This is a genomic window from Pseudomonas sp. LAMO17WK12:I10 (genome assembly GCF_900215185.1).
Lineage (GTDB): Bacteria > Pseudomonadota > Gammaproteobacteria > Pseudomonadales > Pseudomonadaceae > Aquipseudomonas > Aquipseudomonas chlororaphis.
In genome coordinates this window covers 113,065-169,964 of record NZ_OBDX01000007.1, presented here as the reverse complement: position 1 = coordinate 169,964, position 56,900 = coordinate 113,065, and the positions used below count along the sequence as shown (strand labels likewise).

The 56,900-nt window shown below is 63.9% G+C and carries 50 protein-coding genes (1 of these 50 running past the window's edge); 25 read left to right on the top strand and 25 right to left on the bottom strand.

Features of this window, described 5'->3' with window-relative positions; all coding sequences use genetic code 11:
- The first annotated feature begins 336 nt into the window (after positions 1-336).
- Entirely contained in the window at positions 337-2,334 is a 1,998-nt protein-coding gene (gene betT / locus CRO75_RS10785; RefSeq protein ID WP_007925980.1) for a choline BCCT transporter BetT, read from the top strand.
- Positions 2,335-2,565: 231 nt separating this feature from the next.
- On the opposite strand, the gene choV is transcribed toward betT, so the two are convergent.
- The 3 genes from choV to CRO75_RS10770 all read right to left on the bottom strand — a co-directional run bounded on the left by choV (position 2,566) and on the right by CRO75_RS10770 (position 5,600).
- On the bottom strand, positions 2,566-3,744 hold the full coding sequence (gene choV, locus CRO75_RS10780; RefSeq protein WP_009045965.1) for a choline ABC transporter ATP-binding protein: 1,179 nt from the start codon (positions 3,742-3,744) through the stop codon (positions 2,566-2,568).
- Positions 3,741-4,586 carry a choline ABC transporter permease subunit gene (gene choW, locus CRO75_RS10775; protein WP_007925985.1) on the bottom strand — a complete coding sequence of 282 codons (846 nt, stop codon included), beginning with the start codon at positions 4,584-4,586 and terminating at the stop codon, positions 3,741-3,743. The genes choV and choW overlap by 4 nt, the downstream gene beginning before the upstream one ends.
- Before the next feature lie 66 nt (positions 4,587-4,652).
- Entirely contained in the window at positions 4,653-5,600 is a 948-nt protein-coding gene (locus CRO75_RS10770) for a choline ABC transporter substrate-binding protein (protein WP_097135198.1), read from the bottom strand.
- A 426-nt stretch (positions 5,601-6,026) separates the two neighbouring features.
- On the opposite strand from CRO75_RS10770, the gene CRO75_RS10765 reads away from it, so the two are divergent.
- Complete coding sequence (locus CRO75_RS10765; RefSeq protein WP_097135197.1) at positions 6,027-7,403, top strand: L-serine ammonia-lyase; 1,377 nt, start codon at positions 6,027-6,029, stop codon at positions 7,401-7,403.
- Between the two features lie 558 nt (positions 7,404-7,961).
- Entirely contained in the window at positions 7,962-9,056 is a 1,095-nt protein-coding gene (locus CRO75_RS10760) for a GlxA family transcriptional regulator (protein WP_009045963.1), read from the top strand.
- On the opposite strand, the gene aac(6') is transcribed toward CRO75_RS10760, so the two are convergent.
- The 7 genes from aac(6') to choX form a co-directional block, all read right to left on the bottom strand.
- Positions 9,057-9,503 (bottom strand): aminoglycoside 6'-N-acetyltransferase, encoded by a 447-nt coding sequence (aac(6'), locus tag CRO75_RS10755; RefSeq protein ID WP_097135196.1) that lies wholly within the window; start codon positions 9,501-9,503, stop codon positions 9,057-9,059.
- Between the two features lie 62 nt (positions 9,504-9,565).
- On the bottom strand, positions 9,566-9,826 hold the full coding sequence (locus CRO75_RS10750) for a hypothetical protein (protein WP_007925996.1): 261 nt from the start codon (positions 9,824-9,826) through the stop codon (positions 9,566-9,568).
- 381 nt (positions 9,827-10,207) lie between these two features.
- On the bottom strand, positions 10,208-11,371 hold the full coding sequence (locus tag CRO75_RS10745; protein ID WP_097135195.1) for a gamma-butyrobetaine dioxygenase: 1,164 nt from the start codon (positions 11,369-11,371) through the stop codon (positions 10,208-10,210).
- Between the two features lie 238 nt (positions 11,372-11,609).
- Positions 11,610-12,086: a thioesterase family protein gene (locus CRO75_RS10740; protein ID WP_097135194.1), complete on the bottom strand. Its 477-nt coding sequence runs from the start codon at positions 12,084-12,086 to the stop codon at positions 11,610-11,612.
- A gap of 147 nt (positions 12,087-12,233) precedes the next feature.
- Positions 12,234-13,199 carry an L-carnitine dehydrogenase gene (locus tag CRO75_RS10735; protein WP_097135193.1) on the bottom strand — a complete coding sequence of 322 codons (966 nt, stop codon included), beginning with the start codon at positions 13,197-13,199 and terminating at the stop codon, positions 12,234-12,236.
- A 51-nt stretch (positions 13,200-13,250) separates the two neighbouring features.
- Positions 13,251-14,138, bottom strand: a complete 888-nt coding sequence (locus CRO75_RS10730; protein WP_085533061.1) for a 3-keto-5-aminohexanoate cleavage protein — start codon at positions 14,136-14,138, stop codon at positions 13,251-13,253.
- Positions 14,139-14,211: 73 nt separating this feature from the next.
- Entirely contained in the window at positions 14,212-15,156 is a 945-nt protein-coding gene (gene choX / locus CRO75_RS10725) for a choline ABC transporter substrate-binding protein (protein WP_097135192.1), read from the bottom strand.
- 193 nt (positions 15,157-15,349) lie between these two features.
- On the opposite strand from choX, the gene CRO75_RS10720 reads away from it, so the two are divergent.
- Positions 15,350-16,297 carry a GlxA family transcriptional regulator gene (locus tag CRO75_RS10720; protein WP_009045956.1) on the top strand — a complete coding sequence of 316 codons (948 nt, stop codon included), beginning with the start codon at positions 15,350-15,352 and terminating at the stop codon, positions 16,295-16,297.
- 100 nt (positions 16,298-16,397) lie between these two features.
- Here CRO75_RS10720 and CRO75_RS10715 read toward each other — a convergent pair whose 3' ends face one another.
- From CRO75_RS10715 to CRO75_RS10700, 4 genes are all read right to left on the bottom strand, one after another.
- Entirely contained in the window at positions 16,398-16,814 is a 417-nt protein-coding gene (locus CRO75_RS10715) for a DUF3010 family protein (protein ID WP_009045955.1), read from the bottom strand.
- Positions 16,815-16,847: 33 nt separating this feature from the next.
- Positions 16,848-17,216, bottom strand: a complete 369-nt coding sequence (locus CRO75_RS10710; RefSeq protein WP_051003931.1) for a helix-turn-helix transcriptional regulator — start codon at positions 17,214-17,216, stop codon at positions 16,848-16,850.
- Positions 17,155-17,409 (bottom strand): type II toxin-antitoxin system RelE/ParE family toxin, encoded by a 255-nt coding sequence (locus CRO75_RS10705; protein WP_009051238.1) that lies wholly within the window; start codon positions 17,407-17,409, stop codon positions 17,155-17,157. Before CRO75_RS10705 ends, CRO75_RS10710 begins: the two co-directional genes overlap by 62 nt.
- Before the next feature lie 229 nt (positions 17,410-17,638).
- Entirely contained in the window at positions 17,639-18,040 is a 402-nt protein-coding gene (locus CRO75_RS10700) for a lysozyme inhibitor LprI family protein (RefSeq protein ID WP_009045953.1), read from the bottom strand.
- A 227-nt stretch (positions 18,041-18,267) separates the two neighbouring features.
- Here CRO75_RS10700 and CRO75_RS10690 point away from each other — a divergent pair, with 227 nt between their 5' ends.
- From CRO75_RS10690 to CRO75_RS10665, 6 genes are all read left to right on the top strand, one after another.
- On the top strand, positions 18,268-19,245 hold the full coding sequence (locus tag CRO75_RS10690) for a dipeptidase (protein ID WP_007926352.1): 978 nt from the start codon (positions 18,268-18,270) through the stop codon (positions 19,243-19,245).
- A 163-nt stretch (positions 19,246-19,408) separates the two neighbouring features.
- Positions 19,409-19,939: a DUF5943 domain-containing protein gene (locus CRO75_RS10685; protein WP_007926354.1), complete on the top strand. Its 531-nt coding sequence runs from the start codon at positions 19,409-19,411 to the stop codon at positions 19,937-19,939.
- Positions 19,940-19,954: 15 nt separating this feature from the next.
- Positions 19,955-22,015, top strand: a complete 2,061-nt coding sequence (gene dgcA, locus CRO75_RS10680; RefSeq protein ID WP_097135191.1) for a dimethylglycine demethylation protein DgcA — start codon at positions 19,955-19,957, stop codon at positions 22,013-22,015.
- 140 nt (positions 22,016-22,155) lie between these two features.
- Positions 22,156-24,105, top strand: coding sequence for a dimethylglycine demethylation protein DgcB (gene dgcB / locus CRO75_RS10675; protein ID WP_097135190.1), 1,950 nt, complete (start codon positions 22,156-22,158; stop codon positions 24,103-24,105).
- A complete protein-coding gene (locus tag CRO75_RS10670) occupies positions 24,105-25,325 on the top strand; it encodes an electron transfer flavoprotein subunit alpha/FixB family protein (protein WP_009045950.1) in 1,221 nt (406 codons plus the stop codon). The genes dgcB and CRO75_RS10670 overlap by 1 nt, the downstream gene beginning before the upstream one ends.
- Positions 25,326-25,341: 16 nt before the next feature.
- Complete coding sequence (locus CRO75_RS10665) at positions 25,342-26,112, top strand: electron transfer flavoprotein subunit beta (RefSeq protein ID WP_007926363.1); 771 nt, start codon at positions 25,342-25,344, stop codon at positions 26,110-26,112.
- 846 nt (positions 26,113-26,958) lie between these two features.
- On the opposite strand, the gene gbcA is transcribed toward CRO75_RS10665, so the two are convergent.
- Entirely contained in the window at positions 26,959-28,254 is a 1,296-nt protein-coding gene (gene gbcA, locus CRO75_RS10660; RefSeq protein WP_007926366.1) for a glycine-betaine demethylase subunit GbcA, read from the bottom strand.
- A 284-nt stretch (positions 28,255-28,538) separates the two neighbouring features.
- Here gbcA and gbcB point away from each other — a divergent pair, with 284 nt between their 5' ends.
- Positions 28,539-29,639: a glycine-betaine demethylase subunit GbcB gene (gene gbcB / locus CRO75_RS10650; RefSeq protein WP_009045947.1), complete on the top strand. Its 1,101-nt coding sequence runs from the start codon at positions 28,539-28,541 to the stop codon at positions 29,637-29,639.
- A gap of 176 nt (positions 29,640-29,815) precedes the next feature.
- Here the strand turns inward: gbcB and CRO75_RS10645 are convergent, their stop codons facing one another.
- The 4 genes from CRO75_RS10645 to CRO75_RS10630 form a co-directional block, all read right to left on the bottom strand.
- A complete protein-coding gene (locus CRO75_RS10645) occupies positions 29,816-30,640 on the bottom strand; it encodes an NAD(P)-dependent oxidoreductase (RefSeq protein WP_097135189.1) in 825 nt (274 codons plus the stop codon).
- Positions 30,641-30,777: 137 nt separating this feature from the next.
- Entirely contained in the window at positions 30,778-31,602 is an 825-nt protein-coding gene (locus CRO75_RS10640; RefSeq protein WP_097135188.1) for a nitrilase-related carbon-nitrogen hydrolase, read from the bottom strand.
- Positions 31,599-33,044 (bottom strand): cytosine permease, encoded by a 1,446-nt coding sequence (locus CRO75_RS10635; RefSeq protein WP_009045944.1) that lies wholly within the window; start codon positions 33,042-33,044, stop codon positions 31,599-31,601. Before CRO75_RS10635 ends, CRO75_RS10640 begins: the two co-directional genes overlap by 4 nt.
- 167 nt (positions 33,045-33,211) lie before the next feature.
- Positions 33,212-34,252 (bottom strand): low specificity L-threonine aldolase, encoded by a 1,041-nt coding sequence (locus CRO75_RS10630; protein WP_007926372.1) that lies wholly within the window; start codon positions 34,250-34,252, stop codon positions 33,212-33,214.
- A 224-nt stretch (positions 34,253-34,476) separates the two neighbouring features.
- Between CRO75_RS10630 and CRO75_RS10625 the strand changes: the two genes are divergently transcribed.
- From CRO75_RS10625 to fdhA, 8 genes are all read left to right on the top strand, one after another.
- Positions 34,477-35,220: a TraX family protein gene (locus CRO75_RS10625; RefSeq protein ID WP_097135187.1), complete on the top strand. Its 744-nt coding sequence runs from the start codon at positions 34,477-34,479 to the stop codon at positions 35,218-35,220.
- Positions 35,221-35,667: 447 nt separating this feature from the next.
- Positions 35,668-36,921 (top strand): serine hydroxymethyltransferase, encoded by a 1,254-nt coding sequence (glyA, locus tag CRO75_RS10620; RefSeq protein ID WP_007926375.1) that lies wholly within the window; start codon positions 35,668-35,670, stop codon positions 36,919-36,921.
- A gap of 23 nt (positions 36,922-36,944) precedes the next feature.
- The gene (locus tag CRO75_RS10615) at positions 36,945-38,195 is read left to right on the top strand and encodes a sarcosine oxidase subunit beta family protein (RefSeq protein ID WP_007926378.1); all 1,251 of its coding nucleotides are present in this window, start codon (positions 36,945-36,947) and stop codon (positions 38,193-38,195) included.
- 156 nt (positions 38,196-38,351) lie between these two features.
- Complete coding sequence (locus CRO75_RS10610; RefSeq protein ID WP_007926380.1) at positions 38,352-38,681, top strand: sarcosine oxidase subunit delta; 330 nt, start codon at positions 38,352-38,354, stop codon at positions 38,679-38,681.
- The gene (locus CRO75_RS10605; protein WP_097135186.1) at positions 38,678-41,695 is read left to right on the top strand and encodes a sarcosine oxidase subunit alpha; all 3,018 of its coding nucleotides are present in this window, start codon (positions 38,678-38,680) and stop codon (positions 41,693-41,695) included. Before CRO75_RS10610 ends, CRO75_RS10605 begins: the two co-directional genes overlap by 4 nt.
- A gap of 171 nt (positions 41,696-41,866) precedes the next feature.
- Positions 41,867-42,499, top strand: coding sequence for a sarcosine oxidase subunit gamma family protein (gene soxG, locus CRO75_RS10600; RefSeq protein WP_097135185.1), 633 nt, complete (start codon positions 41,867-41,869; stop codon positions 42,497-42,499).
- 144 nt (positions 42,500-42,643) lie between these two features.
- Positions 42,644-43,501 (top strand): formyltetrahydrofolate deformylase, encoded by an 858-nt coding sequence (purU, locus tag CRO75_RS10595; protein WP_007926386.1) that lies wholly within the window; start codon positions 42,644-42,646, stop codon positions 43,499-43,501.
- Positions 43,502-43,722: 221 nt separating this feature from the next.
- Positions 43,723-44,922 carry a formaldehyde dehydrogenase, glutathione-independent gene (gene fdhA, locus CRO75_RS10590; RefSeq protein WP_009045939.1) on the top strand — a complete coding sequence of 400 codons (1,200 nt, stop codon included), beginning with the start codon at positions 43,723-43,725 and terminating at the stop codon, positions 44,920-44,922.
- Between the two features lie 62 nt (positions 44,923-44,984).
- Here fdhA and CRO75_RS10585 read toward each other — a convergent pair whose 3' ends face one another.
- Positions 44,985-45,551 (bottom strand): hypothetical protein, encoded by a 567-nt coding sequence (locus CRO75_RS10585; protein ID WP_097135184.1) that lies wholly within the window; start codon positions 45,549-45,551, stop codon positions 44,985-44,987.
- Between the two features lie 344 nt (positions 45,552-45,895).
- On the opposite strand from CRO75_RS10585, the gene CRO75_RS10580 reads away from it, so the two are divergent.
- Entirely contained in the window at positions 45,896-46,468 is a 573-nt protein-coding gene (locus CRO75_RS10580; RefSeq protein ID WP_097135183.1) for a DUF2780 domain-containing protein, read from the top strand.
- Here CRO75_RS10580 and CRO75_RS10575 read toward each other — a convergent pair whose 3' ends face one another.
- Entirely contained in the window at positions 46,469-47,356 is an 888-nt protein-coding gene (locus tag CRO75_RS10575) for an acyltransferase (RefSeq protein ID WP_007926017.1), read from the bottom strand.
- Positions 47,357-47,568: 212 nt separating this feature from the next.
- Here CRO75_RS10575 and CRO75_RS10570 point away from each other — a divergent pair, with 212 nt between their 5' ends.
- The 4 genes from CRO75_RS10570 (at position 47,569) to creD (ending at position 51,981) form a co-directional block, all read left to right on the top strand.
- Positions 47,569-48,069, top strand: a complete 501-nt coding sequence (locus CRO75_RS10570; RefSeq protein ID WP_009045936.1) for an ATP-dependent zinc protease — start codon at positions 47,569-47,571, stop codon at positions 48,067-48,069.
- 69 nt (positions 48,070-48,138) lie between these two features.
- Positions 48,139-48,819 (top strand): two-component system response regulator CreB, encoded by a 681-nt coding sequence (creB, locus tag CRO75_RS10565; RefSeq protein WP_062824395.1) that lies wholly within the window; start codon positions 48,139-48,141, stop codon positions 48,817-48,819.
- Entirely contained in the window at positions 48,819-50,240 is a 1,422-nt protein-coding gene (gene creC, locus CRO75_RS10560) for a two-component system sensor histidine kinase CreC (RefSeq protein ID WP_097135182.1), read from the top strand. Before creB ends, creC begins: the two co-directional genes overlap by 1 nt.
- A 364-nt stretch (positions 50,241-50,604) precedes the next feature.
- Positions 50,605-51,981, top strand: coding sequence for a cell envelope integrity protein CreD (creD, locus tag CRO75_RS10555; protein ID WP_097135181.1), 1,377 nt, complete (start codon positions 50,605-50,607; stop codon positions 51,979-51,981).
- Positions 51,982-52,142: 161 nt separating this feature from the next.
- Here the strand turns inward: creD and CRO75_RS10550 are convergent, their stop codons facing one another.
- The gene (locus tag CRO75_RS10550; protein ID WP_097135180.1) at positions 52,143-52,772 is read right to left on the bottom strand and encodes a glutathione S-transferase; all 630 of its coding nucleotides are present in this window, start codon (positions 52,770-52,772) and stop codon (positions 52,143-52,145) included.
- A 111-nt stretch (positions 52,773-52,883) separates the two neighbouring features.
- Between CRO75_RS10550 and CRO75_RS10545 the strand changes: the two genes are divergently transcribed.
- Positions 52,884-53,306, top strand: coding sequence for a hypothetical protein (locus CRO75_RS10545; protein WP_092419574.1), 423 nt, complete (start codon positions 52,884-52,886; stop codon positions 53,304-53,306).
- Here CRO75_RS10545 and CRO75_RS10540 read toward each other — a convergent pair.
- The 3 genes from CRO75_RS10540 to CRO75_RS10530 form a co-directional block, all read right to left on the bottom strand.
- Positions 53,284-53,472 (bottom strand): hypothetical protein, encoded by a 189-nt coding sequence (locus CRO75_RS10540; protein ID WP_009045929.1) that lies wholly within the window; start codon positions 53,470-53,472, stop codon positions 53,284-53,286. The two genes, CRO75_RS10545 and CRO75_RS10540, sit on opposite strands and share 23 nt — an antisense overlap.
- A complete protein-coding gene (locus CRO75_RS10535) occupies positions 53,469-54,602 on the bottom strand; it encodes a PepSY-associated TM helix domain-containing protein (protein ID WP_097135179.1) in 1,134 nt (377 codons plus the stop codon). The genes CRO75_RS10540 and CRO75_RS10535 overlap by 4 nt, the downstream gene beginning before the upstream one ends.
- Before the next feature lie 63 nt (positions 54,603-54,665).
- On the bottom strand, positions 54,666-56,900 hold the 3' portion of the coding sequence (locus tag CRO75_RS10530) for a TonB-dependent siderophore receptor (protein WP_097135178.1). Its footprint extends 195 nt past the window's final position; only the last 2,235 of its 2,430 coding nucleotides appear in the window; its start codon lies off the right edge, out of view — the gene reads right to left on this strand; it ends in the stop codon at positions 54,666-54,668.

Here is a 56,900-nt window from a genome sequence, read left to right as displayed (position 1 = left end):
ACAAAGAATAAGATCTGCGACAAATCGTCGCTGCCTCCAGGTCCTTCCTGCGTGTAGATGGCGGAAAAGCGACCTCCGAAAAAGCCTGAAACCCAAGCGGGGCATGGCGTGAACCAGTGAGGACGGATGTGTTGAATGGGCAAGACGCTTAAGGCCAGGTGACGAACTGCACGTTTGCACAAGGCCTTCGACGCTGGTTCTCAACGCAACCCCTGCGGGTTCGGGCTTTTTTCGGGGTGTCTTTATATCACCCGTCGGTCGGCTGCCAACTAACCGATTGGTCGGGTGCCGTGTTGCCTTGTGTTCTTCTCTCGCACTGCCTGGAGCATCTGTGCCATGAGTTCTGCCTCTCTTATAAAGACCCCACCGGAAAAGGTGCGGGTCAACGGTTGGGTGTTCTACACCTCTACCGCGCTGATCCTGTTGCTGACCGCCATTCTGATCATCGCCCCGCAAGAGGCCGGCAGACTGCTCGGCATTGCCCAGGCCTGGTTGTCCCGCAGCTTTGGCTGGTACTACATGGTGGTGATCGCCGCCTACCTGGTGTTCGTCGTCGGCCTGGCGTTTTCCTCCTACGGCAAACTCAAGCTGGGGACCAAGCAAGACACTCCGGATTTCAGCTATGGCGCCTGGGCCGGCATGCTGTTCTCGTCCGGTATCGGCATTTCGCTGCTGTACTTCGGCGCTTCCGAACCGCTGGACCACTACTTCAACCCGCCTGAGGGCGTACCGGGCAGCAACCAGGCCGCGCGTTCGGCGCTGCAACTGACGTTCCTGCACTGGGGCCTGCACGGCTGGGCGATCTACGCCCTGGTCGGCCTGGCCGTGGCCTACTTTGCCTACCGCCACAACCAGCCGCTGGCGCTGCGTTCGGCGTTGTACCCGCTGGTGGGCGAGCGCTGGGTCAAGGGCGCGGCCGGCCACGCGGTGGACGGTTTCGGCATGTTCGTGACCCTGCTGGGCCTGGTGACCAACCTGGGCATCGGCTCGATGCAGGTGTCTTCCGGCCTGGAAAACCTGTTCGGCATGGAACACAGCAACACCAACCTGCTGATCGTGATCATCGTCATGAGCACCGTGGCCACCATCGCCGCGGTATCCGGTGTGGAAAACGGCATTCGCCGCTTGTCCAACCTGAACATCGTGCTGTTCAGCGGCCTGCTGATCTTCGTGCTGCTGTTTGGTCCGACCCTGCACCTGCTCAACGGTTTCGTGCAAAACGTCGGCGATTACCTCAACGGTGTGGTGCTCAAGACCTTCGACCTCTATGTGTACGAAGGCGACAGCGCCAAGTCCGACCGCTGGCTGGGCCTGTGGACCCTGTTCTACTGGGCCTGGTGGATTTCCTGGGCGCCATTCGTCGGCATGTTCATCGCGCGTATTTCCCGTGGTCGTACCGTGCGCGAGCTGGTGGCGGGCGTGCTGCTGATTCCGCTGGGCTTCACCCTGGCCTGGCTGTCGGTGTTCGGTAACTCGGCCCTGGACCTGGTGATGAACCATGGCGCGGTGGAGCTCGGCAAGACGGCGCTGGAACAGCCGTCCATGGCGATCTACCAGCTGCTGGATCATTACCCGGCGTCGAAGATTGTCATCGGCGTGTCGATTTTCGTCGGCTTCGTGCTGTTCCTGACCCCGGCCGACTCCGGCGCGGTGATGATGGCCAACCTGTCTTGCAAGGGCGGCAACGTCGATGAAGACGCCCCGCACTGGCTGCGGATCTTCTGGTCGGTGGTGATCACCCTGGTGACCGTCGGCCTGCTGTTCGCCGGTAACTTCGAAGCCATGCAGACCATGGTGGTGCTAGCCGGCCTGCCGTTCTCGGTGGTGCTGGTGTGCTTCATGTTCGGCCTGCACAAGGCCATGCGCCAGGACACGCAGATCGAACAGGAGCAGGCGGAACTGGCGGCCCGTGGTCGTCGTGGTTTCAGCGAGCGCCTGACTCAGCTGGACCTGCAGCCGACCCAGGCGGTGGTCCAGCGTTTCATGGACAAGCATGTGACGCCGGCGCTGGAAGAGGCCGCGACCCAGCTGCGCAACCAGGGCCTGGATGTGCAAACCCTGCTGGGCAAGTCCAAGCGTTGCATGGGCGTGCGGATCGAGATGGAAGAGGGCAACCCTTTTGTCTATGAAGTGAGCCTGGACGGCTACCTGGCGGCGCCGAGCGAATCGGCCGATGCGCCCGAAGAGCGTGCGCGCTACTACCGCGCCGAGGTCTACCTGCACAACGGCAGTCAGGAATACGACTTGATGGGCTTTACGCAGGAGCAGATCACCCGTGATGTTCTCGATCAGTTCGAAAGCCATCGGCAGCTCCTTGGCCGGGTCTACAGCTAAGACGTGAGAGGCGCGGTGTAGCCCTGTTACACCGCGTCGCCTGTATCGCGAGCAAGCTCGCTCCTACAAGGATTGCATTTGACCTGTAGGAGCGAGCTTGCTCGCGAAGCGCCATCCCTGACCCAGCGCAACACCCGCTCCCGCAACAGGGAGCAAACCTGCACCCCCTTATTCCCGATAAAACAAAAACGCCGCGATCGATGTCGCGGCGTTTTTGTCTGCGTGTCGCTGTTACCCCAGGTTCTTGCCGAGCAGCGCGTGGTAGAGCTCGCTGTCGCCGAGGATCCCCACCACCTTGTTGTTGTCGTGCAGCACCAGCTTGTTGCCGGTCTGGTAGCGGATCTGCAGCGCATCGCGCATGCCGATATTGGAGTCGACCAGGGTCGGCTTGCGGCCCAGGCCTTCCACCGCCTGGCCCGGGATCCAGTTCTGCAGGTCGAGGCTGGCGCCGTTCTGGCGCGCGCCCTTGATGGTGTTGCCCTCGGCCAGGTCGAGCCAGGAGTCACCACCCGGGTCCAGGCACACGGAGCCGTTGATGCGTTTGCAGTTGTCCAGGGTGCGCATCAGGCTGCGACCGCAGAGCACGTTGAGCGGGTTGGTATGGGCGACGAAGGTGCGTACATAGTCGTCCGCCGGGTTCAGCACGATTTCTTCCGGCTTGCTGTACTGGATGATCCGGCCGTCTTTCATGATGGCGATGCGGCTGCCCAGTTTCAGGGCCTCGTCGAGGTCATGGCTGACGAACACGATGGTCTTGCTCAGCTTGCGTTGCAGTTCCAGCAGTTCGTCCTGCAGGCCCTGGCGGATCAGCGGGTCGAGGGCGGAGAAGGGTTCGTCCATCAGCAGGATGTCGGCATCCATCGCCAGGGCGCGGGCCAGGCCGACACGCTGCTGCATGCCGCCGGACAGTTCGTCGGGCTTCTTGTTGCGCCACTGGGTCAGGCCCACCAGCTCGAGTTTCTCGTCCACCAGCTTGCGCCGTTCCTTTTCCGGCCGGCCCTGCATCTCCAGGCCGAAGCTGATGTTCTCGCGAACGGTCAGCCAGGGCATCAGGGCGAACTTCTGGAACACCATGGCGATGCGCTTGGTGCGCATCATCTTCAGTTCCGCCGGGGTGCAGGAAGCGATGTCGATCTGCTTGCCGTCATGCTCGACGAACAGCTTGCCGCGGCTGACGGTGTTGAGGCCGTTGATGCAGCGCAGCAGGCTCGACTTGCCGGAACCGGAGAGGCCCATCAGCACGCAGATTTCGCCTTTCTCGATGTCCAGGCTGGCCTTTTCCACACCGACGATCTGGCCGGTCTTTTTCAGGATCTCGTTGCGGGTCATGCCCTGGTCCAGCAGCTTGAGCGCCTCGCGTGGATCCTTGGAGAAGATAACGTCGACGTTATCGAAGCGGATTATGCTCATGCGTCACCCCCTACTTTGGCTTCGGGTTGTTTGCAGATACGGTCGAGCATGATCGCCAGCAGTACGATTGCCAGGCCTGCTTCGAAGCCCAGGGCGATATCGGCGGTGTTCAGTGCGTTGACCACGGGTTTGCCCAGGCCATCGGCGCCCACCAGGGCCGCGATCACCACCATCGACAACGACAGCATGATGCACTGGGTGATGCCGGCGGCGATGCTCGGCATGGCATGGGGCAGCTCGATACGCGACAACAGTTGACGGCGGGAGCAGCCAAAGGCCTTGCCGGCGTCCATCAACTCTTGTGGTACATCGCGGATGCCCAGGTAGGTCAGGCGGATCGGCGCGGCAATGGCGAACACCACCGTGGAAATCAGGCCTGGCACCACACCCAGACCGAACAGGGTCAGGGTAGGAATGAGGTAAACGAAGGTCGGCACGGTCTGCATCAGATCGAGCACCGGACGCATCATGGTGTAGAACATCGGCTTATGCGCGGCGACGATGCCCAACGGCACGCCAATGAGCACGCAGACCAGGGTGGCGAACAGCACCTGGGCCAGGGTTTCCATGGTTTCCTGCCAGTAACCCAGATTGAGAATCAGCAGGAAGGACAGCACGACGAAGGCCGTCAGGCCCCATTTGCGCTGAATAATGTGCGCCAGCAAGGCAATCAGGCCGATCAAGGCCAGGGGGTTGAACCAGGTCAGCGCAAACGTCACGCCGTGGATCATCGTTTCCAGGGTCGATGCGATCGCATCGAATGTGTTGGCGCCGTGTTGCGTCAACCATTCGACGAAGGCAGCGATGTACTGGCCTAAAGGGATTTTCTGATCAATGAGCATGGTATTGAACGTCCGCATGCAAGGAATAAACAGCCCGGGCGGACGACCCCGCCCGGCATAAGCGACTTACTGTGCAAGCTTGGCTTTCACGGCCTCCAGGCCAGGTTTTCCGTCAATGGTGGTCACGCCAGCGAGCCAGGTATCGAGTACCTCGGGGTTTTTCTTCAGCCAGGCCTTGGCGGCCGCCTCGGGCTTCATCTTGTCGTCCAGGACGTTACCCATCAGGGTGCTTTCCATATTCAGGGTGAACGACAGATTCTTCAGCAACTGACCAACGTTGCTGCATTCCTCGACGTAGCCCTTGCGGGTGTTGGTGTAGATGGTCGCCTGGCCGAAGTTGGGGCCGAAGTACTCGTCGCCGCCGGTCAGGTACTTCATCTTGAAGCGGGTGTTCATCGGGTGCGGTTCCCAGCCCAGGAACACCACCGCGGTGCTGCGCCGCTGCGCGCGGTCGACTTGCGAGAGCATGCCGGCCTCGCTGGACTCGACCACCTTGAAGCCGGCGTCCTTGAGGCCGAAGGCGTTCTTGTCGATCATGCTCTGGATCAGGCGGTTGCCGTCGTTACCCGGTTCGATGCCGTAGATCTTGCCGTCCAGCTCTTTCTTGAACTTGGCGATGTCGGCGAAATCCTTCAGGCCCTTGTTGTACAGCTCTTCCGGGACGGCCAGGGTGTACTTGGCGTTTTCCAGGTTGGCGCGCAGGGTCTCGACGGTGCCGGCATCGCGGTAGGCCTTGATGTCGTTTTCCATGGTCGGCATCCAGTTGCCGAGGAACACGTCCATGTTCTTGCCGTCGGCCAGGGACTTGTAGGTCACCGGCACGGAAATCATCGTGGTCTTGGTCTTGTAGCCAAGGGCATCGAGCACGACGCTGGTGGTCGCGGTGGTGACGGTGATGTCGGTCCAGCCGACATCGGAGAAGTTTACGGTGCTGCATTGCGCCGGTTCTGCGGCGTGCGCCAGAAGCGGCAGACTCAGCATGGCGGCCAACAACAACGACGGGGAACCTTTCATGGGGTGGACTCCTGGGTGTTTTCTGGCGGTGTATCTGACCGCACTTATAAGTGTTGCGGTTGGGGCGAGTGGGACAGCTCTACCACAGTGCCTTGCAATCGAGTCGAGACTGATCATGTACCAGTGAAAATCTGACGCCTACAGGGTGCGTCGTATCCAGTACAGGGAGGGTCGCATCCAGTGTCGGTGAGGTCGCTTACAGCTTTTTTCAGCACTTTTTGCCCGTCTGAACCGCAAAAAAACGGCCGAAACCGGAGGTCGGCGGGCCACGGCGTTGGTGGGCATGAGTGAGTCGGTGTGAGACGTCGAACGACACTGCAAAAGCCTGATGATGCGCGTATCTCGGCGGATTACTGCTTGAGCGTAGCAGCTTCGCCACCGGGCGTTTTGGCGCCCGGCGTGTGCTCATCGAGGAGTTTCGCAGTCATGGCTATCAGTGTTTTCGATCTGTTCAAAATCGGCATCGGCCCCTCCAGTTCTCACACCGTCGGGCCCATGCGCGCCGCGGCGCTGTTCGTCCAGGCCCTGCGCGAGAAAGACCTGCTGGAGCAGGTGCGCCGTGTCGAGGTAAGGCTCTACGGCTCGCTGTCGGCCACCGGCATCGGCCACGGCAGCGACAACGCGGTGATCATGGGGCTGATGGGCGAATGGCCGGATGCGATCGATCCGTCGCAGATCGGCTGTCGCATCGAGACCCTGCGTGAAACCAATACCCTGCTGCTCGACAACCGCCTGCCGATTCCCTTCGTCTGGGCGCGCGACATGCTGCTGATCGACGAAAACCTGCCGTTCCATCCCAACGCCATGACCCTGGTGGCCGAAGGCGACTCCGGGGAACTGCACCGCGATACCTATTATTCCGTGGGCGGCGGTTTTGTCGTCGACCAGGCCCAGGCCAGCAGCGGCGTGGTGGACCTGGATCGCACCGAATTGCCTTATGACTTCTCCAGCGCCGTGGAGCTGCTGAGCCTGTGCCAGAAGCACAACCTGCGGGTGGCCGAACTGATGATGGCCAACGAGAAGGTCTGGCGTTCGGAGGAGGAGATCCGTGCTGGCCTGATGAAGCTCTGGCAGGCCATGCAGGATTGCGTCGAGCAGGGCCTGAAACACGAAGGCATCCTGCCCGGCGGGCTCAATGTGCGGCGCCGCGCGGCCAAGCTGCATCGCAGCCTGCAGGAACTGAACAAACCCAATGTGATCGGCTCGACCCTGAGCGCCATGGAGTGGGTCAACCTGTTCGCCCTCGCGGTGAACGAGGAAAACGCCGCCGGCGGACGCATGGTGACGGCGCCGACCAACGGCGCGGCGGGGATCATCCCGGCGGTGCTGCATTACTTCATGCGCTTCAGCGAGGACGTCACCGACGCCAACGTGGTGGACTTTTTCCTCGGCGCGGCGGCGGTAGGCATCCTCTGCAAGAAAAACGCCTCGATCTCCGGCGCCGAAGTCGGCTGCCAGGGCGAGGTGGGTTCCGCCTGCGCCATGGCCGCCGCCGGCCTGGCGGAGATTCTCGGGGCGTCGCCGGAGCAGCTGTGCAACGCCGCGGAAATCGGCCTGGAGCATAACCTTGGCCTGACCTGCGACCCGGTCGGCGGCCTGGTACAGGTGCCGTGCATCGAGCGCAACGCGATTGCCGCGGTGAAGGCCATCAACGCCGCGCAAATGGCCCTGCGCGGCGACGGCCAGCACTTCATTTCCCTGGACCGGGTGATCCGCACCATGCGCGATACCGGCGCCGACATGCATGACAAATACAAGGAGACATCCCGCGGCGGGCTGGCGGTCAGCGCCGTTGAGTGTTGATGCTTTAACAGCGGGACTGCTGCGCAGTCCATCGCGGGCAAGTCGGATCGCCGCCCGCTCGCTCCTACAGAAAAACGCATTCCGTAGGAGCGAGGCTTGCCCGCGATCACGCCGGATCATCCACCGCCTGTTTCCAGCCCACTGCTCATAAATTGAACACCCCGCGACGCCCTCGCCACCTTTTGGAGCGTCGCAAACAGGTAAGTCCCAAGGCCCATCGGTCAGGTTTTTCGCTGACCTCGGCTGAGCGCCCACCTGTGCTTGCGGTGACACTCTTTTCCCGGGACGTTTCTCGCCGTTCCCACAAGTGCTACCGATTTGCTCACAGCCACCGGCCCAGGGCCCTTCCAGGCCGATTCGACACTGATAACCCGCACATTGCGCACGGCTTATATAGACGCATCGCGACGTCGTTTTCAGGAGTTATTGAATGGCCATTCAATTTTAGGCATGGCAATTGCTCTGTCATCACAAAGCCCGTCTCCCACGTGAGAATGATGGCAATAACAAGAGCCTCCGCCTGAGGCCATCACCTGCTTTGTGTGAGGAGATACCGCGATGACGACGTTCAACTCCGGGGCTCAACCCCAGAACCGTGCGCCTCAATCCATCGGCTTTTTGCTGCTGGACAATTTCACGCTGATTTCCCTGGCGTCCGCGGTCGAGCCGCTGCGCATGGCCAACCAGTTGTCCGGCCGCGAGCTGTATCGCTGGACCACCCTCAGCGTCGATGGCGGCCAGGTCTGGGCCAGTGATGGCCTGCAGATCACCCCCGACGCCTCCATGCACAAAGCCCCGGCCCTGGACACCGTGATCGTCTGCGGCGGCATCGGCATCCAGCGCACCGTGACCCGCGAACATGTGTCCTGGCTGCAAAGCCAGGCGCGCCAGTCCCGTCGCCTCGGCGCGGTCTGCACCGGCAGCTGGGCCCTGGCCTGCGCCGGCCTGCTCGACGGCTTCGATTGCAGCGTGCACTGGGAATGCCTGGCCTCGATGCAGGAAGCCTTCCCGCGGGTGGCCATGAGCACCCGCCTGTTCACCCTCGACCGCAACCGCTTCACCAGTTCCGGCGGCACCGCGCCGCTGGACATGATGCTGCACCTGATCAGCCGCGATCACGGCCGTGAACTGTCGGCGGCGATCTCGGAAATGTTCGTCTACGAACGTATCCGCAACGAGCAGGATCACCAGCGCGTGCCGCTCAAGCACATGCTCGGCACCAACCAGCCGAAACTGCAGGAAATCGTCGCGCTGATGGAAGCCAACCTGGAAGAGCCGATCGACCTCGACGAACTGGCGGTCTACGTTTCGGTATCCCGTCGCCAGCTGGAGCGGCTGTTCCAGAAATACCTGCACTGCTCGCCATCGCGCTACTACCTGAAGCTGCGCCTGATCCGCGCCCGCCAGCTGCTCAAGCAGACGCCGATGTCGATCATCGAAGTGGCTTCGGTCTGCGGTTTTGTCTCCACGCCGCACTTCTCCAAGTGCTACCGCGAGTACTTCGGCATTCCACCACGTGACGAACGCGTGGGCTCCAACACCGCCCAACAGGTGGCCATGATGCCGATTCCGCAGGCGCTGGTGCTGGCTGGCCCGATGTCCTCGCTGAGCCAGGCGCGCAACGAATCGACCTTCGCCAGCGTCAGGCTGTAATCACAGGCTTTTCCTGAAGTACACGACGCGCTCGGTTTCCTCGAAACCGAGCGCCTTGTGCACGGTCTGGCTCACCAGGTTTTCCAGGCCGGTATCCGAAGCCATTTCCACGCAGCCCTGATCCCGTCCCCATTGGGCGACGGCATCGATCAGTCGTTCGGCAATGCCCTGGCGCCGCTGTTCGGCGCTGACGTACAAACCCTCCAGAAACACCACCGGCGAATGCTCGGTGCCGTTCACGTAGTCGCGGCGCAACGAAGCCTCGGCCAACCCTACTGGCTGCCCATCGGCGGTATAAGCGAGCAGGTTGATATAGCGCCGCGGGTCGTCCAGCAAGCTGGCGATTTCGTCCCGGTGTTCCTCGGTCGGACAGTCGGGCCACAGCGCCTGGCGCAACGGCAGCCAGCCCGCTTGATGGGCTGACTGGCAGGGTTCGATTCGAATCATGGGGGCGGCTCCTTGGCTTGCAGGCACCGCACTCTACTTTGTGATCCGCGCCCGGCGAAGGCTCAGGCGCGGCTGTTCTGGAATTGGGCCAGGGCCGGCAACAGTTGTTTGTCGATGGCCTGGCGCACGGCCGGCAGGATGGTGGCATTGCCGGTGAGCATCTGCTCGACCATGCCCTTGAGGGCCTTGGCCCGGGCATCGCTCAAGCCGCGCACCGCGCACTCGCAGGCCTGGTCGGCCGTGGCGCCGGCCGGCATTTCAAAACCCAGGGCCCTCAGCTGGCCGAGCAGGTCGTCCTGGTCAATCAGATCCGCGTGCATCATGACTCTTATCCTTGTTCAGGGAGCGTGGTCGTGAGCCGATTCTGGTAGCCACCCGGACAGTCGGCAAGGGCGAATTGTCGCAATGGCCGGGATGCCTATGAACAGGTCGTTTTCGGCTAACTTGGCTTGAAGGCGACTGGGCACACTGGATTCCAGCTCGGTCATCGAAGGTTTGGTCACCCTCGTGTCGGCTCCTCAGAAAACCTCCTCAGCCCCGATCCTGTCACGGCTTGATCGGGGCTTTTTTTGCCTGGAGAAAGGTGGTGCCTGGGCCATTTTTTCGCGAGCAAGCTCGCTCCTACAGGTTCGCGTCGTAGCTCGATGCTGGGTACGACATCGCCTCTGTAGGAGCGAGCTTGCTCGCGATTGACGCGACGCGGTCTAGCGCTGCAACACCAGGATCCGCGACAGCAACTCGTCGCGGTCGATGTAGCAACCCTGGAAATGCCGCGCGCCGGTGGCGGGGTCGAAGGCGTTGCGCGCGTGCAGGGTGCGGCGGTTGTCGAAGCACCACAGCTCGCCCGGGTTGAGGCGCTGGATCAGGCGAAAGCGCGGCTCGCGGGTCATGGCGATAAAGCGTCGATAAGCGCGGTAGAGCCGGGGCATGTCGTCCACCGAGGCCTCGAACGGCCCGCGCAGGAAGTTGGCCATGCGGATCTCCGTGACCTCGCCCAGCGCATCCAGGGCGATCACCGGCGCCAGGCAGCGGTAGTCGCTGTGGCGGTCCTTGTTGCGAAACTCCACGGGGATCTCGCCCAGCGCGCGAAACGCCTCGGGGTCTTCGCGGCGCAAGGCGTCGGCGATGGCAAAACCGTCGACAAAGATGCTTTCGCCGCCTTCGGCGTCGTTCACCAGGCAATGCAGGAACTGCAGGCCCGGTTGCAGCTCGCGGGTCGGCAGGTCGGTGTGCAGCGGCAGGTTGAAGGCGGTATAGGCGTTGCTGTCGGCGTCGGCCTTGGATTGCACGTTGAACAACACGCCGAAATTGCTCTCGCGGATAAAGGCAATGCGCTTGGCGACCTGGGCCAGCGACCCCGGTGCGGTGGGCACCCCACGGACTTGCGTCAGGCCGATGTCGCGCACCGCCAGCAGCCATTGCAGCAGCGCCTGCGGGTCCTCCATCAGCGCCTGGTACTCGAACACCGGCAGTTGCAGCCGGCTGTCCCACAGTTGGCTGTGCGGGCGACGCGCGCGGCGCTCGGCGCGGCTTTCATCGTCGTAGGCGTGGGCCCGCAGCCAGCCCGGATCGAAGCGGCTGAGGTGGCCGTCCTGCCAGTCGATGCTCAGGCAGCCCTGGGCGTCGATCCGGCTGGCGGCCGGGGCCAGGTCTTCGGTGACGTCGACTATCTCCAGCACCTGCTCGCGGGTCACGCTGTACACGCAGTGTGCGCAGGGGCAGTTGTCGCGCAGCCACTGATGATGAAAGGGGCTCGAGCGACCGTCGGCCCACTGCACCTGAACACGGTCCGCCAGGGCTTGTACGGCGGTCAACGCGCTGATCAACGGGTAACTGCGGAAGTCGGCAAAAGCGGTGGAAGTATTCACGGTGCGCTCCTTTTTTAGGCTCTGTACGAAAAGTGGCTGCGCGCTGGGCGCCTTCGGCGCTACGCGGGTCATGCTGCGCGCTAGACGCCTGCGGCGTTACGCAGAAACAGGCTCGTGCGCGAGTCCGATCGGAATGCTCATGTAGGCCCCTACAGTCGAGCGCGACCCCGGCCGTTCCTCGCCTGTTTTTGCCTTGCCTGACCTTCGCTCGCCGACTTTTCGTACAGACCCAGGGTGGTTATTTTTCCGGCGGCAGGGCAATCACCCGGCCGATCCAGGCGGGGGCGGGGAGGTCGGCCTGCCCGGCGGCGATGTCTCGTAGCCTGTTCAGCACCGGCTCGCTGAACGGCGCCGAGCGCGGGCCGGCGAGGTCGACGTGGAGCAGCATCTGCTCGTTGCCGGCCAGTTCCAGGTTGTCACCGACCTTGTGCAGGCTGTGGTACAGGTGCAGGCGCTTGCGGTCGTGGCCGATGATCTGGGTGTGCACTTCGACCTCGGTATCGAGCTTCACTTCATGCAGGTAATTGAGGTGCAGCTCCAGGGTGAACAGCGAGTTGCCGCTGGCTTCGCGGTGGTTGCTGTCCATGCCCAGCCGGTCCATCAGGGCGTCGGTGGCGTAGCTGAAAATCAGCAGGTAGAAGGCGTCCCGCAGGTGGCCGTTGTAATCGACCCAGTCGGGGCTGATGCGGGTGGTGTAGGTGGTGAGTACGGGCATGTCATGGGCTCACGAAAATGGCGGGCTGAACCTGTAGCCGCTGCCGCAGGCTGCGATCGGCTTCGCAGGAGACGCGCTCTTGCGGCCCCTGGAAGGCTCTTCGAGCCTTATCGCAGCCTGCGGCAGCGGCTACAGGGCGCGTCAGGGTTACTCGCTGAAGCTCATGCCGTGTTTGGCCTTGGTGGTTTTAACCGCTTCGAGCACGGCGAGCAGGCAGTCATCACGATAGCGCTCCAGCGCCGAAATGCTGTGGGTGCCGAGCTGCTCGGCGGTACCTTCGACCACGTCGTCGATCAGCTTGTCGGTCAGTTCCGGGGCCGGCAGGTAGGTCCACGGCAGCTGCAGGGCCGGGCCGAACTGGGCCATGAAGTGCCGCATGCCGGCATCGCCCCCGGCCAGGGTGTAGGTCAGGAAAGTGCCCATGAACGACCAGCGCAGGCCGGCGCCGAAGCGGATCGCGTCGTCGATTTCGCCGGTGGTGGCGACGCCGTCGTTGACCAGGTGCAGGGCCTCGCGCCACAGCGCCTCCAAAAGACGGTCGGCGATAAAGCCCGGGACTTCCTTGCGCACATGCAGCGGGCGCATGCCCAGGGATTCATAGACCTTGATCGCGGCCTGCACGGCTTCTGGCGCGGTGTTCTTGCCGCCGACCACTTCCACCAGCGGCAGCAGGTACACCGGGTTGAACGGGTGGCCGACCACGCAGCGTTCCGGGTGGGTCGAGCTCTCGTAGAACTCGCTCGGCAGCAGGCCGGAGGTGCTGGAGCCGATCAGCGCATTGGGCTTGGCCGCGGCGCTGATCCTGGCGTGCAGGTCGAGTTTCAGTTCCAGGCGTTCCGGGGCGCTTTCCTGGATGAAGTCGGCGTCTTTCACGCACTCCTCGATGGTCGCGACAAAACGCAGGCGATCCTGGGTCGCGCCCGGTGCCAGGCCCTGTTTTTCCAGGGCGCTCCAGGCATTGGCCACGCGCTTGCGCAGGGCCGCCTCGGCGCCGGGCGCCGGGTCCCAGGCCACCACGTCCAGGCCGTGGGCGAGGGCGCGCGATACCCAGCCGCTGCCGATGACACCGCTGCCCAGGGCGGCGAAGGTTTTGATCTCGGTGATAAAGCTCATGACAGGTTTCCTGAAAGTCAAAAGTGGACGTATCTGTAACCGCCTTCCGGGTCAGCCGCGCTTGCGCAGGCCCATCCTGGCCCGGCCCTCGGCCGGGGTCAGGACGCGGGCGCCGAGGCGGCTGAGGATCTCGCCGGCGCGCTCCACCAACTGGCCGTTGGTCGCCAGTACGCCCTTGTCCAGCCACAGGTTGTCCTCCAGGCCGACCCGCACGTTGCCGCCCAGCAGCACCGCCTGCGCGGCCATCGGCATCTGCATGCGGCCGATACCGAAGCCGGCCCAGACCGCGCCCGCCGGCAGGTTGTCGACCATGGCCTTCATGGTGGTGGTGTCGGCCGGCGCGCCCCAGGGAATGCCCAGGCACAGCTGGAACAGCGGGTCGTCCAGCAGGCCTTCCTTGATCATTTGCTTGGCGAACCACAGGTGGCCGGTGTCGAAGATTTCCAGCTCGGCCTTCACCCCCAGCTCCTGGATGCGCTTGGCGCCGGCGCGCAGTTGCGCCGGGGTGGACACGTAAATGGTGTCGCCGTCGCCGAAGTTCAGGGTGCCGCAGTCCAGGGTGCAGATTTCCGGCAGCAGTTCCTCGACGTGGGCCAGGCGGGTCAGCGGGCCGACCAGGTCGGTGTTGGGGCCGAACTCCATCGGGTTTTCGCCGGCGCCGATCTCCAGGTCGCCGCCCATCCCGGCGGTGAGGTTGACGATGATGTCGACGTCCGCTTCGCGGATGCGCTCCATCACTTCGCGGTACAGCGCGACGTCGCGGCTGAACTTGCCAGTGTCCGGGTTGCGCACGTGGCAGTGGACCACGGTGGCGCCGGCCTTGGCCGCTTCCACCGCGGCGGCGGCAATCTGTTTCGGGGTGACCGGCACGTGGGGGCTCTTGGCGGTTGTGTCGCCAGCACCGGTGAGTGCGCAGGTGATGATGACGTCGTGGTTCATGGTGCGGGTTCCTTACAGGCGTGGTGGGTCGCTGCGCAGCCGTTTGGCGCTGCGCAGAGGGAGTTCGGGGTGGTTATTGGCTGGTCAGTTTCAGGTTGTCGGCCGCGGGCTTGCCGTCGAAGGTGGTGACCCCTTCGAGCCAGCGCGCCTTGTCCTGCGGATGCTCGGCCAGCCATTGCCTGGCCGATTCCAGGGCGTCCTTGTGGTCGAGCAGCGGTTGCATCATGCGGCTCTCGTCCTCGGCGCTGAAGGTCAGGTTGCTCAGCAGCCGGTTCACGTTCGGGCACTGCTCGGCGTAGGTCGGCGCGGTGACGGTCCACACCGTGGCCATGCCTTCGTTCGGGCCCAGGGCGTCGTCGCTGCCGGTGAGATAGGTCATCTGCACATTGACGTTCATTGGGTGCGGCGCCCAGCCGAAGAACACCACGGCTTCCTTGCGTCGCACGGCGCGATCCACCGCCGCGAGCATGCCGGCCTCGCTGGATTCGACCAGCTGGAATTTGCCCAGGCCGAACTGGTTCTTGGTGATCATTGCCTTGATCTGGGTATTGGCGCCCGAGCCGGGCTCGATGCCGTAGATCTTGCCGCCCAGTTCCTTCTCGAATCTGGCGATGTCGGCGAAGGTCTTCAGGCCCTTGTCCGCCAGGTAGGTAGGCACGGCGAGGGTCGCACGGGCGTCCTTGAGGCTGGGTTCGGCCAGCACCTTGACCTGCTTGGCTTCGACGAACGGGGTGATGGTCTGGGTCATCAGCGGGTTCCAGTAGCCGAGGAACAGGTCCAGGCGCTGGTCGCGGATGCCGGCGAAAATGATCTGCTGCGAGGCGCTGGTCTGCCTGGTCTTGTAGCCGAGGCCGTCGAGCAGTACCTGGGCCATGGCGCTGGTGGCGATCACGTCGGTCCAGTTGACCACGCCGAGGCGCACGTTCTGGCAGCTGGCGGCGTCGGCGGCCATGGCGCCGGAGCTGAGAAAGACGGTACCGCTGAGTGCAAGGACGCAACTGCTGATCAGTCGTTTCATGAAGGTTTCCTCGGCAGGTCGTTATTGTCGGTTCCGGCGTCTATGTGCGCCGGTGATGCCACGTTACGCAGCCGGCGGGCGCTGAAAACGCACAGCGGCGACCGGCTCTTGCACTGCGGCGACCTTCATCTTGAACCCGGCGTGGAAACGGCGTATCACAGTGGCCACGCTGCCCGTCATCCGAGTGCGTTCCATGTCCCAGGATTTCTATTTCTTGCTGATGCCGGGCTTCTCGGCCATCGGGTTCATCTCGGCCATCGAGCCGTTGCGCGTGGCCAATCGCTTTCGCGGCGAGCTGTATCGCTGGCATGTGCTGAGCGCCGATGGTGGCGCGGTATTGGCGAGCAACGGCATGTCGGTCAACGCCGACGCGGCGCTGGAGCCGTTGAAGAAGGGCGCGACCCTGCTGGTGGTGGCCGGCTTCGAACCGTTGAAGTTCGTCACCCCGGCGCTGGTGCACTGGTTGCGCCGCCTGGATGTGGAGGGCGTGACCCTGGGCGGCATCGACACCGGCAGCGTGGTCCTGGCGCAAGCCGGGCTGCTCGAAGGCCACCGCGTGACCCTGCACTGGGAAGCGATCGAGGCGTTCAAGGAGTCCTATCCCCAGATCAGCGTGACCCAGGAGCTGTTCGAGATCGACCGGCGGCGCATCACCTCGGCCGGCGGCACCGCGTCCATCGACATGATGCTCGACCTGATCGGCCAGGCCCACGGCCCGGAACTGGCGATCCAGGTCAGCGAACAGTTCGTGCTCGGGCGCATCCGCCCGCGCAAGGACCACCAGCGCATGGAAGTCGCCACCCGCTACGGCATCCGCAACAAGAAGCTGGTGCAGGTGATCGGCGAGATGGAACAGCACAGCGAGCCGCCCCTGAGCACCCTGCAACTGGCCGAATCGATCAAGGTCACCCGACGTCAGCTCGAACGCCTGTTCCGCCTGCACCTGAACGACACCCCGAGCAACTTCTACCTGGGGCTGCGCCTGGAAAAGGCCCGGCAACTGCTGCGCCAGACCGACATGAGCGTGCTGGAAGTCAGCATCGCCTGCGGCTTCGAATCACCCTCGTATTTCACCCGCAGCTATCGCGCGCGGTTTGCCCAGTGCCCGCGGGAAGACCGGCGCCAAAGCCTGAAGGCCTGAGCTGCCCGATTCTGTAGGAGCGAAGCTTGCTCGCGATGCAGGCAACTCGCAGCGTCAGACAAGCCGCCATCGCGGGCAAGCCTCGCTCCAGAGCCAGGGTTTATTTCTTCAGCAGGGCCGCGCAGGCGGTTTTGTAGGCTTCATGCTGATACTTGTTCAGCGTCGCCGGCAGGTCGAAGTTGTGCTTCTTGTTCTGCGCGTTGATGGTCTGCGGCGACAGCAGGGTCACCTCGCAGTTGTCCAGCAGCTGGAACACGCCTTCGATCTTGAAGGTGGTCGGGCCGCCGGCGAATTCGCCTTTTTTGCTGCGTTTCTTGATGGCGATGCGGCTGATGCCGTTGTCGCGGACGAAGGCGGCCACCTGGGCCGCGAAGGCTTTGACGTTGGCGGCTTCGTCATCGTCGTCCAGGGCGATTTTCTTGCAGGCGTTGGCCAGGTGTTGCGCCGTGCCGTCTTGCAGGGTGGCCAGGGCGAAGATGGCTTCGCTGCCTTTGATTTCGATGCCGCAGATGCTCATGGGAAAACCTTTTCTCGATGAATGGCGTGCAGCTTACAGTTCCAGCTGGTCGGCGCGAATGCCAAAGGCCGCGGCGATCTTCTCGCGGGTGGCGCGGCGGGGCTTGGCGACGCTTTCCTGCTGGGCGAAGGCCGGCTGGGAAATGCCCAGGCGCTTGGCGACTTCGTCCTGGGTCAGGTGCAGGTGCTCGCGCCAGGCGCGGATTGGCGTGGCGCCGTCAACGATGCGGCTGACCACGTCATGGGGGATCAGGTCCGGCTCCTGGCGTTGCGCCACATAGTCCGCATAAGGGATCACCACGAACGCCGGCTTGCCGTCCGTGCCGTTGATGATCTGGATGTCAGTAGGTGCGTTCGTCACGTTTCTTGACCTCTTGGATACTGACCACTCTGATAGCGCCATCCCAGTCGAACAGGATTCGATAGTTGCCCACTCGCAGGCGGTAGGCATAGGTGTGACCGCTAAGCGCCTTGACGTTGCCGGTGTCGGGCATGTCGCCGAGCAAGGTCACCGCGTCGCGGATCTGTACCTGATGGGCGCTGTGCAATCGCAGCAGTTGTTTGACGGCCTTACGGGTCCACAGGATGCTGTTCATGAACGAATATAAGCCTTTTATAAGATTAATCAATCTTTACTTATATTCGCCCGCCGGCCAAGGCGAGAACCTTGTCCGGGTATTGCTCATGGCTTGTTACAGCGGGGAGAGAGGGGAGGCCGGGGGATTTTTGCGAGCAAGTTCGCTCTACAGGTAGGGCGCAACGCCTGTAGGAGCGAGCTGGCTCGCGATGACGTCATGACGGTTGCCGCAGAGGTATCGGTCGGGCCTATTCCTGCCCGATCGACTCCAGAAACTCCGACCGTTCATCGCTCATGCGCGCCAGGCAATCGGCCTGGGCGATGGCGTAGGCCTTGCTGCCGGGTTTGGCGGGGAAAGTGTCGACGGCGCAGTCGGCGTCGCGCTGTTTCTGCCACAGCTGCTGGGCGTTCTGCACCTTGGCGGTGATGTCGGCCAACTGCGCCTTGTCGCTGCCGTATTGCGTGCCCAGGCGTTCGAGCAGGCCCTGCAGGTTGTCGCTTAGCAGCTGCTCGGCGGTGGTTTTGTTGAAGGTGGCGCATTCCAGAGTCTGTTGATCCTGTTCGACGCTGTCGCACGGGGAGTTGTCGGCCTCTTCAGCCGCCTGTGCGCCCGTCGCCAGCAGTGCCAAAGCCAGGAAGATCGATTTCATTGCGTCGCAGCCCCCTCTAATCCAGTGATGCGGCGGATTCTGGCCCATGCGCATGACAAAGAACAGATGGTGCAAGGGACGCCCGGCAGACCCTTTGTCGCGGATTGACGCTTTCGGCAATTCCCCTGTCGTTTTTGCACCCGGCTGCCCGGGCACCGAGGCATATGCTGACCCCAAAGCGCCGGCAGACGATTCGGCGCATGAATTGCCAATAAGGGGACTGCCTGATGAGCCCAGCCGAATTGCACGCCGACAGCATCGTTATCGACGGGCTGATCATTGCCAAGTGGAACCGTGAGCTGTTCGAAGACATGCGCAAGGGCGGCCTGACCGCGGCCAACTGCACCGTGTCGGTGTGGGAGGGCTTCCAGGCCACGGTCAACAACATCGCCTCCAGCCAGAAGCTGATCCGCGAGAACAGCGACCTGGTGATGCCGGTGCGCACCACCGCCGACATCCGCAAGGCCAAGGAACTGGGCAAGACCGGCATCCTGTTCGGCTTCCAGAATGCCCATGCCTACGAGGACCAGATCGGCTACGTCGAGGTGTTCAAGCAGCTGGGCGTGGGTATCGTGCAGATGTGCTACAACACCCAGAACCTGGTGGGCACCGGCTGCTACGAGCGCGACGGCGGCCTGTCGGGCTTCGGTCGCGAGATCGTCGCCGAGATGAACCGCGTCGGCGTCATGTGCGACCTGTCCCACGTCGGCTCCAAGACCTCCGAGGAAGTCATCCTCGAATCGAAAAAGCCGGTCTGCTACTCCCACTGCCTGCCGTCGGGCCTCAAGGAACACCCGCGCAACAAGTCCGATGAAGAGCTGAAGTTCATCGCCGACCACGGCGGTTTCGTCGGCGTGACCATGTTCGCGCCGTTCCTGGCCAAGGGCATCGATTCGACCATCGACGACTACGCCGAGGCCATCGAATACACCATGAACATCGTCGGCGAAGACGCCATCGGCATCGGCACCGACTTCACCCAGGGCCATGGCCAGGACTTCTTCGAATACCTGACCCACGACAAGGGCTACGCCCGTCGCCTGACCAACTTCGGCAAGATCATCAACCCGCTGGGCATCCGCACCGTGGGCGAGTTCCCCAACCTCACCGAGACCCTGCTCAAGCGCGGTCACTCCGAGCGTGTGGTGCGCAAGATCATGGGCGAGAACTGGGTGAACGTCCTCAAGGACGTCTGGGGCGAATAACGCCAAGCCTCCACAGCACACACCTGTAGCCGCTGCCGAAGGCTGCGATCGGCTCCGAAGGAGACGCGCTCCTGCGGCCCTCGGAAGGCTCTTGGAGCCTTATCCCAGTCTTCGGCAGCGGCTACGGATGCACCAATCCAAAAGAATTCCGGAGTTTTGAAACATGGCCAAAATCGCCCCGCAACTGCCCATCGAAGTCGACAGCGAAACCGGTGTCTGGACCTCCGACGCCCTGCCGATGCTGTACGTGCCGCGTCACTTCTTCGTCAACAACCACATGGGTATCGAGGAAGTTCTGGGCGCCGACGCCTACGCCGAGATCCTTTACAAGGCCGGCTACAAGTCCGCCTGGCACTGGTGTGAAAAAGAAGCCGAGTGCCATGGCCTGGAAGGCGTCGCGGTGTTCGAGCACTACATGAAGCGCCTGTCGCAGCGCGGCTGGGGCCTGTTCAAGATCCAGGACATCGACCTCGACAAGGGCACCGCCAGCGTCAAGCTCGAACACTCGGCCTTCGTCTATGTGTACGGCAAGGTCGGGCGCAAGGTCGACTACATGTTCACCGGCTGGTTCGCCGGCGCCATGGACCAGATTCTGGCCGCCCGCGGTAGCAAGATCCGCACCGTCGCCGAACAGGTCTACGGCGGTTCCGAAGAAGGCCACGACGATGGCCTGTTCACCGTCAAGCCGTTGTAAGCGGAGTTAAGAAAAATGGCTTTCGAAGCGATGTTCCAGCCGATCCAGATCGGCAAACTGACCATCCGCAACCGGGTGCTCAGCACCGCGCACGCCGAGGTCTACGCCACCGATGGCGGCATGACCACCGACCGCTACGTGAAGTATTACGAAGAGAAAGCCAAGGGCGGTATCGGCCTGGCGATCTGTGGCGGCTCGTCCGTGGTGGCCATCGACAGCCCGCAGGAATGGTGGAGCTCGGTGAACCTGTCCACCGACCGCATCATTCCGCACTTCCAGAATCTGGCCGACGCCATGCACAAGCACGGCGCCAAGATCATGATCCAGATTACCCACATGGGCCGCCGCTCGCGCTGGGACGGTTTCAACTGGCCGACCCTGATGTCGCCGTCGGGCATCCGCGAACCGGTGCACCGCGCCACCTGCAAGACCATCGAGGTGGAAGAGATCTGGCGGGTGATCGGCAACTACGCCCAGGCCGCGCGCCGGGCCAAGGCCGGTGGCCTGGACGGCGTCGAGCTGTCCGCCGTGCACCAGCACATGATCGACCAGTTCTGGAGCCCGCGGGTTAACAAGCGGACCGACGAATGGGGCGGCAGCTTCGAAGGCCGGATGAAGTTCGGCCTGGAAGTGCTCAAGGCGGTGCGCGCCGAAGTCGGCGACGATTTCTGCGTGGGCATGCGTATCTGCGGTGACGAGTTCCACCCGGACGGCCTGTCCCACGAGGACATGAAGCAGATCGCCAAATATTACGACGACACCGGCATGCTCGATTTCATCGGCGTCGTGGGTTCGGGTTGCGATACCCACAACACCCTGGCCAACGTGATTCCGAACATGAGTTATCCACCGGAGCCGTTCCTGCACCTGGCTGCCGGGATCAAGGAAGTGGTCAAGGTTCCGGTACTGCATGCGCAGAACATCAAGGATCCGAACCAGGCCACCCGCATCCTCGAGGGTGGTTACGTCGACATGGTCGGCATGACCCGCGCGCACATCGCCGACCCGCACCTGATCGCCAAGATCAAGATGGGCCAGGTCGACCAGATCAAGCAGTGCGTGGGCGCCAACTATTGCATCGACCGCCAGTACCAGGGCCTGGATGTGCTGTGCATCCAGAACGCCGCGACCTCCCGTGAATACATGGGCGTGCCGCACATCATCGAGAAGTCCACCGGGCCGAAACGCAAGGTGGTGGTGGTCGGTGCCGGCCCGGCCGGTATGGAGTCGGCGCGGGTGGCGGCCGAACGTGGCCACGACGTGACCCTGTTCGAGAAGAAAGAGGCCATCGGCGGGCAGATCACCACTGCGTCGAAAGCGCCGCAGCGCGACCAGATCGCCGGTATCACCCGCTGGTATCAGCTGGAGCTGGCACGGCTGAAGGTCGACCTGCGCCTGGGCACCGCGGCCGATGCCGAGACCATCCTCGACCTGCGTCCGGACATTGTGGTGCTGGCCGTCGGCGGGCATCCGTTCCTTGAGCAGAACGAACACTGGGGCGCCGCCGAAGGGCTGGTGGTCAGCAGCTGGGACGTGCTCGACGGCAAGGTCGCGCCGGGCAAGAACGTGCTGGTCTACGACACCATCTGCGAGTTCACCGGCATGTCGGTGGCCGACTTCCTCGCCGACAAGGGCAGCCAGGTCGAGATCGTCACCGACGACATCAAGCCGGGCGTGGCCATCGGCGGTACGTCGTTCCCGACCTACTACCGCAGCATGTACCCCAAGGAAGTGATCATGACCGGCGACATGATGCTGGAAAAGGTCTACCGCGAAGGCGACAAGCTGGTGGCGGTGCTGGAGAACGAATACACCGGCGCCAAGGAGGAGCGGGTGGTCGACCAGGTGGTGGTGGAGAACGGCGTGCGGCCCGACGAAGCGATCTATTACGCGCTCAAGGAAGGCTCGCGCAACAAGGGCCAGGTCGACGTCGAAGCGCTGTTCGCGATCAAGCCGCAGCCTTCGTTGAGGCAGGCGGGCGACGGTTATCTGCTGTTCCGCATCGGCGACTGCGTGGCGCAGCGCAACACCCACGCGGCCATCTATGACGCCCTGCGGATCTGCAAGGATTTCTAAGCCATACCTGTAGCCGCTGCCGAAGGCTGCGATCGACTGCGAAGCAGTCGTGCTCTTGAGTTCGCAGGGAAGTCCTGCGGACTTCATCGCAGCCTGCGGCAGCGGCTACAACGACCGAGCTGGTCTTTGGGAGCTTCACCATGTTGAACACCCTTCTTCCCATCCTGCTGTTCGCAGCCATCGGCCTGGCTGTCCTGGGCGCGTTGCGGCGGGTGGCCATGTGGCGCCGGGGCCGTGCGTCCAAGGTCGACCTGATCGGCGGCCTGCTGGCCATGCCCAAGCGCTACATGGTCGACCTGCACCATGTAGTGGCGCGGGACAAATACATCGCCAACACCCACGTGGCCACGGCCGGTGGTGCCGTGGCGTCCATTGTGCTGGCGATCCTGGTGCACGGTTTCGGCCTGCATAACCGCATCCTCGGCTACGCCTTGCTGCTGATGTCGGCGGTGATGTTCGTCGGCGCGATCTTCGTCTACCTGCGCCGTCGCAACCCGCCGTCGCGCCTGTCGAAAGGCCCGTGGATGCGCCTGCCGAAAAGCCTGCTGGCGTTCTCGGCGTCGTTCTTCCTGGTGACCCTGCCGGTGGCCGGGATCCTCCCGGAAAACTTCGGCGGCTGGGTACTGGCCGCGATCCTCGGCATCGGTGTGTTGTGGGGCGTGTCCGAGCTGTTCTTCGGCATGACCTGGGGCGGCCCGATGAAGCACGCCTTCGCCGGTGCCCTGCACCTGGCCTGGCACCGCCGCGCCGAGCGTTTTGGTGGCGGCCGCTCCACCGGCCTCAAGCCGCTGGACCTGGAAGACCCGAACGCGCCGCTGGGCGTGGAAAAACCCAAAGACTTCACCTGGAACCAGTTGCTCGGCTTCGACGCCTGCGTGCAGTGCGGTAAATGCGAAGCCGCGTGCCCGGCCTTTGCCGCCGGCCAGCCGCTGAACCCGAAAAAGCTGATCCAGGACATGGTCGTCGGCCTGGCTGGCGGTACCGATGCCAAGTTCGCTGGCAGCCCATATCCCGGCAAAGCCATTGGCGAACACAGCGGCAATCCGCACCAGCCGATCGTCAACGGCCTGGTGGACGCCGAGACCCTGTGGTCCTGCACCACCTGCCGCGCCTGCGTCGAGGAATGCCCGATGATGATCGAGCACGTCGATGCCATCGTCGACATGCGCCGTCACCTGACCCTGGAAAAGGGCGCTACCCCGAACAAGGGCGCCGAAGTCCTGGAAAACCTGATCGCCACCGACAACCCGGGCGGTTTCGCCCCGGGCGGGCGGATGAACTGGGCGGCGGACCTCAACCTGGCACTGCTGGGCGAGAAGAAAACCACCGACGTGCTGTTCTGGGTGGGCGACGGCGCCTTCGACATGCGCAACCAGCGCACCCTGCGCGCCTTCGTCAAAGTGCTGAAAGCGGCCAAGGTCGACTTCGCGGTGCTGGGCCTGGAAGAACGCGACAGCGGCGATGTGGCCCGGCGCCTGGGCGACGAGGCGACCTTCCAGCTGCTGGCCAAGCGCAATATCCAGACCCTGGCCAAGTACAGCTTCAAGCGCATCGTCACCTGCGACCCCCACAGTTTCCATGTGCTGAAAAATGAATACGGCGCCCTCGGCGGCGAGTACGTGGTGCAGCACCACAGCACCTACATGGCCGAGCTGATTGCCGGCGGCGCCCTGAATCTGGGCCAGCACAAAGGCAACAGCGTGACCTATCACGACCCGTGCTACCTGGGCCGCTACAACGGCGAGTACGAGGCGCCGCGCGAGGTCCTGCGCGCCCTGGGGATCGAGGTCAAGGAAATGCAGCGCTCCGGTTTCCGCTCGCGCTGCTGCGGCGGTGGTGGCGGCGCGCCGATCACCGACATTCCGGGCAAGCAGCGGATCCCCGACATGCGCATGGACGACATTCGCGAAACCGGTGCCGAGCTGGTGGCCGTGGGTTGCCCACAATGCACCGCGATGCTCGAAGGCGTGGTCGAACCACGACCACTGATCAAGGACATCGCCGAACTGGTGGCCGATGCCTTGCTCGAAGACGCCGCGCCCGGCAAGCCGGCGACCCCGGCCAAACGTGAACCTGCGGAGGCCCACTGATGAGCGACATTATCCGCCGCGACCCGCGGGCCGAATGGATCGCCCGTAACCGCCTGCACCCGCTGCACGCGGCCATGCAACCGGCGCAACACAGCTGGATGGGGCCCAACGGCATCCTCCGCAAGAACCCCCACGGGATCGGTTTCATCGGCCCCAACGGCATCAAGCGTATCGACCGCAGCGGCGCCCAGCAGGGCGGGGCGGTCAAGCGCAGCGCCGCGGTCGAAGTCCAGCTGCCGCTGCATCAGGTGGCGCAGCCGGCGTTCTACATCAGCGTGGTGCCGGACATGGTCGGCGGCCGCCTGAGCAGTCACGACCGCGACCTGCTGGGTCTGGCCCACCAGTTGGCCGGCAAGGACGGTGCGGTGCTGGCGGTGGTGTTCGGCGAGCACAAGGAAAACGCCTTCGCCACGGCCGGCGTCGATCGCCTGCTGGTGCTCGAAGGCAACGAATTCAGCGGTTATGCACCGGAACAACGGGTCCAGGGCCTGCGGGCTGTGGATAACCAGTTCAGCCCGCGCCACTGGTTGCTGCCCGACAGCCGTACCGGTGGCGGCGAACTGGGCCGGCGTTTTGCCGCGGCCCTGGGCGAACGCCCGGCCACGCGGGTCTGGCAGGTCAAGGACGAGCAGTGCGTCGGCCGCGCCGGTGCCGGCTTGCAGGACCTGGCTCGACCGCTGGCGCGCTTGATCCTGGCCGCCGCCGAATGCGCGGAACCGGTCAGTGAAACCCGTCATGAGGCCCTGCCGGTGGAGTTATCCACAACGGTGGCGCGCAGCCTGGCGCGAATCGAAGACCTAGGCGCGGTGGCGGTGGACCCGGCGGCGATTCCCATGGCCGAGGCCGAATTCATTTTCTCCGGCGGCAACGGGGTCAAGGACTGGGAGCTGTTCCACAGGACCGCCGCGGCCCTGGGCGCCACCGAAGGCGCGTCGCGGGTGGCGGTGGACGACGGTTTCATGGCCCGCGACCGTCAGGTCGGCGCCTCGGGCACCTGGGTCACCGCCCGGGTGTACGTGGCGGTGGGGATTTCCGGGGCGATCCAGCACCTGCAGGGCATCGGTGCCTGCGACAAGGTGGTGGCGATCAACCTCGATCCAGGTTGCGACATGATCAAACGCGCCGACCTGTCGGTGATTGGCGAAAGCGCCGAGCTGCTTCAAGCCTTGATCGCGGCGGTAGAGGCCTACCGCAACGGCGCCAAGCGCGATGCGGCTTAAGGGAAGGACAGAGCTTATGAGTACCAATGTGATCAGCCTGGTGTCCATCGGCGCCCACCCGACTTCCGGCCGGCCACGGCGCGCCGAGCAGGATGCGCGGGCGGTCGAGCTGGGGCTGCAACTGGCCGGGGACAGGCTGCAGGTGCTGCACGCCGGCGATATCGCCGAGCCAGCCCTGCGCGCGTACCTGGGCATGGGCCTGGAACAGATGCACGTGCTGGAGCAGTCGGCCGGTGCCGATGCGCTGCCGGCGCTGACCGATTATTTGCGCGATGCCGGGGCGCAAGTGGTGCTCACCGGCAGCCAGGCGGAAACCGGAGAAGGTTCGGGCATGCTGCCGTTCCTGCTGGCGGAAAACCTCGGTTGGCCACTGGTGGTGGGCCTGGCCCAGGTGGAGTCCATCGACGGCGGCGTGGCCCTGGTGCTGCAAGCCCTGCCGCGCGGCCAGCGCCGTCGGCTGAAGGTGCGCCTGCCGTTCCTCGCCACTGTGGATAACGCCGCGCCCAAGCCACGGCAGAGCGCCTACGGCCCGGCCCGGCGTGGGCTGCTGCAGGCTCGGCAGGTGGAAGTGCTCGACGATGAGTTGTTCACCAGCGCCACCCTGCAACCGGCCAAACCGCGGCCCAAGCGCCTGAAAGTGATCAAGGCCAAGAGCGGCGCCGACCGCATGAAAGCCGCGACCGCCAAGGCCAGCGGCGGTGGCGGCCAGGTGCTCAAGGGCGTCAGCGCCGAAGCCGGGGCCGAGGCCATCCTCAAGCTGCTGATCGAAGAAGGCGTGGTCCGTTAGGGACAGGCCTGTCGCTCCACCGTTATCGTGAGCAAGCTTCGCTCCTACAGGGTGCGGCTTGCCTGCGATTGATTCCTCCCCTGTATCCACGTTTACCCACAATCCCTGTGCGCGCCTCTGTGGATAAGATGTTCGTCCCTCTCTGCAAGCCTCGCCAATCAAGCGTTACAGCGCGTTGTACGAAAAACGATCAAGCTAAGTCGAGGTTTTTCCGAAGGTTTTTCTGTGGATAAGGAGTTCCCCCGGTCCTCTGCCGCTGCCGAGTTGCCCCCAAAGTCTGTTGGCCTCTTTGTGGATAAGATGTTCGCTCTCCGCGGAGAGCCTTATAAACAGCGCTCTGCAGAGGTCTGATCAAAAAACAGGCAAATCCGCGGTTTTGCCCCTCCGGCGGCCCTGAAGCCTTGATATTTCGCGCTATTCGGCGGTTTTCCACAGCTCGCGGCCCTTGGCCGCAAAGTTGCCCCCAAAGTCTGTTGGCGCTTCTGTGGATAAGGTGTTCGCGTTCGTCTGCGGGCCTTTAATAACGTGGCTTGCAGAGTGTTGTTCAAAAAATGATCAAGGTCTTGTGGAAAAGGCCTTTCCGGATAAGTCACGGATTTTCTTCAGGTTCTACCAACGAATTCGTCGGCTGAAAGCCGAGTTGCCCACATTTGCTGTGGGTGGAGATGTGGATAACTTGTTCGCGGAAGGCTGGGAGCCTTGTCGGCCATGGCCGGGAGGGAGTTAGATCAAATTTTGTACAGCAACATCAGCATCGGCTTCCGTAGGAGCGAAGCGTGCTCGCGATGACCGATAACCCGGTGTGTCAGACACCGTGTCGCGGTCATCGCGAGCAAGGACTCAGGGTCAGCCGTGAACCGGCACGCCCTTGAGGTACGGAGCCGGTTCGGCGCCGAGGTTGCTCAGCATGCGCTCGCTGTACCAGTCCACAAAGTTGACCACGCCGAACTCGTAGGTCTTGGAGTACGGGCCTGGCTGGTAGGCGGTGGAGTTGATGCCGCGCTGGTTCTCTTCGGCCAGGCGACGGTCCTGGTCGTTGGTGGCGTCCCACACCTGGCGCATGCGCGCGACGTCGTAGTCCACGCCTTCGACCGCGTCCTTGTGCACCAGCCACTTGGTGGTGACCATGGTTTCCTGGGCGCTGATCGGCCACACGGTGAACACGATGATGTGGTCGCCCATGCAGTGGTTCCACGAGTGCGGCAGGTGCAGGATGCGCATCGAGCCCAGGTCCGGGTTCTTGATCCGGCCCATCAGCTTGGCGCAGCCCTGCTTGCCGTCCATGGTCATGGACACGGTGCCCTTGAGCAGCGGCATGCGCACGATGCGGTTGCGCAGGCCGAAGCTGGCGTGGGCGTAAGGGATCTTCTCGGCTTCCCAGGCGGCGGCGGAGGCAGCCACGTGGTCCTTGAACGCCTGGTCGGCGCGCGGGTCGGTGACGTCGTCCCACTCCAGCAGGGTCTTCAGCAGTTCCGGGTGCGAACCGCCGCAGTGGTAGCACTCGCGGTTGTTTTCCAGCACCAGCTTCCAGTTGGCCTTTTCCATCAAGGTGGTTTGCACCGCCACCTTGGTGTTCTCCATGTCGTAGGGTTCCATGTAGTGCGTCAGGGTCGCCAGGAAGTCATCGATGGCCGGTGGGTTCTCGGCCAGCGAGATGAAGATGTAGCCTCCGGCGGTCTTCACGTTCACTGGCTTGAGGCCGTACTGCTTCATGTCGAAGTCGGCACCCATCTCGGTGCCGGCGAACAGCAGGCGACCGTCCAGCTCGTAGGTCCACTGGTGGTAGTGGCAGACCAGCTTGGCGACCTTGCCCTTGTCGCTGGTGCACAGGCGCGAACCGCGGTGGCGGCAGACGTTGTGGAAGGCATGGACCACGCCGTCGGCGCCACGGATCACGATGATCGGGTTCTTGCCGACCTGCAGGGTCATGTAGTTGCCCTTGGTCGGAATCTCGCAGGTCATGCCGGCGATCAGCCATTCCTTCTGGAAGATCTCCTGCATGTCGATATCGAACAGGCGCTCGTCGCAGTAGAACGGCTGCGGCAGGGAAAAGGTCCGCTCGCGTTCTTGGAGCATTTGCGCGGTGGCCTTGCGTGCGGGTTCCAGCGGATCGCCCAGGCTCAGGGTTGCGGTGACGTCCATCGTTTTGGTCCTCATGGCCATCTGTGTGGCCGGCGAAAGTGGCTACGGTTGGTGCGACGCAAGGCTGAAAAATCAGCGGTTATCAGTTGAGGCGAGTGTGGGGCCGGCGCGGCCCGGAACCTTATCCATGGGCGACATGGCCCAATCTGTTCCCGACGCGCAAGCCCCGGTGGTTGGGGGCTGGTCGCGATAAGTATGTGAATGTCGCAGATAGGTAAATGGGTGTTTATGGGCCTGCGCACAATCGCCACCATAAAGGCCGGCAGTCGGCCGTGGAGATCAGCATGTCCAACAACTTCCTGAACCCGGTAACCACCCAGACCTGGGCCAATGGCCGACACATCGTCCGTTGCGTCAAAGTCATCCAGGAAACCTGGGACGTGCGCACCTTCTGTTTCATGGCCGACCAGCCGATCATGTTCTTCTTCAAACCGGGGCAGTTCGTCACCCTGGAGCTGGAGATCGAAGGCCAGCCGATCATGCGTTCCTACACCATTTCCAGCTCGCCCTCGGTGCCGTACAGCTTCTCGGTGACCATCAAGCGCGTCCCGGGCGGCAAGGTCTCCAACTGGCTGCACGACACCCTGCACGAAGGCCAGGAACTGGCGGTGCACGGGCCGGTGGGGTTGTTCAACGCCATCGACTTCCCGAGCCCGAAAGTCCTCTACCTCAGCGGCGGCGTCGGCATCACGCCGGTGATGTCCATGGCGCGCTGGTTCTACGACACCAACGGCAATGTCGACATGGTGTTTATCCACAGCGCCCGTTCGCCGAAGGACATCATCTATCACCGCGAGCTGGAGCACATGGCGTCGCGGATCGACAACTTCAGCCTGCACCTGATCTGCGAGAAACACGGCCTGGGCGAGCCCTGGGCCGGTTATCGCGGCTACCTGAACCACAAGATGCTGGAGCTGATGGCGCCGGACTTCCTCGAGCGTGAAGTGTTCTGCTGCGGCCCGACGCCGTACATGAACGCGGTCAAGCGCCTGCTCGAAGCCAGCGGCTTCGACATGTCGCGCTACCACGAGGAATCCTTCGGCGCGACGCCGGCGGAAGCTCGTGCCGACGCCGTGGAACAGGCCGAGCAGGCCGCCGAGGCGCCGGAAATCGATATCGCCGACCTGCACCAGGTGGAGTTCACCGCTTCCGGCAAGAGCATCCGCGTGGCGCCGGGCGAGACCGTCCACGCCGCCGCGGCCAAGCTTGGCCTGATGATCCCCAAGGCCTGCGGCATGGGCATCTGCGGCACCTGCAAGGTGCTCAAGCTGGGCGGTGAAGTGGAGATGGACCACAACGGTGGCATCACCGAGGAAGACGAAGCCGAAGGCTACATCCTGTCCTGCTGCAGCGTGCCGAAGGGGGATGTGCGGGTCGAGTATTGAGGGGCGGACCGGTAGCCCGTAGCCGCTGCCGAGGTACGAGGCTGCGATCGGTTGCGTAGCAACCGTGAACCCGGAGCTCTCGGTGCTTCTGACCTATCGAGGGGCTGGGTTTGCGACTGCTTTGCAGTCGATCGCAGCCTCGTACCTCGGCAGCGGCTACAGATTGATCCGCTCGCTCAGTCGATAAACAGATCCGTCATCAGCGTTTCGCTGCTGTCGGGATCGAAGCGGTAATGGGCGAAGTCGCTCACCCCCTGTTCGCGCAGTATTTCTTCGTCTATCAGCAAGCGCCCGGTGATGCGGCGCTGGCTGCTGGAGAGGATCGCGTGGGCCGCATCGGCCATGATTGCAGGCGTGCGCGCATGCTTGAACGACTCGCGCGAACCCAGCTGGAACTCGATGGCGGCGGTGGCGATCATGGTCTGCGGCCACAGCGAGTTGACGCTGATGCCGTAGTTGCTGAATTCCTCGCTCATGCCCAGGGTCAGCATGCTCATGCCGTATTTGGTCACGGTGTAGGGGCTGTACTGGGCGAACCATTTGCTCGCCAGGTTCAGCGGCGGCGACAGGTTGAGGATGTGGCCTCCGCTGGTTTTCAGGTAGGGCAGGGCCGCCTGGCTGCACAGCAGCACGGCGCGGGTGTTGATCTGGTGCATCAGGTCGAAGCGCTTGAGCTCGATGTGCTGCACCCCGGTCAACTTGATCGCCCCGGCATTGTTGACCAGCGCATCGATGCCGCCGAAATGCTCGGTGGCCTTGGCCAGGGCCTGGCGCACTGTCTCTTCGTCACGCACGTCCACCTGCAACGCCAGGGCCTTGCCGCCCGCCGCCTCGACTTCGCGGGCCACGCTGAAGATGGTGCCGGGCAGCTTGGGATGGGGGTCGGCGCTTTTCGCCGCGATCACGATATTGGCCCCGTCCCGCGCCGCCCGTAGGGCGATTTCACGGCCGATGCCACGACTGGCGCCGGTGATGAACAGGGTCTTGCCTTGTAAGGACATGGATGCGCTCCCGATTATTGTCGTTATCCGAGCGGGTACAGCGGCTCGCCAGACAATCTAGTTCATGTCTGGCGGCGCGCGCGGATCAGGGGCGAAAAGGCGAAGGGCCGCGAGCGTTGCCCGCGGCCGGGGAGGGCTCAGTACAGCGCCGGGCGGCGGTCCAGGTGTACGTGGTTATGGGGGCTGATGTGCTTGTGCCGGGCGTCCGCCAGGGGCAGTTCCGCCAGCAGCAGTTGCTGCTGGGGCTGACGGGCGCTGCCGGCCAGCGGATATCCGTCGGCGTCGACGATCAGCGAGCCGCCGACCCAGGCCACGCCACGCTCGTCGCCGCAGCGGTCGCAGGCGGCGATGAACATGCGGTTGACCGCGGCGTTGGCCTGGACCCGGACCATTTCCGCCGGGCGTTCGCCCGCCGGACGCGGCCCGTCCGGCCAGTTGACCGGGGCGCAGAGCAGGGCGGCGCCGGCCAGCGCGGGCAGGCGCACCCATTCCGGGAACTCCAGGTCGTAGCAGATCAGCATCGCGATCGCGCCAAAACGGGTTTCGACCAGCGGCGGCGGTTGGTCGCCAACAGTGAACACAAGCTTTTCCCGGTCCCACAGATGGGCCTTGCGGTACACCGTCACCCGCCCCTCGGGCTCGACCAGCGCGGCGCTGTTGGCCACTTGTCCGGCATTCAGGCGCTCGCAGAAACCGCCGACGATCACCACCTGCAGCTCTGCGGCCAGGGCCTTCCACAGGGTCAGCGTCGGCCCATCGAGGGCCTCGGACAGCGCCAGCGCCTCCTGCCGATCGGTGAACACATAACCGCTCTGCACCAGTTCCGGCAGCACCACCACCTGGGCGCCCTGGGCTGCGGCCTCGCGGATGGCCCGCTGGCCCAGCTCGCGGTTGTAGTCGAGCTCGCCCACCCGTGGGGCGATCTGCTGGCAGGCGACTTTCAGGGTGGGCAATCCAGTCATTGGCCGGCTCCTTCCAGTTGGCGTTCGCTGGCCTGGATCGCCAGGCGCTCGGCGTCCAGGTCCAGGCCCCGGGTCAGCGCCCAGTAGGCCACGCCGGCCACGGCCAGGCCGATGACAAAGGCAATGTCCGCGCCCTCCAGCGCCCGGGCCACCGGGCCCTGGTAGAAGCTCAGGGACATGAATGGAATCATCGCGACCAGGCCGAGGAAATAGGCGATGAGCCCGGGCATGGCCCAGCGGCCATAGATGCCGGCCGGGTTGAAGATGTCGCTGATGGCGTAGTGACCTTTGCGCACCACGTAGAAGTCCGCCAGGTTGACCGCGGTCCAGGGCACCAGGAAATACAGCATCAGCAGCACGAAGGTGTTGAAGCTCGCCAGGTAACTGTCGGGAATGTTCATGGCGATCAGGAAAATCACCACCGCCACCAGGGCGATGCCCACCACCCGGCTCTTGAGGTTCGGCTGGATCTGCAGGAAGCCGTCGATGGCGCTGATGCCGGTGAGCATCGCGCCGTAGCAGTTGACCGCCATGATGCCGACCAGGGCGGGCACGGCGATCAGCACGGTAAAGGTGCCGAAGCCCGGGATCATCTGGTTGCCGACTTCGCGGACGCTGCCGATGGCGTCCGGCGACGGCAGGGCGGAGGCGAGGAAGGCGCCCAGGGACATCAGCCACAACGCCGAGCCCGCGGCGCCCAGGTAGGTCCAGAAAATCACCTGGCGCGACGAGGTCTTGTGCGGCAGGTAGCGCGAATAGTCCGAGACATACACCGAGTAGCTGATCTGGTAGCCGGCGGCCGCCGACAGCTGGATCAGGAACGCCGACCAGGAGAAGTGCGCGTCGGCCACGGCGGCGTCGGCCTGCAGGGTCATCAGCGCGCTGATGGTCAGCACGGTGAACACGCTGATCATGATGTAGGTCAGCCAGCGCTGCACGGCGTGCAGCAGGTCATGCCCGACCACGGCGATGATCACCGCAAGGATGATCATCAGGCTGTACCAGGGCGCCCGCGCGCCGGGCACCACGGTGTTGATGGCGTCGGTGGCGAGGATCACGTTGAACACGTTGAAGCCGATGTAGACGAAGACCACCGCAGTGAAGGGGACGATGGCCCCGCGCAGGCCGAATTGCGCCCGCGACTGGATCATCTGCGGCAGGCCCATGCGTGGCCCCTGGTTGGCATGGAAGGCCATGCAGAAGGTGCCCAGGCAGACGCCGAGGACGATGGCCAGGATCGAGTAGTGCAGGCTCAGGCCGAGGGCGGCGCCGGTGAAGCCGGTGACCATGGTGGTCAGGACGAAGTTGCCGGTGAACCAGAACGGACCCTGGTGCCAGACCTTGCCGTGGCGCTCGTGGCGCGGCACGTAGTCGATGGAGCGGGTTTCGATCTTGAGGCTGGGGGACGGGGCTTTTTCCGTTGCCGCGGGCAGGCTGGTCATGGGGCTGTGCCTTGTTTTTATAAATTGACCCCGGAGTCTCGGATATACGCCTGTGATGTTGAATCAGTGGAGGGAAATAATCAGTTCAGGAATTTGTGAACTGATGTCACGCAGCGCCGGCCCACCGCTCCCGATCTCGACAGGAGGCGGCAGGCCGGCGAGGGCATTCAGCCGGCCATGACCTGGCGAATGTCCGCGGCCAGTTCGCGGACCCGCGCTTCTTCGGTGTCCCACGAGCACATGAAGCGCGCGCCGCCTTTACCGATGAAGGTGTAGAAGCGCCAGCCCTTGGCGGTCAGCGCGGCGATGGCCGGTTCCGAGAGTTGCAGGAACACGCCGTTGGCCTGCACCGGGAACATCAGCTCCACCCCTGGAATGTCCGCTACCAGCTCGGCCAGCAATTGCGCGCAATGGTTGGCGTGGCGAGCGTATTTGAGCCAGGCGTCGTTTTCCAGCAGGCCGACCCAGGGCGCGGACAGGAAGCGCATCTTCGAGGCCAGCTGGCCGGCCTGCTTGCAGCGGTAGTCGAAGTCTTCGGCCAGCTTGTGGTTGAAGAACAGGATCGCCTCGCCCACCGCCATGCCGTTTTTCGTGCCGCCGAAGCACAGTACGTCGACCCCGGCTTTCCAGGTCAGGTCGGCGGGCGAGCAGCCAAGGAAAGCGCAGGCGTTGGAGAAGCGCGCGCCGTCCATGTGCAGGTTCAGCCCCAGCTCCTTGCAGGTGGCGCTGATGGCGCGGATTTCTTCCGGGGTATAGACGCTGCCGACCTCGGTGGCCTGGGTCAGGGTCACCACTCGTGGCTTGGGGTAGTGGATGTCCTGGCGCTTGAGGGCGATGTCGCGGATCGAGTCCGGGGTCAGCTTGCCGTTCTCGGTGCCGGCGATCAGCAGCTTGGAGCCGTTGGAGAAGAATTCCGGCGCGCCGCATTCGTCGGTTTCGACGTGGGCGGTTTCCGAGCAGATGACGCTGTGGTAACTCTGGCACAGCGACGACAGGGCCAGGGAGTTGGCGGCGGTGCCATTGAAGGCGAAGAACACCTCGCAGTCGGTCTCGAACAACTTGCGGAAATAATCGGCGGCGCGTGCGGTCCACTGGTCGTCGCCATAGGCGCGCTCGTGGCCGCGGTTGGCCTGGTCCATGGCCGCCCAGGCCTCGGGGCAAATGCCGGAATAGTTGTCGCTGGCGAATTGTTGGCTCTTGTCGGTCATGGCCGTCTTCCGTGCTAAGGGTCCGAGAGGGGAGTCCTTCGATAAAGGGCTCCGGATAAGGCGCTCCTGGGTAAGGAGCCCTTGGGTCAAGCGTCCGCAACGAGGTCTGGGCCGGCAGGACAGCGCAGGCCCCGCAGAGATCGGTGGAGCGCCACTTTACCCAAGATTGAGGGGGGAGCACAGGCTCTGTTTATGGGTGAAAAATGCACAGGCCATGAGGATATATGCCAGACCCGCTGCTGACCCCGCTGGCCGCCCGGCGCGATGGCGCCCTGGACCTGCTCAAGTGGCTGGCGCTGCTGAGCATGGTGCTCGATCACCTGCGCTACGTCGGCTGGAGCCTCGATCTGCTGTATGTGCCCGGGCGCCTGGCGTTTCCCTGGTTCTGCCTGGCGCTGGCGGCCAATGTGGCGCGGGCCGGCGCGACGGATCGCGAGGGCGCGGGGCAATGGCGTTACCTGGGCTGGCTGCTGTTGTTCAGCCTGCTCAGCGAGGTGCCGTACCGGCTGTACATTCCCGACCCCGACACCCTGAATGTGCTGCCGACCCTGGCCCTGGGCCTGTTGGTGGCCCGCGCCTGGCAGCGTCGCGGCGGGCTGGCGCTGTGGCTGGGGATCGGCGCGGCCTTGCTCGGCGGGCTGTTCGACCGGTACCTGATGTTCGGCCTGTTCGGCGTCTTGCTGCCGCTGGCGATGTTGCTGGTGCTGCAGCGCCGCTGGTACTGGGCGCTGCTGCCGGGGCTGCTGTGCCTGGCGGCCAACCAGTGGCAAAGCCTGCTGCCGGCGGCGCGCCTGGGTAATCAGGTGGCCGCCTGGGCGCTGCTCGCCTGCGTGCTGGCGCCGTGGCTGGGGCTGGCGATCCTGCGCCGGATGCGCGGTTTTTCGCCGCCACCGATGCGGCGCTGGGCCTATCTGCTGTATCCCGGGCATTTCCTCCTGCTGCTGATGCTGCGCAACCTGCTGGCCTGATGGCGAACCGTTGTCGCTACGAACGCCCTGTAGCCGCTGCCGAGCTGGCGAGGCTGCGCTCGGCCGCGAAGCGGTCGTAAAACCAGGCAACCTGTTCTTCCAGGCATATCGCGTGCTCAGGTTTTGCGAGGACTGCGTCCTCGAGCGCAGCCTCGCAGGCTCGGCAGCGGCTACAGAGGCGACACGCCAACATGAAAGCTGTGGCGCCACTGGTCGGTGGCGGGGGCTGGCGGTCGCGGGCAAGCCACCGACATAGAGCCTTCGGCGCGTGGCGCCCGCAAGCAATTGTCTCTCTGCGCCAGGCCATGTCGTAAACGCACCTTTGCGTGGCGTCCATAGGCATTTGGCCGGTCAGCGCCGGTCATACCATCGCATCCAAAGGGCACTACCGCAGGGTACGTGCCTCACCGAGACGAAAGGCGCACCGCCGCCGCTGGGAGAGACGCGATGTTCAGCAAGCAAGACCAAATCCAGGGTTATGACGATGCACTGCTGGCGGCCATGAATGCCGAGGAGCAACGTCAGGAAGATCACATCGAGCTGATCGCGTCGGAGAACTACACCAGCAAGCGCGTGATGCAAGCGCAAGGCAGCGGCCTGACCAACAAGTACGCCGAAGGTTATCCGGGCAAGCGCTACTACGGCGGCTGCGAGCACGTGGACAAGGTCGAGGCCCTGGCCATCGAACGCGCCAAGCAACTGTTCGGCGCCGACTACGCCAACGTCCAGCCGCACTCCGGTTCCTCGGCCAACAGCGCCGTGTACCTGGCCCTGCTGCAAGCCGGCGACACCATCCTGGGCATGAGCCTGGCCCACGGCGGCCACCTGACCCACGGCGCCAAGGTGTCGTCCTCGGGCAAGCTGTACAACGCCGTGCAGTACGGCATCGACACCAACACCGGGCTGATCGACTACGACGAAGTCGAGCGCCTGGCCGTCGAGTGCAAGCCGAAGATGATCGTCGCCGGCTTCTCGGCCTACTCCAAGACCCTCGACTTCCCACGCTTCCGCCAGATCGCCGATAAGGTCGGCGCGCTGCTGTTCGTCGACATGGCCCACGTCGCCGGCCTGGTCGCCGCTGGCCTGTACCCGAACCCGCTGCCTTACGCCGACGTGGTCACCACCACCACCCACAAGACCCTGCGCGGTCCGCGTGGCGGCCTGATCCTGGCCAAGGCCAACGAAGAAATCGAGAAGAAGCTCAACGCCGCGGTCTTCCCGGGCGCCCAGGGCGGCCCGCTGATGCATGTGATCGCCGGCAAGGCGGTGTGCTTCAAGGAAGCGCTGGAGCCTGGCTTCAAGGCCTACCAGCAGCAAGTGATCGACAACGCCCAGGCCATGGCCGGCGTATTTATCAAACGCGGCTACGATGTAGTGTCCGGCGGCACCGACAACCACCTGTTCCTGGTCAGCCTGATCCGTCAGGGTCTCACCGGCAAGGAGGCGGACGCCGCCCTGGGGCGCGCCCACATCACCGTGAACAAGAACGCCGTGCCGAACGATCCACAGTCGCCGTTCGTGACCTCCGGCCTGCGTATCGGCACCCCGGCGGTGACCACCCGCGGCTTCAAGGTTACCCAGTGCGTGGAGCTGGCCGGCTGGATCTGCGACATCCTCGACCACCTCGGCGATGCCGATGTCGAGGCCAATGTCGCTCGTCAGGTATCGGCCCTGTGCGCGGACTTCCCGGTTTATCGCTGAGTGCGGTTTTGGAGTAAATGACTATGCAACGCTACTCGGGCTTCGGCCTCTTCAAGCACTCCCTCAGCCACCATGAAAACTGGCAGCGCATGTGGCGCACGCCGACCCCGAAAAAGGTCTACGACGTGGTCATCGTCGGCGGTGGCGGGCATGGCCTGGCGACCGCCTACTACCTGGCCAAGGAGCACGGCATCACCAACGTCGCCGTGGTCGAAAAAGGTTGGCTGGGCGGCGGTAACACCGCGCGCAACACCACCATCGTGCGTTCCAACTACTTGTGGGACGAGTCGGCGCACCTGTACGAACACGCGATGAAACTGTGGGAAGGCCTGTCCCAGGACCTCAACTACAACGTGATGTTCTCCCAGCGCGGCGTCTACAACCTGTGCCACACCCTGCAGGACATCCGTGATTCCGAGCGTCGGGTCAGCGCCAACCGCCTCAACGGCGTGGATGGCGAGCTGCTCAACGCCAAGCAGGTGGCGGACGAGATTCCGTACCTGGACTGCTCCAAGAACACCCGCTACCCGGTACTGGGCGCCACCGTCCAGCGCCGTGGCGGCGTGGCCCGTCACGATGCCGTGGCCTGGGGCTTTGCCCGTGCCGCCGACGCTCTGGGCGTGGACCTGATCCAGCAGACCGAAGTGATCGGCTTCCGCAAGGAAAACGGTGTGTGCATCGGCGTGGAAACCAACAAGGGCTTCATCGGCGCCAAGCGCGTCGGCGTGGTCACCGCCGGTAACTCCGGGCACATGGCCAAGCTCGCCGGTTTCCGCCTGCCGATCGAATCGCACCCGCTGCAAGCACTGGTGTCCGAGCCGATCAAGCCGATCATCGACAGCGTGATCATGTCCAACGCGGTGCACGGTTACATCAGCCAGTCCGACAAGGGCGACCTGGTGATCGGCGCCGGTATCGACGGCTGGGTCGGCTACGGCCAGCGCGGTTCGTACCCGGTGATCGAGCACACCATCCAGGCCATCGTCGAGATGTTCCCGATCCTTTCGCGGGTGCGCATGAACCGCCAATGGGGCGGCATCGTCGACACCACCCCGGACGCCTGCCCGATCATTTCCAAGACTCCGGTGCCGAACATGTTCTTCAACTGCGGTTGGGGTACCGGCGGCTTCAAGGCAACACCTGGCTCGGGCAACGTATTCGCCGCGAGCCTGGCCAAGGGTGAAATGCACCCCCTGGCCGCACCTTTCTCCATCGACCGTTTCCACAACGGTGCGCTGATCGATGAACACGGCGCTGCAGCTGTCGCCCACTAACAAAGGCCTCATGAAAACTACTGCGCTCGGCAATACGGCGTTAAAAACAGGCTCGAAATGCTCACTTAGTAAACTAAGCTCCGCTTTCTCCCCTGTTTTTGCCTTGTCTTGCCTTCGCTCGCTACGTTTTCAAGAGGCTTGATAGGAGAAATCCCTATGTTGCACATCTTCTGTCCTCACTGCGGCGAACTGCGCTCCGAAGAGGAATTCCATTCGTCCGGCCAGGCGCATATCCCGCGTCCACTGGACCCGAACAACTGCACCGACGAGGAGTGGGGCGACTACATGTTCTTCCGCGATAACCCTCGCGGTCTGCACCACGAGCTGTGGATCCATGCCGCCGGCTGCCGTCAGTACTTCAACGCCACCCGCGACACCGTGACCTACGAGATTCTCGAAACCTACAAGATCGGTACCAAGCCACAATTCACCGACAAGACCGATAGCCCGAAAGCGGCCACGCAGGCTCTGGGAGAGAAGGTATGAGCCAGTCCAATCGCCTGTCCAACGGCGGACGCATCGACCGCAACAAAGTCCTCAGCTTCACCTTCAACGGCCAGACCTACAAAGGCTTCGAAGGCGACACCCTGGCCGCTGCCCTGCTGGCCAACGGCGTGGACATCATCGGTCGCAGCTTCAAGTATTCCCGGCCGCGCGGCATTTTCGCCGCCGGTGCCGAAGAGCCGAACGCGGTGCTGCAGATCGGCGCCACCGAAGCCACCCAGATCCCCAACGTGCGCGCCACCCAACAGGCGCTGTACCAGGGCCTGGTCGCCACCAGCACCAACGGCTGGCCGAGCGTCAACAACGACATGATGGGGATTCTCGGCAAGGTCGGCGGCAAGCTGATGCCACCGGGCTTCTACTACAAAACCTTCATGTACCCGCAATCGTTCTGGATGACCTACGAGAAGTACATCCGCAAGGCCGCGGGCCTGGGTCGCTCGCCGACCGAGAACGATCCGGACACCTACGACTACATGAACCAGCACTGCGACGTGCTGATCGTCGGCGCCGGCCCTGCCGGCCTGGCCGCGGCCCTGGCGGCTGCGCGCAGCGGTGCGCGGGTGATCCTCGCCGACGAGCAGGAAGAATTCGGCGGCAGCCTGCTGGACAGCCGCGAAAGCCTGGACGGCAAGCCGGCGGCCGAGTGGATCGCCACCGTGGTCGCCGAGCTGAAGTCGCTGCCGGACGTGACCCTGCTGCCACGGGCCACCGTGAACGGCTACCACGACCATAACTTCCTGACCATTCACGAGCGCCTGACCGACCACCTCGGCGATCGCGCACCAATCGGCCAGGTGCGCCAGCGCATCCACCGGGTACGCGCCAAGCGCGTGGTGCTGGCCACCGGCGCCTGCGAGCGTCCGCTGGTCTACGGCAACAACGACGTGCCGGGCAACATGCTGGCCGGCGCGGTCTCGGTCTACGTGCGTCGCTATGGCGTGGCACCGGGCAAGAAGCTGGTGCTGAGCACCAACAACGACCATGCCTACCGTGTGGCCCTGGACTGGCTCGACGCCAGCCTGCAAGTGGTGGCCATCGCCGATGCCCGTCACAACCCACGTGGCGCGCTGGTGGAAGAAGCCCGCGCCAAGGGCATTCGCATCCTCACCTCCAGTGCGGTGATCGAAGCCCGTGGCAGCAAGCATGTGACCGGCGCCCGCGTCGCGGCGATCGACGTCAAGGCCCACAAGGTCACCAGCCCAGGCGAGTGGCTGGACTGCGACCTGATTGCCAGCTCCGGCGGCTACAGCCCGGTGGTGCACCTGGCGTCGCACCTGGGCGGCAAGCCGATCTGGCGTGAAGACATCCTCGGTTTCGTACCGGGCGAAGCACCGCAGAAACGCGTGTGCGTCGGCGGCATCAACGGCGTCTACGGCCTCGGCGATTCCCTGGCCGACGGTTTCGAAGGTGGCGTGCGCGCTGCCAGCGAAGCGGGTTTCAAGGCCGTGGAAGCGGTATTGCCCAAAGCCCTGAGCCGTATGGAAGAGCCGACCCTGGCGCTGTTCCAGGTGCCCCATGAAAAAGGCACCGCGCGGGCACCCAAGCAATTCGTCGACTTGCAGAACGACGTCACCGCCGCCGCCATCGAACTGGCGACCCGCGAGGGCTTCGAGTCGGTCGAGCACGTCAAGCGCTACACCGCGCTGGGCTTCGGTACCGATCAGGGCAAGCTCGGCAACGTCAACGGCCTGGCCATCGCGGCCCGTTCGCTGAACGTGAGCATCCCGCAGATGGGCACCACCATGTTCCGTCCGAACTACACGCCGGTGACTTTCGGCGCCGTGGCCGGTCGTCACTGCGGGCACATCTTCGAGCCGGTACGCTTCACCGCGCTGCATGCGTGGCACGTGAAGAACGGCGCCGAGTTCGAGGACGTCGGCCAGTGGAAGCGCCCCTGGTACTTCCCGAAGAATGGCGAAGACCTGCATGCCGCGGTCAAGCGCGAGTGCAAGGCAGTGCGCGACAGCGTCGGCCTGCTCGACGCCTCGACCCTGGGCAAGATCGATATCCAGGGTCCGGACGCCCGTGAGTTCCTCAACCGCATCTACACCAACGCCTGGACCAAGCTCGACGTGGGCAAGGCGCGCTACGGCCTGATGTGCAAGGAAGACGGTATGGTCTTCGACGACGGCGTGACCGCCTGCGTCGGCGAAAACCACTTCATCATGACCACCACCACGGGCGGCGCCGCGCGTGTCCTGCAATGGCTGGAGATCTATCAGCAGACCGAATGGCCGGACCTCAAGGTGTACTTCACCTCGGTCACCGACCACTGGGCGACCATGACCCTGTCCGGGCCGAACAGCCGCAAGCTGCTCAGCGAAGTCACCGACATCGACCTGGACAAGGACGGCTTCCCGTTCATGACCTGGAAAGAAGGCCTGGTGGGCGGTGTGCCGGCGCGGGTGTTCCGCATTTCCTTCACCGGCGAGCTGTCGTACGAAGTCAACGTCCAGGCCGACTACTCCATGGGCGTACTGGAGCAGATCGTCGAGGCCGGCAAGAAGTACAACCTGACCCCGTACGGCACCGAAACCATGCACGTATTGCGGGCTGAGAAGGGCTTCATCATCGTCGGCCAGGACACCGACGGCTCGATGACCCCGGACGACCTGAACATGGGCTGGTGCGTCGGTCGCACCAAGCCGTTCTCGTGGATCGGCTGGCGTGGCATGAACCGCGAAGACTGCGTGCGCGACCAGCGCAAGCAGCTGGTGGGCCTGAAACCGATCGACCCGAACCAGTGGCTGCCGGAAGGCGCGCAGCTGGTGTTCAACACCAAGCAGGCGATCCCGATGAGCATGGTCGGTCACGTGACCTCCAGCTATGCCCACAACTCCCTGGGTTATTCGTTTGCCATGGGCGTGGTCAAGGGCGGCCTGAAGCGGATGGGTGAGCGGGTGTTCGCGCCATTGGCCGACGGCACGGTGATCGAGGCGGAAATCGTTTCTTCGGTGTTCTTCGATCCGAAAGGCGATCGCCAGAACGTTTAACAAAGATCCATGTAGCCGCTGCCGCAGGCTGCGTACGACTGCGAAGCAGGCGCCGCTTTCGAGGGCGCTGGAAGGTTCTTCGAGTCGGGCGCGACCCCGGCCTGTCGCAGCCTTCGGCAGCGGCTACGGGATCGGTGGTTTTCGCACAACAGAATTCAAGACAGGTGCTCTATGACCGCAGTCAACGTTTACCAACAGCGCCCGACCACTGGCGCCAAAGCCGAGTCGTCGCTGCACCATGCCGACCTCGCCAGCCTGGTGGGCAAGGGCCGCAAGAACGCAGGCGTGATCCTGCGCGAGAAGAAACTCCTCGGCCACCTGACCATCCGTGGCGATGCTCATGACCCGGCCTTCGCTGCCGGCGTGCACAAGGCCCTGGGCCTGGAGCTGCCAGTGGCCCTGACCGTGGTCGCCAAGGGCGAAACCAGCCTGCAGTGGATGGGGCCGGACGAGTGGTTGCTGGTGGTGCCGAGCGGCGAAGAATTCGCCGCCGAGAAAAAACTGCGCGAAGCGCTGGGCGACCTGCACATCCAGATCGTCAACGTCAGTGGCGGCCAGCAGATCCTCGAACTGTCCGGCCCGAACGTGCGCCAAGTGCTGATGAAGTCCACCAGCTACGACGTGCACCCGAACAACTTCCCGGTGGGCAAGGCCGTCGGCACTGTGTTCGCCAAGTCGCAACTGGTGATCCGCCGCATGGGCGAAGACACCTGGGAACTGGTGATCCGCCGCAGCTTCTCCGATTACTGGTGGTTGTGGCTGCAGGATGCCGCTGCCGAATACGGCCTCAGCGTCCAGGCCTGACGCGAATCCCTGTAGCCGCTGCCGCAGGCTGCGATGAAGGCCCGCAGGGCCTTCCGAGGCTCTGCAGGGCACGCCCCCTTCGGGGTCGATCGCAGCCTGTGGCAGCGGCTACAGAAGTGTACTTACGAACAGGAGTCACCCCGCATGAGCCGCGCACCCGATACCTGGATTCTCACCGCCGACTGCCCCAGCGTGCTCGGCACGGTGGACGCGGTGACCCGCTTTCTGTTCGAGCAGGGCTGCTACGTCACCGAGCACCATTCTTTCGATGACCGGCTTTCGGCGCGTTTTTTCATTCGCGTGGAATTCCGCCAGCCCGAGAATTTCAACGAGCAGGGCCTGCGCGACGGTCTGGCCGAGCGCGCCCGGGCTTTCGACATGAACGTCGAACTGACCCCGCCGCAGCATCGGCCGAAAGTGGTGATCATGGTCTCCAAGGCCGATCACTGCCTCAACGACCTGCTCTACCGCCAGCGCATCGGCCAACTGGCGATGGACGTGGTGGCGGTGGTGTCCAACCACCCGGACCTCAAGCCCCTGGCCGACTGGCACCAGATCCCGTACTACCACTTCCCCCTGGACCCCAACGACAAGCCGTCCCAGGAGCGCCAGGTGTGGCAGGTGATCGAGGACTCCGGCGCCGAACTGGTGATCCTTGCGCGCTACATGCAAGTGCTGTCGCCGGAGCTGTGCCGCAAGCTCGATGGCAAGGCGATCAATATCCACCACTCCCTGCTGCCCGGTTTCAAGGGCGCCAAGCCTTATCACCAGGCCTACAACAAGGGCGTGAAACTGGTGGGCGCCACCGCGCACTACATCAACAACGACCTGGACGAGGGCCCGATCATCGCCCAGGGCGTGGAAGTGGTGGATCACAGTCATTACCCCGAGGACCTGATCGCCAAGGGGCGCGATATCGAAGGCCTGACCCTGGCGCGGGCCGTGGGTTATCACATCGAACGGCGGGTGTTCCTCAACGCCAACCGGACGGTGGTTCTATGACCTGTAGCCGCTGCAGAAGGCTGCGATCGACCCCGTAGGGGGCACCGCTCCTGAGGGCCCTGGAAGGCCCTTCGACCAACGTGGCCCGGACTTATCGCAGCCTGCGGCAGCGGCTACAGCGAAGCGATTTTGAAGAACGAAACAGCATCTGTACCCGAGCACTCTACGCGCTGCCTTTTTCCGGCAACGCGGTTTCATAAAAACAACAGCGAGGTGAAAGCATGTCTGGTAATCGTGGTGTCGTGTATCTCGGCAATGGCAAGGTCGAAGTACAGAAAATCGACTATCCCAAAATGCAGGACCCGCGCGGCAGGAAGATTGAGCACGGCGTCATCCTGCGCGTGGTATCCACCAATATCTGCGGTTCGGACCAGCACATGGTGCGCGGCCGTACCACTGCCCAGGTCGGCCTGGTCCTGGGTCACGAAATCACCGGCGAGGTGGTGGAGAAGGGCAGCGACGTCGAGAACCTGAAGCTCGGCGACCTGGTCTCGGTGCCATTCAACGTGGCTTGCGGGCGCTGCCGTTCCTGCAAGGAGCAACACACCGGGGTCTGCCTGACCGTCAACCCGGCTCGCGCCGGCGGTGCCTACGGCTACGTCGACATGGGCGATTGGACCGGCGGCCAGGCCGAATACGTGCTGGTGCCGTACGCCGACTTCAACCTGCTGAAACTGCCGGACCGCGACAAGGCCATGGAGAAGATCCGCGACCTGACTTGCCTGTCCGACATCCTGCCGACCGGCTATCACGGCGCGGTAACGGCCGGCGTTGGCCCGGGCAGCACCGTCTACATCGCCGGTGCCGGCCCGGTAGGCCTGGCCGCGGCTGCGTCCGCCCGTCTGCTGGGCGCGGCGGTGGTGATCGTCGGCGACGTCAACCCGGTGCGCCTGGCCCACGCCAAGGCCCAGGGTTTTGAAATCGCCGACCTGTCCAAGGACACCCCGCTGCACGAACAGATCGCCGCGCTGCTCGGCGAGCCGGAAGTGGATTGCGCGGTCGACGCGGTGGGCTTCGAAGCCCGCGGCCATGGCCATTCCGGTGCCCAGCACGAAGCGCCGGCCACGGTGCTCAACTCGTTGATGGGTGTGGTACGGGTCGCCGGCAAGATCGGTATTCCCGGCCTCTACGTCACCGAAGACCCGGGCGCGGTGGATGCCGCGGCCAAGATGGGCAGCCTGAGCATCCGCTTCGGCCTCGGCTGGGCCAAGTCCCACAGCTTCCACACCGGCCAGACCCCGGTGATGAAGTACAACCGCCAACTGATGCAAGCCATCATGTGGGACCGCATCAACATCGCCGAAGTGGTCGGTGTGCAGGTCATCAGCCTGGACGACGCCCCGCGTGGCTACGGCGAGTTCGATGCCGGCGTGCCAAAGAAATTCGTCATCGACCCGCACAAGCTGTTCAGCGCGGCCTAAGGCTTTGGCGCAGTAAAAAGGGCGACCCTCGGGTCGCCCTTTTTTATGCCTGTTTTCGATGTTCAGAAACCTGCGCCCGGATAGTGGAGCCAGTACTTTCCGGACAGTATTTCTGCAATATCGGGTGGAGGGAACACAGACGGCGCATCTCGGTTGAAGCGGGAGCGCCATTGCGGAAGCCACCAATAGTTGAGTGCGGTTCCTCTGGGTTTAAGGACAAACCCCAGCACTGTGTCATCGATCCGCCCCTCTTTATAAAACCTGTGGCTGTGATCCATGAGGCTCAGGTAATGGTCGATGGGCAGCTTCAGCATCAGGATCGAGGTATAGACCTTCTCCGACTGTGTGCGTGTCGGGCTTTCAAGCAGACCGAGCGCTTCGCAGTAATACGCTTGCGGCTGCTGGGTGATGCTGCTGGCCGTGGGTTCGGCGAGGATATCGAAGACGTTGGTGTCTTCTTGCCAGGCTCTGCCATCGCCTTGCTTGAAGTAGTCGGTAACGAAGCGGCCCAGCGGGCCGTTGGCCGCGGTTTGGCCTGCACAGGCCAAATCATCGACCGGTGACCAGACGCGCCAGGCCACGATGGAGATGAGTGCAATGGCCAAGAGTGGATACAGAATTTTTTTCATTGTGGTTTGCTATGGCTGCTTTGACGAAAACAGCGAAATCATAGACCCGGTTGCATGGGGACCATGCTGAGACTTTTCAGAAACGTCTTTGCCAGGTTATCGGTCAGGGGCCGCTTCTGCGCTGTAGAAGCGAGCTTGCCCGCAATAAAACCTGCTCGACATTGATTCAGGCTTTGTCGTGCGGGGCTAAAGGTCGATCTTCGGAAAACCTGGTTTCGCGCTGGGGAGGTAACCTTGTGGTGATCTGTGATCGGCGACCGGGAACATTCCTATTGGCCACCAGTCAAATGGCTGCTTTTTCCCACCCAATATCGGGTGGTTTTCATGCTCAAGAGGTTGTCTCGATGAAAATTTCCCGCAGTGTTGCACTGGCTACGTTGCTGACCCTGGGAGCCAGCCCGGTCTTTGCCGCAGGCTTCAGCCTGAGCGATGCCGCCAATGCGGTGTCCAGCATGCAGGGTGGCGACAAGGCCGCCGCTGCCGCTCCAACCTCGCAGACCGCCAATCTGCTCAGTGCCCTTTCGCAACTGGATGTCACGCCGGAGCAGGCCATCGGCGGTACCGGCGCGATGCTGGGCCTGGCGAAGAACCAGCTGAGCAGCACCGACTACTCGCAACTGAGCAAAAGCGTTCCGGGGCTGGACAAGCTCTCGGGCGGCAACGCGCTGGGCAGCCTGGGCGCCTTGAGTGGCCTGCTGGGGCAGAGCGGTGGCAACAAGACCGCCGGCCTGGAGAGTGCGCTGGGTAACGTGCAGAACACCAATGACCTGAACAGCGCGTTCAGCGCCCTGGGCATGGACAGCGGCATGATCGGCCAGTTCGCCCCGGTGCTCCTGCAATACCTGGGTCAGCAGGGCGTGGGCGGTTCGCTGCTCAACAGCCTGGGCGGGATCTGGGGCGTCGGCAGCGGCAGTTGATCAACGGCGCTCGGCGCGCAAGGCGTCGATGCGCTGGTCCTTTTCGGTCCAGAGCTGGTTGACCCAGTTCTGGACAGTCTGGCGAAACGCCGGATCGTTTTCGTAATCCCCCTGCCACAACGCCGGGTCCAGCTCACGGGTCTGGATATCGACGATCACCCGCGGCACGTTGCCGCTGATCAGGTCCCAGAAACCGGGAATCTTCTGCTGCGGATAGACCACCGTCACATCGAGGATGGCGTCGAGCTGTTCGCCCATGGCCGCCAGCACGAAGGCCACGCCGCCGGCTTTCGGCTTGAGCAGTTGCTTGAAAGGAGATTGCTGTTGCTCACGCTTGGCCGGCGTGAAGCGGGTGCCTTCCAGGTAGTTGACCACGGTGACCGGCTGGCGCTTGAACAGCTCGCAGGCAGCCTTGGTGATTTCCAGGTCCTTGCCTTGCAGCTCCGGGTTCCTGGCCAGGAAGGCCTTGCTGTAGCGCTTCATGAAGGGGTAATCCAGGGCCCACCAGGCGAGGCCGAGGAAGGGCACCCAGATCAGCTCTTTTTTCAGGAAGAACTTGAAGAAGGGGGTACGGCGGTTGAGGGTCTGGATCAGCGCCGGGATATCGACCCAGGACTGGTGGTTGCTGATCACCAGGTAAGAAGTGTCGCCCCGCAGCTCGTCACCGCCGCGGATATCCCACTGGGTGGGAATGCACAGGGCGAAGATCAGCTTGTCGATTTCGGCCCAGGTTTCGGCAATCCACATCACTGCCTTTGACGCATGGTCGCGCAGGCGCCCTGGCAGGACCAGCTTGAGCAGGGCGAACACCATCAGCGGCCCGAACAGGACCAGGGTGTTGAGCAACAGCAGCAGGGTGACGAAACAGCCGGTGAGCAGGCGGCGCATAAGGAACTCTTGAAAGCCTTTGGGCGCGCCATGATAAGCACCTTCGCCGGGCAGGCCAAATCCTGATGTGCTGACGAATGTTTCACGTATACCGGGATATGCTGGCGGTCAATTTCGCCGACCGTGGCGGCTGCGGGTTTTCTCGCGGGCCGAACCAATTGCCCGGCCACGGTCTAAAATCCTGCTGCCCACTTTCCAAGGAATCTGCTCACGTGAAATCCGTCCTTGCACTCCTGTCCCTGCTGGCGCTGCCGGTCCTGGCCGCCGAGCCGACCCTCTACGGGCGCTACGAATACATTCAACTGCCGGAAATCGGCGAAACCCTCAAGGCCAAGATGGACACCGGCGCCCTGACCGCCTCGCTGTCGGCCAAGGACATCGAGACCTTCACCCGCGATGGCGAGGAGTGGGTGCGCTTCCGCCTGGCGACCAAGGATGCCGACGGCAAGGTCTACGAACACAAGGTGGCGCGGATCAGCAAGATCAAGAGCCGCGCCGATGAAGACGAAGACAAGGAAGAGGCCCAGGTGGCCAAGCGTCCGGTGGTCGACCTGGAAATGTGCCTGGGCAACGTCAAGCGCACCGTCGAGGTCAACCTGACCGACCGCAGCAGCTTCAATTATCCGCTGCTGATCGGCGCCAAGGCCCTGCGCGAGTTCGGCGCCGCCGTGAACCCGGCCCGGCGTTATACCGCGGACAAGCCCGATTGCTGATCAGACCTGATTGACGGCGCATGAGGCATCCGGCACCGTTCTGGCACTTACTTCCCGTGCTTGGATGCCATGCCTCATATCCTGATTGTCGAAGACGAAGCGGCGATTGCCGATACGCTGATTTTTGCCCTGCAGGGTGAAGGTTTCAGCACCACCTGGCTGAATCTCGGGCAGGCGGCGCTGGACTATCAGCGCCATACGCCGGCGGACCTGCTGATTCTCGACATTGGCCTGCCGGACATCAGCGGCTTCGAAACCTGCAAGCAGCTGCGGCGCTTCAGCGAGGTGCCAGTGATGTTCCTCAGTGCCCGGGACGGTGAAATCGACCGGGTGGTGGGCCTGGAAATCGGCGCCGACGATTACGTGGTCAAGCCCTTCAGCCCGCGCGAGGTCGCCGCGAGGGTCAAGGCCATCCTCAAGCGCATGGCGCCGCGGGCGGTGGTCGAGGCGCCGGCCTCGCCGTTCCAGGTCGATACCGACAAGTTCCAGATCAGCTACCGCGGCCAGCTGCTGAGCCTGACCCGCCATGAATTCCGCCTGTTGCATTGCCTGCTGGAGCAACCCGAGCGGGTGTTCAGCCGCGAGCAGTTGCTCGATGCCCTGGGGGTGGCGGCGGATGCCGGCTACGAGCGCAGCATCGACAGCCATATCAAGAGCCTGCGGGCCAAGCTGCGCCTGGTGACGGCCGATGCCGAGCCGATCCAGACCCATCGCGGCCTGGGCTACAGCTACAGCCCGGGGCACAGCTGATGCCGTTGGGAATCCGGATTTTCCTGGTCTACGTCCTGTTCGTCGGTCTGACCGGCTATTTCGTGCTCAGCACCGTAATGGAAGAAATCCGCCCGGGCGTGCGCCAGTCCACGGAGGAAACTCTGGTGGACACCGCCAACCTGCTGGCGGAAATCCTGCGCGATGACTTCAAGGCCGGCACCCTCAGCGAGAACCGCTGGCCGCAGCTGCTCAAGGCCTATGGCGAGCGGCAGCCGGCGGCGACCATCTGGGGCCTGCCGAAGAACCAGGTCAACCACCGCATCTACGTCACCGACGCCCAGGGCAAAGTGGTGCTGGACTCCAGCGGCCTGGCGGTCGGCCAGGACTATTCGCGCTGGAACGACGTGTACCTGACCCTGCGCGGCCAATACGGCGCGCGCTCCTCGCGCAGCGTGGCCGATGACCCGAACTCCTCGGTGATGCATGTCGGCGCGCCGATTCGCGACAACGGCCGGATCATCGGTGTGGTCACCGTGGCCAAGCCCAACAGTTCCCTGCAACCCTATGTCGACCGCACCGAGCGCCGCCTGCTGTGGTACGGCGCCGGCCTGATCGGCCTGGGCCTGTTGTTCGGCGCCTTGCTGTCCTGGTGGCTGAGCGCTGCCCTGCGCCGCCTGACCGGTTATGCCCAGGCGGTCAGCGAAGGCCGTCGCGCCGAGCTGCCGCACTATCGCGGCGGCGAACTGGAACAGCTGGCCACGGCGGTGGAGGACATGCGCACCCAGCTGGAGGGCAAGGCCTATGTCGAGCGTTATGTGCACACCCTGACCCACGAACTGAAAAGCCCACTGGCGGCGATTCGCGGGGCGGCGGAGCTGCTGCAGAGCGAGATGCCCGGCGAACAGCGCGCACGTTTCGTCAGCAACATCGACAGCGAAAGCGCGCGCATGCAGCACTTGATCGAGCGTTTGCTGAACCTGGCGCTGGTCGAGCAGCGCCATGGCCTGGAAGAGCGGGAGGCGGTGCCGCTAGCGGACCTGGCGAACCAGGTGCTGGACAGCCAGAAGGCACGGATCGAGGGCAAGGGCCTGCAGGTCGAGCAGCATATCGACCCGGGGCTGAAACTGTCGGGAGAGGCGTTCCTGTTGCGCCAGGCCCTGGGCAATCTGCTGGAAAACGCCCTGGACTTCACCCCCGCCGGTGGCGTGCTGCGCTTGAGCGCCAGCCGGGTGGGCGACCAGCTGCGGTTGAGCCTGTTCAACCAGGCCGAGCCCATCCCGGACTACGCCCTGGCGCGCCTGACCGAGCGTTTCTACTCCCTGCCACGGCCTGACAGCGGGCGCAAAAGCACCGGCCTGGGGCTGAACTTCGTCGAAGAGGTGGTGCAGCTGCATGGCGGCCAGATGCGGATCGGCAACGTGGCCGGGGGCGTTGAAGTGACCTTGCAGTTCCCGGCCTGACTCCCTGCGTGTACCGTTTTGCGGCTGCTTCGCAGACCGATCGCAGCCTTCGGCAGCGGCTACAGGATGCGCGCAGTCCATGTAGCCGCTGCCGAGCCCGCGAGGCTGCGCCCGGTTTGGGCGGCATTCCGACGTAGCGACCGCAAACCCTGAACCCGCGATTCACCTGGAAAAACGTGCCGGCTGGTTTTACGACCGCTGCGCAGTCGATCGCAGGCTGCGCCAGCGGCTACAGGTTGTCAGTCGTTGGCCGGCTGTTCCTGCAAAGACAGAACCGCAATCTCCACACAGTCTCCACACAGCCCCCATAAAACCCCCACATGGGCTGCCCAGACTCTCCCTCATTCGAACAGGGAGAGAACCCATGAATCGCAATCTGACCATAAAGCTTGGGGCTATCGCCCTTTTGATCCTGGGGCTGCTGGTCCCGCTGTTGATGATCGACGGGCTGATCCAGGAGCGCCAGGAACTGCGCGACGGTGTGCTGACCGACATCGCCCGCAGCTCCAGCTACAGCCAGCAACTGAGCGGCCCGCTGCTGGTGGTGCCTTATCGCAAGGTGGTGCGCACCTGGAAAACCAACGAGAAGACCAACACGCGTTACCAGGAACAGGGAGAAGAGCGCGGGCAGCTGTATTTCCTGCCGGAGCATTTCGAACTCGACGGCCAGGTGCGGACCGAATTACGCGCCCGGGGCATCTACCAGGCCCGGCTGTTCCATGCCAACAACCGCATCAGCGGCCAGTTTGCGCTGCCCGAGCAATTGGGGATCAAGGAAGACTTCGTCGACTACAAATTCGAGCAGCCGTTTCTCGCCGTGGGCATCAGCGACATTCGCGGCATCGAACAAGCGCTGGCCCTCGAACTGAACGGGCAGAACCTGCCGTTCGCGCCCGGCACCCGGATTGACTGGCTCGGGGAGGGCGTACACGTCAACCTGCCGCTGCTGGACGGCAAGCGCAGCGCCGACCTGGACTTCGCCTTCGATCTGCAATTGCAAGGCACCGGCCAGTTGCAGGTGCTGCCGGTGGGCAAGACCAGCAAGGTGCGCCTGCGTGCCGACTGGCCCCATCCGAGCTTTATCGGCAACTACCTGCCGGCCCAGCGTGAGATTTCCGACCTGGGCTTCGCCGCCAACTGGCAGACCTCGTTCTTCTCCACCAACCTGGAAAGCGCGTTGATCAATTGCCTGGCCAGCGGGCAGTGCAAGGAATTCAAGAACCGCTCCTTCGGCGTGAGTTTCATCGACCCGGTGGACCAGTACCTCAAGAGCGATCGGGCGATCAAATACGCGCTGCTGTTCATTGCCCTGACCTTTGCCGGTTTCTTCCTTTTCGAGGTGCTCAAGAGCCTGGCGGTGCACCCGGTGCAATACGCCCTGGTGGGCGTGGCCCTGGCGTTCTTCTATCTGTTGCTGCTGTCGCTGTCGGAGCACATCGGCTTTGCCCTGGCCTACCTGCTGTCGGCCGGGGCCTGTGTGGCGCTGATCGGTTTCTACGTCAGCCATGTGTTGCGCAGCCTGGGCCACGGCCTGAGTTTCGCCGCCGGCCTGGCCGCTTTGTATGGCCTGTTGTACGGCTTGCTCAGCGCCGAGGATTACGCGCTGCTGATGGGCTCGTTGCTGCTGTTCGGCCTGCTGGGGGTGTTCATGGTGCTGACCCGCAAACTCGACTGGTACGGCGTAGGCCAGGCCAAACCGGCCCAGCCGCTGACATTCGAGGCGCAGGTGGCCCATGAGTAGGTCGTTGGGGTTGCGCGAGGACCAGCAGGCGGCGGAAGCCTTGCTGGCATGGATAGTCGGGTTGCTGCCTTAAGCCCCGTGGGGTGGCCATCGCCCGCTGGTTCGCGATAAGCATGGCGCGACCAGCACCCTGCTTCAGGTGATGGTCGCCCCCGGAGGCTTCAAGCTGGCGGCTGGGTCGCCAGCATCGAAGGGCGTCGACTGACCTCGGCGTACCAGGCCGCCAGTTGGGGCTGGGCATCGCGCCACCGCAGGTCGGGGTGGCGGAAGTCGAGGTAACCCAGGGCGCAGGCGACGCCGATGGAAGCGATGTCGAAGTGGCTGGCCAGTTCGGCGATCGCATCGGCCTCGAGCACGGCCAAGGCGCGGCGGATCTTGTCGCGCTGGCCGTCGAGCCACTGCTCCCAGTGTTTCTCGGGGGCGCGCAGGGCCAGTTCGTAACGGATCAGCACCGAGGCATCCAGGATCCCGTCGGCCAGCGCCGCCAGGGTCAGGCGCCGCCAGCGGGCCGAGCCTTCACGGGGGATCAGCGGGTTGCCGACATGCTGCTGGTCGAGGTAATCGAGGATCACCCGGCTGTCGTACAGCACGTTGCCGTCGGCCAGACGCAGGGCGGGAATCTTGCCCAGCGGGTTGTCCTGGTTGAGGGTGGTGTCCGGGTTCACCGGGGTCAACTGGCTGGCTTGCAGGGCTACGCGGTCCAGCTGGCCGGTCTCGTGCAGCAGCACCATGACTTTGCGCACATAAGGTGATGCCGGGTTGTGGAACAGCGTCATGCTGGGGGTGGACATGAATATTCCTCGAAGGTGGAAGTGGAGCACAGGCTTGCCGCCCCGGGGATCTTAACGCAGCCCCTGGCCCCGGCTACAGGGGCGGCATGCAGGACAGACAAGGAGTGATGAATGCGCAGGTGTTATTTTCGACACGGGTTGTACAGCCTGGTCCTGACGCTGTCGGGCGCGCTGGCGGTGTACCTGGCCTTGCAGTACGAGTTTCGTCGTCACGGCGAGGGTGAGCCGGAGTTGATCATGGCGTTCGCCTACATGGCCTGGTACTGGGCGCTGCCGGCGCTGGCCCTGCCGGCTTTGGGCTGTGCCCTGCTGAGCCTGCGGGGCCCCGGCCCGGTGACCCGGCCCTGGCGCTGGAGCCTGGCGGCGAGCTATGTACCGCTGCTGGGGTTGGCGCTGTTCTGCGTACTGGTGGCCGCCGAGGCGCAGCAGGAAAACCGCGTATTCATCCCGGTGCTGCCGATCGGCCTGGGGCTGGCGCTGTACCTGTGGCGCGGTTTCCCCGCCGCCGGGGTCAGGCCGGTGGCGGGCGGTTGAACAGACCCCGCAGGGCGATCAGGGCCGGGGCGCCCAGGCCGAGCCAGCTCAGGGCGTCCCAGATGCCGTCGCCGAGCAGCGCGGAGAACAGCCCCGCGGCACAGAGCACGGCAATGAACAGCGGCGCGCCGAAGACCTTCCAGAAATTCGATTGCCGCGGCCTCATGGCGCCACCGCGGCGGGTTCGCCCAATGCCGGCCGGGCCGCGCGGCGCCGCGCCAGCCACAGGTACACCCCGCTGCTCAGGACAATGATGGTCAGCACATCCAGGGTCGCCCAGAGGATCTTCATCGGCAGGCCACCGTAGTCGCCGAAGTGCAGCGGTTGCGACATGCCCATGGCGTCCATGTACCAGGGACGTTCGGCCACCGCGGTGACCTCCAGGGTGCTGGCGTCGATCAGCACCGGGGTCAGCAGGTGCGAGGTCAGGTGGGTGCTGCCCTTCATGAACACCGCGTAGTGATGCTCGCTGGAAAAACGTGTGCCGGGGAAGGCGATGAAGTCCGGCTGCATGCCCGGCGCCACCTCCTTGGCGATCTCCAGCAGGCGGCTGGCCGGGGCCAGTCGGGTCAGTGGCGGGGCCTCGCGGTAAGGCTCGATCATCGCGCTGAGGCTGTCGTTGCGCCAGGCGGCGATCAGCAGATCGGCGCAGGCGCTGATTACCCCGGTGACGCCAACCACCAGGGCCCAGGTCAGGGTCACCACGCCGATCAGGTTATGCAGGTCCAGCCAGCGCAGGCGGGTGGACTTGTCCTGGCGCACCGTGGCGAATTCCAGCCGGCGCATGAACGGCAGGTACAGCACCACGCCGGAGACGATCGCCAGCACGAACAGCAGCCCCATGAACGCCAGCAGCAGCTTGCCCGGCAGGCCGGCGAACAGGTCCACGTGCAGGCGCAGCATGAACATCATCAGCCCGCCATTGGCCGAGGGTGTTTCCACGGCTTCGCCGGTGCGCGCGTCGAGCATGAAGGTGTGGGACGAGTTGGGCTCGGTGCCGGCGGTCCTGGCCATGATGGTGAGCACGCCGTTGGGGTCTTCCTCGTCCCAGCCGAAGTACTGCATGACTTCGCCCGGTCGATGGGCCTCGGCGGCGCGCACCAGTTGCTGCAGGTCCAGCTGCGGGGTGCTGGCGGGCATTTCCCGCAACTGCGGCGCGTCGCCCAGCAGGTGATCGATCTCGTGGTGAAAGATCAGCGGCAGGCCGGTCAGGGCCAGCATCAGCAGGAACACCGTGCAGATCAGGCTGGTCCAGGTGTGGATAAAGGACCAGCGGCGGATGGTTTTGCTTTTCATTTCTTCGCCTTCAGACACAGCAAAGCCGTCCTTGCAGGACGGCCCGGTGGTTAACTCAGCCGATTACCACTGATAGGTGGCACTGGCGACCACGCTACGCTGATCGCCGAAATAGCAGTAGGAACCATCGCAGGTGGACAGGTAGTCCTTGTCGAACAGGTTGGTGGCGTTGAGTTTCAGCGACGCGCCTTTGAGGCTGTTGTCCAGGCGACCCAGGTCGTAATGCACGGCGGCATCGAACACCGTGTAGGCATTGGCCTTGCCCAGCCAGGTATTGGCCTGGTCGCCGTAGGTGTTGCCGGTATAGCGGGCACCGGCGCCAATGCCGAAACCGTCGAGCACGCCACTGTGCCAGGTGTAGTCGGTCCACAGCGAGGCTTGCTGGTTGGGCATCAGTTGCAGGCGGTTGCCTTTGTAGATGCCTTTTTGCACCTCGGACTTGGCCAGGGTGTAGGCGGCGATGACCTTGAGGTTGTCGGTCACGTCGGACACGGCTTCCAGTTCCAGGCCTTTGACCTTCACTTCGCCGGTCTGGTTGGTGACCGACTCGCCACCGGCACCGATGCTGGTCACCAGCACGTTTTTCTGGGTCAAGTCGTAGACCGCCGCACTCAGCAAGGTGTTGGAGCCCGGCGGCTGGTACTTGATGCCCAGCTCCCATTGCTTGCCTTCCGTGGGTTTATACGACTCGGTGGGGGAGACGCTGGCGTTGCTGGCGGGCTGGAAGGATTCGGCGTAGGACAGGTACGGCACCAGGCCCGAGTCGAACACATAGCTCAGCGCCGCGTTACCACTGAAGTTCTTGCTGCGGTCGGTGTTGGTCATGTCGTTCTTGTTGAAGTACGTGGTGCCCTGGTGCACCCAGTCTTCACGACCGCCCAGGGTCAGGCGCCATTTGTCCAGGGCCATCTGGTCCTGCACGTAGAGGCCGGTCTGCACGGTTTTCTGGTTGTAGTCGTAGTAAGCGCTGGAGCGCGCCGGGCGCACGATCGGCTGGCCATAGACCGGATTGAAGATGTTGGTGGTCCCGCCGTCGCCGTAAATCGACAGGTAGGAAGTGTCGGTCCGTTGGTGATCCAGGCCGATGAGCACGGTGTGGGTGATGTCGCCGGTGGCGAAGTCGGCCTGGAAGTTGTTGTCGACCGCGAACTGGCTGATGTCCTCGTCGACGTTGGTCGAGGTACGGCTGATATTGCCTGCCGCGTCAGCCGGGGAGTAGGCGTAGGAGCCCACGGTCAGTTGCTGGAAGGACAGCTCCGATTTGGTGTAGCGCAGGTTCTGGCGGAACTGCCAGACATCGTTGAAACGGTGTTCGAAGGCATAGCCCAGGGCGTAGTAGGTACGGTCGTAGAACTCGTAGTCCGGGTCGCCGAGGTTCTTGTGATGGGAGACGTCGCCCAGTGGCGACTTGATCTTGGTGCCCTGGATCGGCATGAACTGGCTGGTCGCGCCGGTATCGTCACGGGTGAACTGCGAGAGCAGGGTCAGCCTGGTATCGGTGTCGATGTTCCAGGTCAGGCTGGGGGCGATGTTGTAGCGCTTGTTGTCGATGTGATCGACCTGCGTACCGGCGTCCCGCACCACGCCGCTGAGGCCGTAGAGGAACTGGCCTTCATCGTCGATCTTGCCGGTGCTGGCGAAGTTGATCTGGCGGTAGTTGTCGCTGCCGTACTGCAGCTGAATGGCATTGCTCGATTCCGCGCTGGGACGCCGGCTGACCATGTCCAGCAGGCCGCCCGGCGGGGTCTGGCCGTAGACCGACGAGGCCGGGCCGCGCAGCAGGGCCAGGCGGTCGAGGTTCCAGGTTTCGGCTTTCGGGTTGGCATACACACCGCGGGGCAGTGGCAGGCCGTCGAGGAATTGGGTGGGCTCGAAGCCGCGCACGCGCATCCAGTCATAACGGGTGTCGCTGCCGTAGCTGGCGGAAACGATGCCGGGCATGTAACGCACGGCATCGTCCAGATTCTGCACGTTGCGGTCTTCCATCTGCTGGCGGGTCGCGACGGAAATCGAACGCGGCGCTTCGACCAGCGAGGTGTCGGTCTTGGTGCCGGCGGCGGTGCGCGTGGCGAGGTAACCGTCCACCGGCCCCCAGGCACTCTCATAAGCCTCCTGGCCGGTGATGCTGGTTTCCGGCAGGGCCACCACACCGTCGGGAATCGCCACCAGGCTGTAGGTGCCGGCGCTGCTTTGTTCCAGTTGCAGGCCGGTGCCGCGCAGGGCTTCGCGCAGGGCGCCGGCGGCGTCGAACTGGCCCTTGACCGGGGCCGAGGTCTTGCCGGCGGCCAGGCTCGGGTC

Coding starts and splice junctions, on each gene's coding strand:
- betT (WP_007925980.1), top strand. CDS start 337: ATGAGTTCTGCCTCTCTTATAAAGACCCCACCGGAAAAGGTGCGGGTC.
- choV (WP_009045965.1), bottom strand. CDS start 3,744: ATGAGCATAATCCGCTTCGATAACGTCGACGTTATCTTCTCCAAGGAT.
- choW (WP_007925985.1), bottom strand. CDS start 4,586: ATGCTCATTGATCAGAAAATCCCTTTAGGCCAGTACATCGCTGCCTTC.
- CRO75_RS10770 (WP_097135198.1), bottom strand. CDS start 5,600: ATGAAAGGTTCCCCGTCGTTGTTGTTGGCCGCCATGCTGAGTCTGCCG.
- CRO75_RS10765 (WP_097135197.1), top strand. CDS start 6,027: ATGGCTATCAGTGTTTTCGATCTGTTCAAAATCGGCATCGGCCCCTCC.
- CRO75_RS10760 (WP_009045963.1), top strand. CDS start 7,962: ATGACGACGTTCAACTCCGGGGCTCAACCCCAGAACCGTGCGCCTCAA.
- CRO75_RS10750 (WP_007925996.1), bottom strand. CDS start 9,826: ATGATGCACGCGGATCTGATTGACCAGGACGACCTGCTCGGCCAGCTG.
- CRO75_RS10740 (WP_097135194.1), bottom strand. CDS start 12,086: ATGCCCGTACTCACCACCTACACCACCCGCATCAGCCCCGACTGGGTC.
- CRO75_RS10735 (WP_097135193.1), bottom strand. CDS start 13,199: ATGAGCTTTATCACCGAGATCAAAACCTTCGCCGCCCTGGGCAGCGGT.
- CRO75_RS10730 (WP_085533061.1), bottom strand. CDS start 14,138: ATGAACCACGACGTCATCATCACCTGCGCACTCACCGGTGCTGGCGAC.
- choX (WP_097135192.1), bottom strand. CDS start 15,156: ATGAAACGACTGATCAGCAGTTGCGTCCTTGCACTCAGCGGTACCGTC.
- CRO75_RS10720 (WP_009045956.1), top strand. CDS start 15,350: ATGTCCCAGGATTTCTATTTCTTGCTGATGCCGGGCTTCTCGGCCATC.
- CRO75_RS10715 (WP_009045955.1), bottom strand. CDS start 16,814: ATGAGCATCTGCGGCATCGAAATCAAAGGCAGCGAAGCCATCTTCGCC.
- CRO75_RS10710 (WP_051003931.1), bottom strand. CDS start 17,216: ATGGCGCTATCAGAGTGGTCAGTATCCAAGAGGTCAAGAAACGTGACG.
- CRO75_RS10705 (WP_009051238.1), bottom strand. CDS start 17,409: ATGAACAGCATCCTGTGGACCCGTAAGGCCGTCAAACAACTGCTGCGA.
- CRO75_RS10700 (WP_009045953.1), bottom strand. CDS start 18,040: ATGAAATCGATCTTCCTGGCTTTGGCACTGCTGGCGACGGGCGCACAG.
- CRO75_RS10690 (WP_007926352.1), top strand. CDS start 18,268: ATGAGCCCAGCCGAATTGCACGCCGACAGCATCGTTATCGACGGGCTG.
- CRO75_RS10685 (WP_007926354.1), top strand. CDS start 19,409: ATGGCCAAAATCGCCCCGCAACTGCCCATCGAAGTCGACAGCGAAACC.
- dgcA (WP_097135191.1), top strand. CDS start 19,955: ATGGCTTTCGAAGCGATGTTCCAGCCGATCCAGATCGGCAAACTGACC.
- dgcB (WP_097135190.1), top strand. CDS start 22,156: ATGTTGAACACCCTTCTTCCCATCCTGCTGTTCGCAGCCATCGGCCTG.
- CRO75_RS10670 (WP_009045950.1), top strand. CDS start 24,105: ATGAGCGACATTATCCGCCGCGACCCGCGGGCCGAATGGATCGCCCGT.
- CRO75_RS10665 (WP_007926363.1), top strand. CDS start 25,342: ATGAGTACCAATGTGATCAGCCTGGTGTCCATCGGCGCCCACCCGACT.
- gbcA (WP_007926366.1), bottom strand. CDS start 28,254: ATGGACGTCACCGCAACCCTGAGCCTGGGCGATCCGCTGGAACCCGCA.
- gbcB (WP_009045947.1), top strand. CDS start 28,539: ATGTCCAACAACTTCCTGAACCCGGTAACCACCCAGACCTGGGCCAAT.
- CRO75_RS10645 (WP_097135189.1), bottom strand. CDS start 30,640: ATGTCCTTACAAGGCAAGACCCTGTTCATCACCGGCGCCAGTCGTGGC.
- CRO75_RS10640 (WP_097135188.1), bottom strand. CDS start 31,602: ATGACTGGATTGCCCACCCTGAAAGTCGCCTGCCAGCAGATCGCCCCA.
- CRO75_RS10635 (WP_009045944.1), bottom strand. CDS start 33,044: ATGACCAGCCTGCCCGCGGCAACGGAAAAAGCCCCGTCCCCCAGCCTC.
- CRO75_RS10630 (WP_007926372.1), bottom strand. CDS start 34,252: ATGACCGACAAGAGCCAACAATTCGCCAGCGACAACTATTCCGGCATT.
- CRO75_RS10625 (WP_097135187.1), top strand. CDS start 34,477: ATGCCAGACCCGCTGCTGACCCCGCTGGCCGCCCGGCGCGATGGCGCC.
- glyA (WP_007926375.1), top strand. CDS start 35,668: ATGTTCAGCAAGCAAGACCAAATCCAGGGTTATGACGATGCACTGCTG.
- CRO75_RS10615 (WP_007926378.1), top strand. CDS start 36,945: ATGCAACGCTACTCGGGCTTCGGCCTCTTCAAGCACTCCCTCAGCCAC.
- CRO75_RS10610 (WP_007926380.1), top strand. CDS start 38,352: ATGTTGCACATCTTCTGTCCTCACTGCGGCGAACTGCGCTCCGAAGAG.
- CRO75_RS10605 (WP_097135186.1), top strand. CDS start 38,678: ATGAGCCAGTCCAATCGCCTGTCCAACGGCGGACGCATCGACCGCAAC.
- soxG (WP_097135185.1), top strand. CDS start 41,867: ATGACCGCAGTCAACGTTTACCAACAGCGCCCGACCACTGGCGCCAAA.
- purU (WP_007926386.1), top strand. CDS start 42,644: ATGAGCCGCGCACCCGATACCTGGATTCTCACCGCCGACTGCCCCAGC.
- fdhA (WP_009045939.1), top strand. CDS start 43,723: ATGTCTGGTAATCGTGGTGTCGTGTATCTCGGCAATGGCAAGGTCGAA.
- CRO75_RS10585 (WP_097135184.1), bottom strand. CDS start 45,551: ATGAAAAAAATTCTGTATCCACTCTTGGCCATTGCACTCATCTCCATC.
- CRO75_RS10580 (WP_097135183.1), top strand. CDS start 45,896: ATGAAAATTTCCCGCAGTGTTGCACTGGCTACGTTGCTGACCCTGGGA.
- CRO75_RS10575 (WP_007926017.1), bottom strand. CDS start 47,356: ATGCGCCGCCTGCTCACCGGCTGTTTCGTCACCCTGCTGCTGTTGCTC.
- creB (WP_062824395.1), top strand. CDS start 48,139: ATGCCTCATATCCTGATTGTCGAAGACGAAGCGGCGATTGCCGATACG.
- creC (WP_097135182.1), top strand. CDS start 48,819: ATGCCGTTGGGAATCCGGATTTTCCTGGTCTACGTCCTGTTCGTCGGT.
- creD (WP_097135181.1), top strand. CDS start 50,605: ATGAATCGCAATCTGACCATAAAGCTTGGGGCTATCGCCCTTTTGATC.
- CRO75_RS10550 (WP_097135180.1), bottom strand. CDS start 52,772: ATGTCCACCCCCAGCATGACGCTGTTCCACAACCCGGCATCACCTTAT.
- CRO75_RS10545 (WP_092419574.1), top strand. CDS start 52,884: ATGCGCAGGTGTTATTTTCGACACGGGTTGTACAGCCTGGTCCTGACG.
- CRO75_RS10540 (WP_009045929.1), bottom strand. CDS start 53,472: ATGAGGCCGCGGCAATCGAATTTCTGGAAGGTCTTCGGCGCGCCGCTG.
- CRO75_RS10535 (WP_097135179.1), bottom strand. CDS start 54,602: ATGAAAAGCAAAACCATCCGCCGCTGGTCCTTTATCCACACCTGGACC.